Here is a 57,671-nt window from a genome sequence, read left to right on the forward strand (position 1 = left end):
ACTCGATTAGAATAGCGCCACCCAGCCTTAATTTGCATTGACACATGTCTGATTTTAATCAATCTCCTCCTTCTAAAGATCAACTTGACCTTGTCTACGGCCTTGAAGATCGTCCTAAACCGTTTATCGCATTTTTAGCCGCATTCCAGCATTTATTGGCCATTATTGTCCCAATTGTAACGCCAGGTTTACTGATCTGTCTGGCATTGGGTGTGTCTAAAGAAGACACCAACATGATCTTGTCCATGTCTTTGGTGATCTCTGGTATTGCAACTTTCTTACAATCCAAGAAAGTGGGTCCCTTTGGTGCAGGCTTGCTGATTGTTCAGGGTACAAGTTTCAACTTTATTGGCCCAATCATCGGGATCGGTTCAGCGATGGTCGCCGCAGGCACGCCTGTAGAAGCGGTGATGGCTTCGATCTTTGGTGTAGTGATTGCAGGTTCATTTATTGAAATGGGCGTGTCACGCATTTTGCCATGGGTGAAGAAACTGATTACTCCATTAGTAACGGGTATTGTAGTTCTATTGATTGGTTTAACCTTGATCAAAGAAGGTTTGATCAGCATGGGTGGTGGTTATCAAGCCATGAGTGACAAAACTTTCGCCAATGCAGATAACCTGATCATGTCATGTACCGTTCTGGCACTGATTATTCTACTGAACCGTGTGCGTATTACCTGGGTAAAAAGCTCAGCAATTCTGATTGCACTGGTTGTGGGTTATATCCTTGCCGGCTTTATGGGTCATCTCAACTTTGATGGTTTAAAAGATGCACCTCTGGTTCAGATTCCAACCCCAATGCATTTTGGTTTAAGCTTCTCATGGAGCTTATTCATTCCAATGGCATTCATTTACCTGGTGACTTCACTAGAAGCGATTGGTGATATTACCGCAACATCAAAATTATCGAATCAGCCAGTCGATGGTCAAACCTGGATGAATCGCATTAAAGGTGGTGTATTGGTAAATGGTGCTAACTCCCTACTTGCAGGCTTATTTAATACTTTCCCAAGTTCTGTATTTGCGCAAAACAATGGTGTGATTCAATTGACTGGTGTCGCCAGCCGTTATGTCGGTATCTGGATTGCTGCTCTGCTTGTGATTTTGGGTTTACTTCCAGCAGTAGCAGGTGTGATTCAAGCCGTCCCTCAAGCTGTGCTTGGTGGCGCAGTGATGGTGATGTTCGGTGCAGTCGCTGCATCTGGGATTAATATCCTGTCTGGTATTCACTTAGACCGTCGTGCCCTGCTGATCATTGCAATCTCGCTTGCACTTGGCCTGGGTGTTGCGCAGGTACCTCAGATTCTGGAACATCTTCCTGAATTATTCCGTAACATCTTTAGCTCAGGTGTTGCGACAGGCGGTATTGCAGCCCTCATATTGAATATTGTACTTCCTGAAGTAAAGAAGTAATTTCATGTCCAAAGAACACTGTCTGAGTTGGACTCGGACAGTGTTTTTTCTATTGGAGAGAGATCTATGGATCCTAAAAGCGAAGTTTTATTAAGACAATATGATTATTTGTCTGGTCGCGTATTGCTGGTGAATGCACCGACCGATGAGCTTCTTGCTGAATGTGGTGAATCTATCCAGCCCTTTGTTTGGACATGGAATTATAATGATTTTCAATATTTCCAGTCACAGCAGGCCCAGGTTCATTTCGGCGCAGAATTTCCTGATCAGGAATTTGATCAGGCGGTTATTTTCGTACCTAAATCAAAAGAATTATTGAATTATCTGATTCACAATATTGCAGCCCGATTAAAACAAGGCAGCAGTGTTTTTCTGGTGGGTGAAAAGAAAGGTGGTGTAGAGCGTGCGGCAAAGCAGCTACAGGCTTATGGTAAACTCATCAAGCTCGACAGCGCACGACATTGCCAATTGTGGCAATTGACTCTAGACTGCACGGTCGAAGCAAAAGCGTTGGCAGATTGGGCACAGACCTATACAGTGGCCACACCAAAAGGTGATTTGCAGATTTGTGCACTTCCAGGTGTATTCAGTCAGGATCATCTGGATGTAGGAACAGCGGTGTTCTTACCCTATTTATCTCAAGTGACCTCAGGCAAGATTGCCGACTTTGGCTGTGGCGCAGGTGTGATCAGTGCTTATTTAGCTAAACTGAATCCTGAGAACCGTATTTTTGCTCTGGACGTAGATGCCTTTGCCTTGGCTTCTACCCGAATGACATTTGAGAAAAATCAGCTCAGTCCTCAGCAGCTGGAAATTAAAGCTGTATCAGGTATTGAAGATGCACCGCTTTTTTTACATGCCATTGTCAGCAATCCCCCTTTCCATCAGGGAATCCAGACCAACTATGCGGCCAGCGAAACTTTATGCAAAACTTCGCGTCGCCACCTTAAGTCTGGCGGTGAATTGTGGATTGTGGCAAACCGCTTCTTAAATTATCCAATTTTAATTGAACAAAGTTTTGGCCAATGTACAGTCAAAACTGATCAACAAGGTTTTAAAGTGCTCTTTGCCAGCACTCAAAAAAATGCTAAGGAATCATGATGAGCGAAACTCAGAACAGCGTGCAGCTGCAGCGTAAGCTTGGTGCTCGTCATCTCAATATGATCGCGATTGGCGGGTCTATCGGTACAGGTTTATTCCTGGCCTCAGGTGCGACCATTGCCAGCGCAGGCCCGGGGGGCGCACTCCTCGCCTATGCCCTGATTGGCGTAATGATTTATTTCTTGATGACCAGTCTGGGAGAACTTGCGACTCATAATCCGACCTCGGGCGCATTCTTTACCTACGGTACCAAATATGTCGAAGGTGGTTTCGGTTTCGCTTTAGGCTGGAACTACTGGTACAACTGGGCGATTACCGTTGCCTTTGAACTGGTTGCCGTACAGTTTATTATGAAATTCTGGTTTCCTGATATTCCGGGCTTTTACTGGAGTGCGATCTTCCTCGCTGTGATCTTTGGGATTAACGCTCTCACCGTAAAAGGTTTTGGTGAGTCAGAATTCTTCTTCTCATTGGTGAAAGTACTGGCAATTATTGCCTTTATCATCATCGGAATCTGGATGATTGCCAAGATCATGCTCACACCGGGTGCTTCGGCATTTGCAAACTGGAGCGTGGGTGAAGCACCTTTTGTAGGCGGTTTCCAAGCCTTGATTGGTGTTGCCATGATTGCCGGATTCTCATTCCAGGGAACCGAGATGGTTGGTGTAGCCGCTGGTGAATCTAAAGATCCGCAAAAAACCATTCCAGTCGCAATCAAGCAGATCTTCTGGCGAATCCTGCTGTTCTATATCGTGTGTATTTTCATTATCGGGACATTGGTTGCCTATAATGATCCACGTCTATTACAGGCAGCTGCAACAGAAGATGTTGCCCTTTCTCCATTCACCTTATTGTATGAGAAAGCGGGTTTTGCTTTTGCAGCCAGCATGATGAATGCGGTCATTCTGACTGCGATTCTGTCTGCGGGTAACTCAGGCATGTATTCTTCGACCCGTATGCTATTCGATATGGCGCGTAAAGGCAGTGCGCCTAAGCTGTTTGCCCATCTGGATCCACGTGGCGTACCGATGAATGCCCTGTATGCGACCACGGCGATTGCAGCATTATGCTTCTTGACCACATTCTTTGGCGAGCAGGAAGTGTTTAACTGGTTGCTGAATATGTCAGGTATGTGTGGCTTCATTGTCTGGCTCGGGATTGCGATCTCACATTACCGCTTCCGTAAAGGTTATTTAGCTCAAGGCTATCAACTAGAAGGTCTGGCCTATAGAGCTAAATTCTTCCCGTTCGCGCCTTGGTTTGCCTTCATCCTTTGCTCAATTGTCGTTCTAGGTCAGAATTATCAAGCTGTTCTAGATGGTGAGTGGTTGGCTGTCCTTTCTACTTATATCGGTATTTTATTATTCCTGGTGATCTGGCTAGGTTATAAGTGGAAATATAAAACCAAACTGGTTTCCTATCAGGAGATGGATGTTCGACCGATGAATATTGAAAAAGACTAAGTTCTCACCTTTATTAAAAAAGCAGCTCAACTAGCTGCTTTTTTATATTCTGAAATCAGCTATGACGCATGACAAAATTACGATCATCAATCACGATGACTTGCTGACAAATACCTTCTACTCGGCGCTGCTGTTCGAAAACTTCTTTAGACATAGCATTAAAACTATCAAAGAAACTGATCTCTTTTTCATTGATTTCATAAATTAATGAATGGTTCCCCACCCCTTCAAGCGTGTCGTAGAACACGATTACAAAATGGCCTTTATCCACTGATTTTTGAATATCTGTATAAGAAAGTGGATATTCATGAACAGGCATTTTGAGTTCTTGGGCTTTTTGATAAAACTGGATTTCAAGGGGCTGTTTATCAGGATCAGTTTCTGTAAAAAATTCAACATCGAGCCCTAGTGTTTTAAGTGCAACAGCGAGCGCAATACTTGAAGCTCCCATCTCATTATTATGCTGTGTCAATTGCACTAAATCAGGAATATGCAGATCCATTCCATAATGATGAAAAATCATCCAGATCGCATAAATACCACTATTAGCTTCCAGACTTTGTAAGTCTTGAGGGAGTTCTATGCTCATGCTTTAACTCAAAATCAGTTTCGAGCAGCAAGTGTATGCAAAAAACAGCCATAAAAAAAGCGACTCAAAGAGTCGCTTTTTTTTAATCAGTGTTCAATAACGAATTATTGAGCAGCTGGTTGGTCTGCAACTGGTTGTTCAGCTAGAACAGTACGGCTACCAGTGATTGTCGCGAATACACGACGGTTCATAGCACGACCTTCTTTAGTGTTGTTGTCAGCAATCGGTTGATCCCAAGCGAAACCTTGAGTAGACAAACGAGATGCATCTACGTTGTATTCGTTAACAAGTGCAGATTTAACAGAGTTAGCACGAGCTAGAGATAAACGTTCGTTCAATGCACGTGGACCAGTGCTGTCTGTGTGACCTTCGATACGAGCAGTTGCGTTTGGATATTCAACTAGCTTCTCAGCAACTTTCGCGATTTCTGGTTTGTATTGGTCTTTGATGTTTGATTTATTCGTATCAAAGAACACACGAAGTTCCATGTTCAGGTCTTCAGTCAACTCTTGTGGAGCTGGAGCAACTGGAGCAACTGGCTCAACTGGAGCAACTTCTACAACGTCAGCAGCTGGTTTCAAACGGCCACCTAGAACTACGTTAAGACCAGCAAGTGCTGTATAGTTCCAGAATTTTTCGTCGAAGTGGTAAGTACCACGAGCTTCAGTACGTAGCGCTAAAGCATCGTTGATGTGCCAGAATGCACCGATACCAGCATTACCTAGTGTACCTTCTTCTTCATCACCACGTCCACCACGCGGCACATCATCAAATTTATATTTGTAATGACCAGCACCTAACAATGCATATGGCTTGATTTTGCTGTCATAGTTGCCAGTGAACACATCAGAAGTTGCATAGAAGTTACCTGCAATGTTCTGGCCTTTGTATTCTGCACCAGGAGCTGCATAATCTACATCGCCTTTCACCTGGCTATATTCAGCTTCAAAACCTAACCATGGAGTTAATTCAACACCGATCGCAGCACCAACGAATAAATCGTCTTGAATTTCACCTTGAGTTGGTGCTAATAATTCACCGTCATTACCGCCATTGTTGTGTTGGGTGTCTTGCCAAGTATAACCTAACATTAATGGAGTAACAGTTACGCCTGCGTTTGCAGCAGCAAAAGGAGCAGCTACAAGCATTGCTAAAGCAATACGACTCATTTTCATGGATTTATCCTCCAGAGATAACAATTGTTGTTCAAGCTCAAGCCTTCTAATAGGCCATTCTGAGATAGGCTTTTTTTACCCCAGTGTTATTTTTAAGCTATTCACTGCGCATCATACAAACACTTTATTATTTTTCCAAGTGCTTGATTAATCTAATCAAGTAAATTATTGACAAAATTACTTACAATTTCCGTTGTAATTCAGTAATTTTTTACTCAATTTTTTGTTGTGAATCGCCTATTGTCATTGCCAATTTATTTTTAAGCGCCTTTTTGAATTTTGAGTAAGGCATTGCTTACTCGCTCAATTAAGCATAAAAAACGCACAATTAATAGCATGTTTCAAATAAAAATAATATATAAATCAGGTAACTCTATGTATAAAAAGATAACAAGAGCGTTCACTATTGTTGAGTTAATTATCTGTATTGCCCTTATCGCAATTGGGGTCACAATTGCCTTGCCTTACTTTCATGATTATCTATCCAAGCAGGAAGCTAAAAATATTCCGATGAAACTTACAGCAACCAATCGTTATGCACGCAGCCAGGCAGCTGTGTTTCACCAGAATATTGTGATTTGTCCCAGTCAGGATTCATTAACTTGCCAAGCAAACCAATGGAATAAAAATTTACTGGTATTTATTGATAAAAACCGTAATCGTCAAGTTGACAATGACGAACAAATTTTACACATTGAACAACTTAATCTTAAATACGGTAACTTGAGTTGGCGAGGCGCTTTAAGTATGCCGAACGTAACTTATCAAGCCCAGACGGCTTTACCGATTGGATCGAATGGCAGCTTTTATTATTGTTCTACTCACCTTGCATCTCAGCAACGTATTGTCTTGAATAAAATGGGACATATCCGGATCGAACATCTGGCCTCCTGTTAATAAAACCCTAGAGTCTATGATTTATCCAGATTAGGACTTTAATCCTGTACTTTTTTCAATATACTGCTTAGGTTCGAGAAAAAATGATCAAAACTTATAGGGAGATATAACAATGACTGACATCGTAATTGTCAATGGTGCACGTACAGCGATGGGCGGCTTTCAAGGCAGCCTAGCTAGCGTTACTGCACCTGAGCTGGGCGCTGCCACCATCAAAGAAGCGATTGCGCGTTCAGGCTTGCAGCCAACCGATATTGAAGAAGTCATTATGGGTTGTGTACTCCCGGCAGGTTTAAAACAAGGCCCTGCCCGTCAAGCGATGCGTAAAGCGGGTCTGCCTGATTCTACAGGTGCCGTCACCATTAATAAATTATGTGGTTCAGGCATGAAAGCAGTCATGCAAGCGGCAGATATGATTAAGGCAGGTTCTGCAACTTATGTAGTTGCTGGTGGTATGGAATCCATGACCAATGCGCCATATGTATTGCCAAAAGCGCGTGGCGGTTTCCGTATGGGTCATGGTGAAATCAAGGATCATATGTTCCTAGATGGCCTGGAAGATGCCGAAACTGGTCGCCTGATGGGTTCATTTGCTCAAGATATGGCAAATAGCAAAGGTTATACACGTGAACAGATGGATGAATTTGCAATCCGCTCACTGAAACGTGCTCAAACTGCAGTCAATGAAGGTTACTTCGCTGATGAAATCGTGCCAGTCACTGTTTCCACCCGTAAAGGCGATGTGGTCGTTGATAAGGACGAACAACCTTTCAATGCCAATATTGACAAGATTCCCACTTTACGTCCTGCTTTTGCAAAAGACGGGACAATTACGGCAGCAAATGCCAGCTCAATTTCAGACGGTGCCTCTGCCCTTGTGCTGACTTCAAGCGACAATGCGGCGGCTAAAGGTTTAGCGCCTTTGGCTAAAATCATCGCTTATGCTTCAAACTCCCAGCATCCATCTGAATTCACGATTGCGCCAGTGGGTGCGATTCAGAAAGTTCTGGATAGAACTGGCTGGAAAGCTGAGGAAGTTGACCTTTGGGAAATCAATGAAGCGTTTGCCATGGTCACCATGTGTCCAATGGATGAGTTCAAACTTGATCCTGAAAAAGTCAACATCAACGGTGGTGCATGTGCGCTCGGTCACCCGGTTGGTTCTACAGGTTCACGTATTATCCTGACCTTGATCCATGCATTGAAACGTACAGGCGGTAAACGTGGTATCGCTGCGCTATGTATTGGCGGTGGTGAAGCAACTGCGGTCGCAATCGAACTGATCTAATTCTTGTATAATCAAGTAGCAGGGAGGGCTTTTATAGCCCTCTTTTTATTTTATAAATATTTCATTTTTTTATAATCCACCTCTAAAGTAAATTTTTTTACTTACATTTTCATAAAGCTTCTTTATCAATCAAATTCAATTCAAGGCGTAAATTAAAGGGATTCAAAACAAGAAAAGGAAGCCTGCATGCGACTTAATCACTATCTTAATTTTCAGGGTGAAACTGAAGCTGCCTTTACCTTTTATCGCTCAGTGTTCGGTGGTGAATTTTCCAGTCTAACCCGCTATGGAGATACGCCTGGACAGCAAGGAATTGATTTATCAGATGAAGAAAAAAATCTGATTTTGCATATCTCACTTCCAATTAATGAATACACAGAGCTCATGGGCTCTGATATCAATGACAAACTCTGTACTGAAAATACACCAGCATTTAGTAAGGGTACTAATCACTATATTGCGATTATTTTAAGTGCCAATGAACAGGATGAAGCCAAACGACTCTATGAAGCTTTATCGGTGAATGGTCAAATCGAAATACCTTTAGAAAAAACCTTTTGGGGTGCGCTTTATAGTGCCTTTACGGATCAATTCGGAGTGCAATGGATGATTAACTGCCTACTTGAAGAACGTGCACCCTAAGATTTAAATACAAAAAAGCCTCCAGATGGAGGCTTTTTTAGTTGAAGGCGAATTAAGCCCCAGTTTGATAATTCGGTGTTGGTACTGCTGTTGAAGCTTGGTACGGATTAGTGAAATCACCCAAACCTGCAGCGGCTTCCTGAATATCTTTACCTTCTTTAATGACAAAAGTATCGAAACCAGAACGCTTCATGTAGTTCAAGACATCTTTGAACACATCACCAGTCGCACGCAGCTCACCCTGGAAACCTTGACGGCGAAGCAATGCAGCAAATGAATAACCACGACCATCATTAAAACCTGCAAACTCAATCAAAATCGCATCAAGTTGCTCAAGCGGAAATTCATTAGTTTCAGGTGAAGCATCAACCGTTAAGTACAATGCTTTTTTACCAGAAATATTGGCAATCTGGTCTAACTGATCCACAGTCAGAACTACATCACCCTGTGGCAATACACCATCTTCACCAATTAGCTGGTAAGTGTTATCTGCAATTGTGCCATCTTTAGAGAGCACTTGTAGTGCGGTATTAAGCATATGCGCGCTCCTTGAATGGTTGAATGCCGACACGACGATAAGTATCGATAAACTCTTCACCATCCTGACGCAAGTCAAGATAAGTATTCAGAATTTCTTCTACGATATCTGGCACCACTTCTGCAGCAAATGATGGTCCAAGAATATCGCCAATAGAGGCATCATGATCTGCATTACCACCTAAAGTGATCTGGTAGAATTCAGCACCTTTTTTGTCTACACCCAAGATACCGATGTTACCCACGTGGTGATGACCACAGGCATTCATACAACCTGAAATGTTCAGGTCCAGTTTACCCAAGTTGTAAATGGTATCCAGATCATCAAAACGGCGTGAAATTGCTTCAGAAATTGGAATAGATTTCGCATTTGCTAGTGAGCAGAAGTCACCGCCTGGACAGCAGATAATATCAGTCAAGAAACCGATATGCGCACGTGCCAGGTTATGCTGATCCAGCGTCTGCCACAATTCGAACAGGTCTTTTTGTGGTACATCTACCAGCGCAATGTTTTGTTCATGGGTCGTACGCAGTTCACCAAAGGTGTACTTGTCGGCAAGGTCTGCAATCAGGTTCATCTCTTCAGTGGTCATATCACCCGGTGCAATACCCGCACGTTTCAGTGAAATCGTGACAATACGATAACCTTTCACTTTATGTGCATTGGTATTGATGTTGAACCATTGCTTGAACTTAGGATACTGGGCAAACAGTTCAGTGAAGTCTTCATCCGCATAATCTTGGTAATCAAATGGAGTAAAGTTTTCATCCATTTTCGCCAGTGTTTCAGCATCAATTTTTAACGTTTTAACAGTATGCGCAAATTCGGCTTCAACTTTTTCAGCAAAAACTTCAGGCGTCAGTGCTTTTACCAGAATCTTGATACGTGCTTTGTATTTGTTGTCGCGACGGCCGTGCAGGTTATAGACACGTAGTACCGCTTCAAGATAAGCAATCAGGTCTTCACGTGGCAGGAAGTCACGAATAAAACTACCAATTACTGGCGTACGCCCCAAACCTCCACCGACTTTAATTTTATAGCCGATTTCGCCTGCTTCATTTTTCACAATATAAACACCGATATCGTGGAATGAAGTTGCCGCACGGTCAATCTCTTCCAGCGCAGATACCGCAATCTTGAACTTACGTGGCAAGAAAGCAAATTCCGGGTGGAAAGTTGACCATTGACGGATCAATTCACAAGTTGGACGTGGATCTGCAATTTCACCTGCCACCACACCTGCATACTGGTCGGTGGTAGTATTACGGATACAGTTCCCTGAAGTCTGGATCGCATGCATTTGCACGGTTGCCAGTTCAGCCAGCATATCAGGCACGTTCTCTAGTGCAGGCCAGTTAAACTGGATATTCTGACGGGTTGAAACGTGTGCATAGCCACGATCATACTCTTTCGCCAGATCAGCCACTTTACGAAGTTGTTTAGAATTCATCAGGCCATAAGGTACTGCGATACGCAACATTGGCGCATAACGTTGTACATAAAGACCATTTTGAAGGCGGAGCGGACGGTATTCATCTTCCGTCAATTTGCCCGCTAAATAACGTTCCGTCTGGTCACGGAACTGTGCAACACGTTCATTAATCAGTTGCTGATCGAAATCAGTATATAAATACATGGCGTACAGCTAGTAGTTTCTATTATATCGTCGGCAAGGATAACGACATTGAATCTATCAATAAAATGCTTTTTATACATATTTCATAGCGATTTTATTGATAAGCCTAGCAAACTTTCAATGATATAAAGCTTTAGATCAGCTTCCTCTGATTTTTAACGTGAATGATTTATTTTTTAAATCTTTAGCAGTTTTTTTTCATAAACCAAAATGAGAAAGTCGTTCAATTACCACTCTTTGGTTTCGCCTAAAGCCTGACCAATAAATTGATATCGCATAGTTGATCTTGAAAACTTGATTGGACAAGCCAGTTGAGCTTCAGTTTGCTCCCGCTGATCTACTTTAACTGGCACCTGTACCACCCATTCACGTTGCTGCGCCAGCTCAGAATGTAGGGCTTCATCAAGCTGTAGTACTGGTTCGACACAGAAATCTGCCTGAGAAAATAGGGCTTGCCAGTGAGATAGAGGTTGGGATCTGATTTTATCGCGAATCGCCTGTTTCACTAAAGCATGATCTTCAGGTGCGAAAGAAGTTCCTTTTTCCAGAATGATCGGCAAATCCAGCAACTGTGCCAGACCTTGCATGAATTGAGGCTCCAGACTGCCTACTGATAAATAGCGATCATCCTGAGTCTGATAATAGTCATAAAAGGTACCGCCATTTAAGTAACCGGATTCTATCTGCTGATGCTGATTACCCGCCAAACTGGCAGAAGCTGCCATATTATTTAATGTCGCCGCGCAATCGGTCATGGAAATATCAATATATTGTCCGTGACCACTGCTCTGCCGCTCAATCACCGCTGCCAGAATGGCAACCAGCGCATGCATGGAGCCACCCGCAACATCGGCAATCTGGATTCCCATTGCTGGTGGTCCGCTTTCGATCCGGCCACTATGTCCGGCAATCCCAGATAAAGCCAAATAGTTAATGTCATGCCCTGCCCGATCTTTATAAGGGCCAGTCTGACCATAACCAGTAATCGAGCAATAGATTAAGCGTGGATTGAGCGCACTGAGTGTTGGATAATCCAGGCCAAGCCGTTGCATCACACCTGGACGAAATTGTTCTACGACAATGTCATAATCTGCAATTCGGGATTTGATCTGTTCAATATGCTGGGGATTCTTTAAATCCAGTGCGACAGAATGTTTGTTTCGGTTCAGATAATTATGCGTTGTGGCCTGTCCATGTGCAAAAGGTGGCATTAAACGCACCAGATCAGGACGTGTGGGTGATTCAATATGCACAACTTCTGCACCCATGTCTGCAAGATATAATGTGGCAAATGGACCGGGTAATAGTGTAGAAAAATCTAATATTTTCAAACCTTTTAATGCATATGACATTGGAGTTATTACTCTATTTATATCGCTTTTTGTCTCATCATAAGAACATAAATGCCCAAAAACAATGTCATGTTCAGCCATTTACCTTGATAGTTTCGGCAATTTAACATGTAAGAAAATGGTAATTGGATTCTTGTAAATTGCCATTGATTTTTTATTTTTTGTCATTTAGGTCAAATATTAGTGAACATTAAAGAGACTGAAGGATTAAACATGAGTCGTGATACGATCAGTATCCATTTCGTCAATGCAGCCTTATACGGCGTTAAGCGCCTGGGCATGGATGTCGATACTTTATTGTCTCACGTTGGGATTGAAGCCGAGCTTCTGCATCAGCCGAAGGCCCGTATTTCGCCTGAACAATATACCCGTTTTATCAAGATGCTCTGGATGGTGACCCAGGACGAACATGTGGGTTTTGACAAACAGCCGCGTCGTCTGGGCACTTTCGCGATTATGTGCCAGTTGATCATCCATGCCAAAACGCTGGGCGATGCACTCGAGCTTTCTTCTCAATTCTACAAACTCTTTGGTGACGACTGGTCTGTAACCCTGGAGCGTGACAAGCATGAAGCGCGTCTGGTTCCTCTGATTCCAAATTCGATGGATCCGGAACACTTTATTACCGAAAGCATGCTGATGATCTGGCATGGTCTGGCATCGTGGTTAATTGAACGTCGTCTGCCGCTGGAACGTGTACATTTCAGTTACCCTCGCCCTGCGCATGCAGATGAATACGATGCGCTGTTCTTTGCACCTGTGATGCAGTTCGATATGCCGCGTACTGAAATTACCTTTGCAGCGGATTATCTGGATTTGCCAATTCGCCAGAATGAAGAAACTCTGGAAGAATTCCTGAAAGCAGCACCTGCTCAACTTCTAGTTAAATTTAAAAATACCAACTCGCTGACTTCGCGGATCCGGGATGTATTGAAGAGCCAGATCGGTGAAGAAATGCCGACCTTAAACGATGTTGCATCGATGCTCTATCTATCCCCACAAACCCTGCGTCGCCGTCTTGCTGCCGAAGGCAAGAGCTATCAGGGCGTAAAAGATGCACTGCGCCGTGATGCCGCAATTCATTTATTGCTTAATCCGGATCTGACTCTGGAAGATGTTGCACAACAGGTCGGCTTTAGTGAAACCAGTACTTTCCACCGTGCTTTCAAAAAATGGACAGGGGTAACACCAGGCCTATACCGTCAGTTACACGGTTACCATTAAAAACCTTGCTATAAAATTGTATACTTGAAAAGTATCGTTTATTAAGCGCTACAAGCCCCTAGCCCAAGCTCCAGACTTGGGCTTTTTTATGCCTGCTTTTTAATCCATCAAGACTGACCAAATTGCTCAAATGATCTGGTCCGTTCTCGTCATTGCACTTCAAGATTTAATCATTACACTCGAAGCATTAGAACAATTTCAGTAAAGCAAGAAAAGGATATTGTATGAGCGAGGCCTATATTATTGATGCCATTCGCACGCCACGCGGAAAGGGAAAAAAAGACGGATCATTACATGAAGTTAAACCAATTAGTTTACTGACTACGCTCTTAAATGAACTGAAAGAACGCCATAACCTGGATACATCTCAGGTGGATGATATTGTGCTGGGCTGTGTGACTCCAATCGGTGATCAGGGTGCAGACATTGCCAAAACTGCTGCAATTGCCGCAGGCTGGGACAATGATGTGGCTGGCGTTCAGATCAACCGTTTCTGTGCTTCGGGTCTGGAAGCTGTAAATCTGGCAGCACAAAAAGTCCGTTCTGGTTGGGAAGATCTGGTTGTTGCGGGTGGTGTTGAATCCATGTCTCGCGTTCCGATGGGTTCTGATGGCGGCCCGTGGGCATTAGATCCTGAAACCAATATGGCTTGCGATTTTATTCCACAAGGCATCGGGGCTGACCTGATCGCGACCATTGATGGTTATAGTCGTACAGATGTAGATCAATTCGCCGAGCAATCACAAAAGAAAGCGGCAGCAGCCCAAGCGAATGGTCATTTCAATAAATCTATTATTCCAGTGAAAGATAAAGCTGGCGTCGTGATTCTAGACAAAGATGAATTCATTAAACCGACAACAACTGCAGAAGGCTTAAGTGCATTAAAGCCAAGTTTTGCAACGATGGGCCAGATGGGCTTTGATGCTATCGCTCTACTGAAATATCCGGAAGTAGGCTCTGTAAACCATGTACACCATGCGGGTAATTCTTCAGGCATTGTGGATGGTGCAGCAGTCGTATTACTTGCCTCCGAACAGGCAGTCCGACAGCAAAATCTCAAGCCACGCGCCAAGGTATTGGCAACGGCACTGGTTGGTGCCGATCCAACCATTATGCTGACCGGCCCTGCCCCGGCTGCACGTAAGGCTTTAGCCAAAGCTGGACTCACCATTGATGACATCGATCTGTTTGAAGTCAATGAAGCTTTCGCTGCTGTGGTGATGCGCTTTATCAATGAAATGAAAGTTGATCCTGCCAAAGTCAATGTCAATGGTGGTGCCATTGCCATGGGACATCCACTTGGTGCGACCGGCGCCATGATTCTAGGCACTTTACTGGATGAACTGGAACGTCAAGCTAAGAAACGTGGACTGGCTACCCTGTGTGTGGGTGGTGGTATGGGCATCGCAACCATTATTGAGTTGGTATAAGGAGATCAGCATGAGCGCAATTCAATATCAAAAAACTGAAGATCACATTGTCATTCTGACCTTCGATTCTCCGAACCAGTCCGCCAATACCATGAATGCCGACTTTCGCGCGGCTCTGGAAGAAGTCGTTGCCCAGTTACAGGCTGATGAACAGATTGCCGGAATTATTTTCCGTTCAGCGAAAAAAACATTCTTTGCTGGCGGTGATCTGGATGAGCTGATTCAGGCGACGCCTGAACATGCCACTGAATTCTTCAATATGATTGAAGACATGAAAGCCAAATTACGCTATATCGAAACGCGTGGCATTCCTTTGGTGGCAGCTTTAAATGGCACCGCACTCGGTGGTGGTTGGGAAATCGCTTTATGTGCCCATCATCGTATTGCCCTGAATGATGCCAAGACTAAGTTTGGTTTACCTGAAGTCACTTTAGGCTTGCTGCCAGGCGGTGGTGGTATTGTCCGTATGGTTCGTCTGCTAGGCCTGCAAAATGCCTTAGCTTTGCTGATGGAAGGCAAACAGTTCGGTGTAGAAAAAGCCAAGTCTTTGGGACTGGTACATGACACAGCTGAATCGCTAGATGAATTACTTGAAAAATCTGTAGCCTGGATTAAACAACATCCGCACTCCCAACAGCCTTTCGATGTAAAAGGTTACAAAATTCCGGGGGGCTCTCCTTCTTCACCTGCCGTTGCGCAGATGCTGGCTATTGCTCCTGCGATGCTGCGTGATAAAACCAAGGGTTGTTATCCAGCACCAGAATCTATTCTCTCCGCTGCGGTTGAAGGTGCTCAGGTTGATGTCGATACTGCGCTAAGAATTGAGTCGCGTTATTTCACCTATCTCGCTACCGGCCAGATTTCCAAGAACATGATCGGTACATTCTGGCATGGCATGAATGCCATTAAATCAGGTGCCAGTCGTCCTAAAGACTTTGCGCCATGGAAAGCCACTAAAGTAGGTATTTTGGGTGCAGGCATGATGGGTGCAGGTATTGCCTATGTCACTGCCAGCAAAGGCATTCAAGTGGTACTGAAAGATATTTCGGTCGAAGCTGCTGAAAAAGGCAAAGCCTATAGCCAGAAATTACTGGATAAAAAAGTGGCTCAAGGCCGCTTAACAGCCGAAAGACGTGATCAGATTTTAAGTCTGATTCAAACCACGACAGAAGCAGTAGATTTAGCAGGTTGTGACCTGATCATTGAAGCAATATTTGAAAATCAGGAACTCAAAGCCAAAGTTACTCAGGAAGCAGAACAATATTTATCAGCCAACGGTGTAATGGCATCCAATACCTCAACTCTACCCATCAGTGACCTAGCTCAAGCCTCTCAGAATCAGGCGAATTTTATCGGTCTGCATTTCTTTAGCCCAGTCGATAAAATGCAACTGGTCGAGATCATTAAGGGGAAAAATACTTCAGCAGAAACACTGGCCAAGGCATTTGACTTTGTGCAGCAGATTGGCAAGCTACCGATTGTAGTGAATGACAGCCGTGGCTTCTTTACCAGCCGTGTCTTTGGTACCTTTGTACAGGAAGGATTACGTTTGCTAGCGGAAGGGGTGCATCCAGCCCGTATTGAAATGGCTGCGCTGAAAGCCGGTATGCCGGTCGGTCCATTAGCCATTCAGGATGAAGTTTCTCTGACGCTTTCTGAGCATGTAGCTGCAGAAACCCGTAAGGCTCTGGCTGCACAAGGCAAAGAACGTCCAAGCACCGATGCGGATGCCGTGATACAAACCATGATTCATGAGTTTAACCGTAAAGGCAAAGCTGCTGGTGCAGGTTTTTATGATTATCCTGAAGGTGGCAAAAAGCAGCTGTGGTCTGGCTTGGAGCACTGGTATAAAGAAGTGGATATTTCTGAACAGGAAATGATAGACCGCTTCCTGTTTGTTCAAGCGCTGGATACCGTACGCTGTCTGGAAGAAGGTGTGCTGGAGTCAGTGGTCGATGCCAATATTGGTTCAATCTTTGGAATTGGTTTTGCTGCCTGGACGGGAGGTGCTGTGCAGTTCTTGAACCAGTATGGTTTAACCAAGGCCTTGAATCGTGCTGAAATCCTGGAACATAAATATGGCGAACGTTTCAAAGCGCCACAGTTACTCAAACAGAAAGTTGCTGAAGGTCAGCGCTTTTAAAAACTGAATCTAAAAAAAAGAGGAGCTTAACTCCTCTTTTTTTTATTGCGACGCGATAAACTCTCGAAGTCTATCGAATTCAATCAATGACAGATTTTGATCTGCTTTCCAGGCAATTTATGTTATAAAGTTACATGAGTTAGACATCCACGATGGGTACATGCATATGACTGATCACAGTTCACCTGAAAAATCACCTTGGGGTTGGAAAGCACTGATTATCTTCTGTATTTTAGGTGGATTATTTATGTTGTTTTTCTGGCTTGCGGTCAGTAATGAACCAGACTACATGCCAAGCCAGCAAAAGAAAGAAAATACCCAGCAGCATGCTTTTAAGAATGCACCTGCGATGTCTCCAGAAGCTTTAGCCAAAGCACAGGCTGACCGTGAAGCTCGTCAGGCTACCTCTTCATCTCATCAGACGAGTGCGGAAGAGCACAATATGTCTACTGAAGAACATGCACAAATGGACAATGCTAGCCATGACGAAAATACGGCTCATGGTCACTAAACAGTTCCAAGATCAAATTTAAAAAAGTGAGGTTTTCCTCGCTTTTTTATTTTTTTAGTCTTTTAAGCTGAGATACATATCTATATGTGGAATGCCGCAATCCAGATATTCTTCACCCCGCACATCAAAACCCAAGTTCTGATAAAAGCCAATCGCATGTACCTGTGAAGAAAGCTTTACGAATTTACGTTGCTCTGCCTTGGCCTGATCAATCACAGTCTGCATGATCTTTTGGCCGATGCCTGTACCACGTGCCAACCGCAACACAGCTACACGACCAATACTATGATTCTTTAATAAGCGTGCAGTCGCGACGGGTTGATCCTGTAAATAAGCCACAAAATGCGTAGAGATTGCATCCTCAGCATCCCATTCATCTTCGGGAGCAATATGCTGTTCCTGAATAAACACAGCTTCACGAATTTTTTTTGCATCTTGAGCTAACTTTTCCCAGCTGCCTGACATGATTTTAAGATTTTTATTGTCTAGCATTTAGAACCAATTCCCTGCTGATCCCACTGGTTATTCAATAACAATTCTAGTGAATGTTTTTGAATCCCATACATCTCTTTCAATGCCTGAATCTGAGCGAGAACAGCCTGGTCTGGCTGTTCATAATCCTTCCGTTTGGTCGCCAGAATCATTTTATTTTTACTGGTGTGTTCTAGGGCCACAAATTCAAAGACCTTGGTTTCATAACCATAAGCCTTAAGCAATAAGGCACGAATGGTATCCGTCAACATTTCGGCTTGCTGCCCAGCATGGATGCCAAACTGCAACATTGGCGACAGCACTTTCGGACTCTGTAATTGCGGTCTTAACTCTTTATGACAGCATGGAGCGCACATGATGATTTGTGCATTCAGGCGTATACCGCTATGGATCGCAAAATCGGTCGCTACATCACAGGCATGCAGAGCGATCATTACATCCAGACGTTCCGGTTCATAGGTACGCACATCACCCTGGAAGAAATCCAGCTGATTAAAACCGGATTGCTGTGCAACATTCTGACAGAACTCGACCATTTTCGGATTTAGCTCTACGCCGGTGACATACGGCGTCTGGCCATGTTTTTGCATATAGTCATACAGCGCACAGGTTAAATATCCCTTACCTGAACCAAAATCAACGATACGTAATCCTTGTCCCTGCGGCTGGATTTGAGCCAGTGCACCTGAGAAAATCTCGACAAATTTATTAATCTGTTTCCATTTACGTGCCATGCTCGGAATGATCTGACCTTGCTGATCCGTAATTCCTAAATGCTGTAGGAATACACTGTCCTGATCGACATAACGCTGTTTAACCCGGTCATGGCCTTGATCAGCTTTTGCCTTTGTAGGGACAGGTTTGGCTTTACTTCGTGTCAGCATGGCCTTTTTCTTGTTTTTCTTCAGCTGCAATTCTTCCTGATCGGTAAACAGGTTCGCTTGCTTGCAACAGGCCAATAATTCCGTTACTTGAGTCAGGGCTTCATGCAAAGGATAGTTTTTGGTGACATCCTGAGTCTTGTATCGATAGACACAGCTCAAGACTTTCTGCTTATTGAGCGAAATGACTCTAAAGGTCATTTTTTCCAATTGTTCAAGTTCACCTTTATACTGACTCAAGATCAGACGATCAAAATAATCAGTTTCAAAGGCTTGCTGAAAAGCCTCCAAGAATTGTTGTTCCTGAACCGAGAGAGAAGTCGATGTCGACATAAGAAAAACCTGATATGAATTGCTGCTCAAGTTTAATTGTTCTTAACTTAAAAGCAAAATTGAATTATTATACAAGTGTATATTTAAAAAGAATGACAATCATGCAGAATGCTCCCCTAGTTCCAGATTATGATCACAATGAGGAACGGATTAATTATATTAGTCATGGCCTCGGTGCTGCGCTGGCTTTGATTGCTGGTATTTTATTGATTATTAAAGGCTCTTATTTGAGTGCCGGACAATGGATCGGGCTTTGGGTCTATGCTTTCAGCATGATTCTGCTGTTTTCCGCTTCGATGCTCTACCATATGTCCACTGCTGCAGACCGACGCTATTTTTATAAAAAAGTTGATCATACGGCGATTTATTACCTGATTGCAGGTACCTATACCCCGTTCCTGTCGATTGCGATTCCAACAGCCAAAGCCCAGTATTTACTGATTGCTTTGTGGGTGATTGCTGTACTTGGAACACTATTCAAGTTCATTTTCATCAACCGTTTCCAGAAACTTTCTTTGGTCGCTTATCTGGTCATGGGATGGTTGGCACTACTGGTTATGGACGATATGCAACAGTACTTAAGTGCTCAATCTTTAACCTTTCTGATCATTGGTGGCTTAGCATACACCGTAGGTGCATTGTTTTACGCTTTAAAAAGAGTAAGATATACCCACGCTATCTGGCACATTTTTGTATTGATAGGCGCAGGATCACATTTTCTGTCTATCTATCTTTACGTGATTTAATCATCTCATTTCTTCATTTCAGTGACCCTGAGCGAGTTGAAACGAGAAGATTGCAGTTGTTTTTTTAAAAAATTACGCCTTTTTTAAAAAGATTACGCTTTTAAAACTAAGTTTTTTATTTTTAGTAAGTGTAAGGTTATTCATGGCGTCTTCAGATTCTATCGCTGTAACAGAAACTACAGCAACCAATTCAAAATTTCGTGTTTTAACAGCAAGTTTAGTAGGCACTACAATCGAGTTCTTCGATTTCTATATTTATGCCACAGCTGCCGTTATTATTTTTCCTTATCTGTTCTTCCCTACAAGTACAGATCCTATGACTGCGACTATTCAGTCGCTGGCAACCTTTGCGATTGCCTTTATTGCCCGTCCAATCGGTGCTGCACTCTTTGGTCATCTGGGAGACCGGATCGGACGTAAAGCGACACTGGTCGCGGCCTTGTTGACCATGGGTCTTTCTACCGTTGCCATCGGTTTATTGCCAACTTATGCACAAATCGGTATTGCTGCGCCATTATTGCTGGCTCTTTGCCGTTTAGGTCAAGGCCTTGGTTTAGGTGGTGAATGGTCAGGTGCGGTTCTACTGGCAACTGAAAATGCGCCGGAAGGCAAACGTGCCTGGTACGGTATGTTCCCGCAACTTGGTGCACCAATTGGCTTCATTCTGGCAACAGGTTCATTCTTGACGCTTGGCGCATTCATGTCTGAAGCAGAGTTCATGCAATGGGGCTGGCGTATTCCATTTATCTCTAGTGCCCTACTGGTGATTATGGGTTTATGGATTCGCTTGAAATTGCATGAAACTCCTGCATTCCAGAACGTGTTGAAAAAGCAGAAAGAAGTGAATGTACCCTTCTTCGAAGTATTCAAAAAGCATTCTAAAATGCTGGTATTGGGTACCATCGCTGCGATCTGTACATTCGTGGTGTTCTACCTGACGACTGTATTCGCATTGCAATGGGGTACTAAACAGCTCGGCTATACACGTGAAGAATTCCTTCAGCTGCAATTAGTTGCAACTTTGTGCTTTGCTGCATTTATTCCACTTTCAGCAGTTCTTGCAGAAAAATTTGGTCGTAAGACAACTTCAATCGCGGTATGTGTAGTCTCTGCTATTTTCGGTATCTTCTTTGCTGATATGCTTGAATCAGGCAGCACACTGGTAGTGTTCTTCTTCTTATGTATCGGCTTGGCCATCATGGGTCTGACTTATGGTCCGATTGGTACCGTATTGTCTGAAATCTTCCCGACTTCAGTGCGTTATACCGGTTCTGCCCTGACCTTTAACCTGGCAGGTATTTTTGGTGCATCTTTCGCGCCATTGATTGCAACCAAACTGGCAACAACTTATGGCTTATCTGCAGTAGGTTATTACCTCACAGCAGCCTCTATCCTGTCATTGCTTGCATTCTTGCTGATCCGTGAAACTAAAAATGATGATGTAAACAATCAGATCTAAGGATCTTGACAGATTAAGTCATCTCAATCAAAGCCAGCAGTTCATGCTGGCTTTTTTATGATTTCACAACAAAAACTTGCTACTTCTTTGCGGATATTTCGGGAACAATCAAATAAATAAAGCCAGAGAATGAGGCAAAGTGATGCAGGATCTTATTGAGCAACTTACTCAAGAACAGCTGGTGGATATTGTGATTCTGCTAGAGGATGATAAAAAACTGGACGCCATTCGCTATATCCGGACGCATACAGCTTTAGATGAATCACAGGCGATACAGGTCATTGATGAAATTGTCCGTGAGCATGATCTGGCGCTGAATCGGGACAATGAAGGCAATATTGGCCCACGCTTTACTGATGATGCAGATGAAAATATTCCGGTGGTGACCGCCCCTTTAGAAGTTCCAGATCATCCCAATCTCAGCATCGCCAAAGATACTGAGGTGGCTGCACAGCAAGTCGGCAAACGTGTGCCTGGGCGTGAGATTGAAAAGAAAATCTGGATCACCGCAGCCGTGATTTTACTGATTATTATTGTGCTCTGGTTACTGCTTTAACAGCAGTGAATAAATCAGTTTTTTAGACCAATTCGATAATATCAATGGTTGGTGGTACGCGAAAACGAAATGGTACCCCTACCATGCCAGTTCCCACAGTCACAAATACATCTGCATGTTCATGCCGGTATAGACCTTTTTTATGGCCCAGAATGGAAACCTTTTTCATCACATAATCCGTCAGCCAAGGTAACTCGACCTGTCCGCCATGCGTATGCCCAGAAAGCATCAGTGGTCGTGTGGGCAATTTCGGCACCATATCCACGGTATCTGGATTATGTGACAGAATCACCCAAGGTTTGTCTTGAGGCAGATCCGGCATTGCGCGCATATCTGTTTTTCCAGCCCACAGATCCCCTACCCCGAGCAGACGAAATTCATCAAACTCGACAATCTGCCCTTCAATGTCCATGACCTGATTCACTTCCAGCGCATAACGAAGCAATTCCTGAATAGGCGGGCCAGGATACTGTTCATCATGATTCCCTGTCACCGAATATACTGGCGCATGAATTTCTTTTAAGATCGCCAGCTCCTGAGCCAGTTTATTTTCAGGTTCATAGGTCCAGTCCCCTGCGACCACCACCAAGTCTGGTTTCAGATGATTCAGCTTATGTACAATCTGTCTTAGCTGACGTTCATGTCCGGAAAACAGGCCAATATGTAAATCTGCAATCAGGGCAATCCGTACCGGTTTTTTAAGTTTCTGTTGAGGATTGATTTGATAAGGCGTGGTTTCGACCCTAATCAAATGCGGCTCGATAAAACGCGCATAACTGAGTACGGCACTAATCACGAAAATAAAAATAGACTCATGAATCGAATAGTAGCCCATCCATCCTGCATAAATACTGAAGAACACCAGCGGAATCAGCAAATAGGCCAGATAGAAAGCCAGCAGGTGACAAAACGCTTTAAAGGGATGAATGGTTTCTGTACGCGACTGACTCGACCAGGCCTGATACACTGCCCAAACAGCAAGAATGGCCATGCCTAGATAAAAATAAAAAAGTACGGAACTGGTATCCCACATAGATTTGCCTTGTCGAGTCGAGGAGCTGATTAGTGGCTTTATATTTATCTTTTCATAGCTGGCAATTATACTCAATCCAAATTTTTCAGTCTTTGATGTTTATGGTAAATGCTCCCCACGCTTCCGCTCATTCAAAACCTTCTGGCTTATCAAAAGCTTATCGCTATAAAGCTGGCATTTTACTGAGCTGCAGCCTGGTACTCGGCATTCCTGCTTGCAGTACGCTGCCTCCGCAAACCGAACAACCTAGCCGAATGGCATTTGAAACGGATACCTCGCAAACCAGTCTGGCCCAGATTGTTGAGCCCTTACGTCGGCAGAATATTGGCCTGACCGGTTATCACGTGTTGCCAGATCCGCTCGAAGCACTCGCTGCACGTATCCAGCTGATTAATAAAGCAGAACGCAGTCTGGACCTGCAATATTACATCTGGGATAACGACCGTATTGGTGCACTGGCTCTGCATGCCCTCATTCAGGCGGCAGATCGTGGCGTAAAAGTCCGTCTACTGATGGACGACAACAATGCCAAGAAAATGGAAGGTATTTATCTGGCACTAGATCAGCACCAGAATATTGAGGTCAAACTGTATAACCCCTACCGTTTCCGTAAATACCGTGCCATGGATATGCTGCTGGATCTAAAACGGATCAACCGCCGCATGCATAACAAAAGCTTTATTGCCGATAACCAGATTGCCCTGATTGGCGGCCGTAATATGAGTAACCAGTATTATAACGTCAGTGACAGTTATCAATTTTCTGATGTAGATGTGATGCTGGTCGGTGCCGCTTCTGATGAAATCATTCATTCTTTTGATGAATACTGGAATGATGATTATGCTTATCCGGTTCGGCAGATTGTTAATCCTCGCCATCACGGACTCCGTTTCCCGAGCCTGAAACAGCAGCTGGAAGAATATAGCCATGATACTGCAATCCAGAACTACCTGAATCTGGCCAATCGTTCACAGGCTTTCGATAAATGGCTGGAACACAACATTCAACTTGATTGGGTAGACGCTGAAGTCGTCAAAGATCCACCAAGTAAAATCAAGTCAAAGGCTAAAACTGAAGATCACTTGAACTTCCAGTTATTACAGCATCTGGAAAAACCGGAAGAAAGTGTGGATATCGTGTCGGCCTATTTTGTACCGGAAAAACAGGGCGCAGAACGTCTCAAGAAACTAGCTTCAGAAGATGTCAAAGTGCGAGTACTGACCAATTCCTATAAGGCCAATGACGTGCCACTGGTCCATGCTTTTTATGCCAAATATCGTCAGGAACTACTGGAAAATGATGTAAAACTTTATGAGTTTTTGGCCGCGCCAGATGCCGACAACCTGAATGCCAATACTGAAGAGCTGGCACAAAAAGCGAAGGTTAGCTTAAAAGGCCTGAGCCGTTCCAGCCTGCATGCCAAACTGATGGCCATTGACCAGAAACAGGTATTTATTGGTTCTTTTAATTTCGATCCACGCTCAGCTTATTTGAATACTGAAATTGGCGTATTGCTAAATAGTCCTAATCTGGCCCGTGCAGTACATGAAACCATGGACAAGAATTTAAGCAAGTATGCCTATAAGCTGGTTCTGGATGCCAACCAGAACATTAACTGGAAAATCCGCAATGCCAAAGGTGAAACAAAGACCTTTAAAAAAGAGCCGGGCATGAAGTGGTATCAAAAAGCCTCAATAAAATTCCTGTCGATACTCCCGATCGAAGGTTTTATGTAATGAATATCTCTGAGTATTTCTAATAAAAAAGCCTCTTAATGAGGCTTTTTTAAAACTTTGGCTTGCAACCTTTGCAAACCCTCCAGCATATTTTCATGCACCAGTGCAGTCAGACTTTCTACTGTATGCCCTTCGGTCGCAATTGCCGGCAAGGCCATCAGATGAGCTGTTACTTTAGGCATTTCCAGAACATTCTGTACATGCTTGGCAAAACTGATATTCCCAATAAAAGGCGCCACCATATCCAGCTCACCCTGCTGATTCACATAACAGATCAGGCAGATTTGTACCGGACGTCGCGCTTCAATTGCCGCACCCAGAATACGTCCATAAATTTTTTTAATTGAACGTCCATCAGATGTGGTCGCTTCAGGAAAAAACAGGACCGGAATATTCTGTTTCAGGAAGCCGGTAATCTGTTCACGGATTCTGACTGAATCTCCTGAACCACGTTTGATAAATAAGGTACCACCGCCTTTAGCCAGCTTGCCTAGAATTGGCCAATTTTCAATTTCAGCTTTGGCCAGAAAGAACACCCGCGCGCCTGAACCCAAAACGGCGATATCCAGCCAGGACACATGATTGCTCACCCATAATGCCGGCTCACGTGGAATCACGCCATGGACCTGAACCTCAATATTAAATACCTTGCACAACTGGCGACAGAAATACTGCACATATCGGGTATTGTTCGGATTATTCGGATCTTTATACAAACCATGACGGTAAACCAGATAAAACCCCTGGCTGATGGCTGCTAATGCAGAAGTCGTTTTTCTTGTATAAAGAAAGAATTTTGCAAAACCTTGTATCTCAGGTGATTGATTTTGTACAGTCGAGTTCATAAAAAGGTCACTAAATCCTAAACAAGATACAGGGAATATCCACGAATTAAACTCATTTTATACTGTTCATGTCCAACTTGCATTGATAATAAAAAACGACCAAGTACATCTATATTTTCAATTTAAATTCATTGAATGAATTAAATAAAATAAATCAATCGAAATATTAGATTAAAAAGGATGCTCATCATGCAAGATGAAACAGTGAAATCAGCTGAGATGATTCGGCCCTTAAAAGTATTGAGCTATATCTTGGGTGGTACCCTGTTATATACGGCGCTGCTCGTAACACTTGCACAACTGTTTGTCACGGCACTCTAAAACAAAGCCCGCTATTTCAGTATCTGTAAAGTTCATTTTCAACTAAAATGAAGTTTTCAACTGGAGATTGGCCTGAGTGGAATATTTTGAGCAACATCAGGGAAAAGAACGCGTCATACTGGTCAGTGTGAGCGTACAAATGCTGGATGACCTTGATGCTGAAGAGTTTCATCTGTTAGCTCAATCTGCAAATGCCGAAATTCTGGAACATCTCTTTGTTCAACGCTTAAAACCGGATGCCAAATTTTTTGTGGGTTCAGGAAAAGCAGAAGAAATTGCTGAACGGGTCAAAGAATTGGATGCCAATCTGGTCATCTTCGATCATGCGCTGACACCTGCCCAAGCACGTAACCTTGAAAATGTGGTGCATTGCCGGGTGGTTGATCGTACCGAACTCATCCTCGATATTTTTGCACAGCGTGCCCGTACCTATGAAGGGAAACTGCAAGTTGAACTGGCACAATTACAGCATCTGTCTTCACGACTGGTTCGTAGCCGTACCAATCTGGATAGCCAGAAAGGCGGGATCGGTCTGCGTGGTCCGGGTGAAACCCTGCTAGAAACAGATCGCCGTTTATTGCGTATCCGCATGGGACAGCTTAAAACCAAAATAGAAAAAGTCCGTCAAACCCGTATTCAGGGCCGTGTTGCTCGGCAAAAAGCGGCTGTTCCAACCGTGTCTTTAGTAGGTTATACCAATGCGGGAAAATCTACCTTATTCAATATTCTGGCCGATAGCGATGTTTATGCAGCAGACCAACTATTTGCGACTCTGGACCCTACTTTAAGACGCCTGCAATGGGACGGCGTTGGTAATCTGGTACTGGCAGATACGGTAGGCTTTGTGCGTAATCTTTCGCACTCACTGGTCGAATCTTTTAAAGCAACTCTGGAAGAAACCGTTGAAGCAACCCTGCTCTTGCATGTGATCGATTCCAGCAGTCCGGAAATGCTTGAACAAATTGAAGCCGTTGAAAAGGTGCTCAAGGAAATTGGTGCCGATGTTCCGGTTCTAAGGGTTTATAATAAAATCGACTGTAGCGGTGAAGATGCCAAAATCATTTACCGCCAGCCCGGTCAGCCTGAACGGGTCTATGTTTCAGCACATAGTGGTGAAGGGCTGGATCTATTACGCAAAGCAGTGCATGAAGCATTAATGGGTCAGGTTCAGCACTTTGAACTGGTATTGAAACCTGCCTATGGCAAACTGCGCAATCAACTTTATGCGCTGAACGTGATTCAGTCCGAACATTATGATGATGAAGGTCAGTTACATATCGATGTGCGGATTGCGCCTCCGAAGCTGGAACAACTAATCAAACAGGCACATTTACCGATAGAAGAAATTCTGGGATCTCAAGCACTTCAATTCCAGCGTCCACTTGAAGAGTTTGAAATCCAGCGTAAGATCGAGTAAAACTTGATAAGTAAACTTTTAAATGACATCACCAATGAACTGGATAAAACATATTGACTGGTCAGCATGGATCGGCACTCTCCTCTTAATTATTGTATTTCGTGAAGCTTCAGTCTGGCTAATGAGCCAGCTAGATCACCCTGAACTGGGCAACTTGGTCGGACTCATCAGCCTGCTAGTCACCTTATTTGCCTGGCGCTATTTTGGCAAAATTCCAGCGCGTCTGGTGGATACCAATAACAAGCTGATGAAAGAAAGTGCCTTCGCTTTTTTACCGATTAGTGCAGGCGCGCTAATTATGCTGATGCATATGGGACAAAAAATTCCAGCCTTTATGCTGGTGTTATGCCTGAGCACTCTGCTCCCTCTTTGGATCTACGCCAAAATGGCAAAACGCTGGTTATAGGAGTCGCACATGTTTTCTGTTCTTTATGGCTTTGCGATTACCTTAATTGCTTATCTGCTTGCCAAACCCTGCAATCGTGTTATTCCGCAAATTCCTGTGATTGTGTTTAGCATGTTCCTGGTGCTGGTGATTTTATTGGTGCTGGGTATTCCTTATGAGCATTATATGGATGAGGTCAATCCACTGTTTAACCATTTGCTTGGTTATGTCACAGTTGCACTGGCGATTCCGCTAGCCGCCATGCGTTATGATGACCTGCCACTGAAAGCTATTGTCGGAATTCTGGTTTTTGCCAGTATCAGTGCGGTCGCCTTACCGATGGGTCTCGCCTATTTACTACATATGTCTTCTGGCGACATCATGGCCTTTGCCACCCGTGCAGTCACGACACCAATTGCAATTAATATTGCGACCTTACTGGAGGCACCTGTTAGTCTGGCCATTCTGATCGTCATTTTGTCTGGCGTAATTGGTGCAGCATTTTCACCATTTATTTTACGACATATCAATGATGAGCGTGCTTCAGGTCTGGCTCTAGGTCTAGCAGCACATGCGATTGGTACAGCTCAAGCCTGGCAGCGTGGCAGTGTTGCCGGACGTTATGCTACGTTTGGCATGGCAGTGAATGCCGTTTTTACTGCGATCTGGTTGCCAACTTTTATACTTTATCTGCAAAAAATGTGACTCATCAATCAATATTTAACGTTTGTTTCTGAATGAAACTATTCTTACTATAGGGAAATAAAGAATTTTTCACTCAGGAACAGACCTATGAAAAAGGTTCAATTATTATCCTTTTTAGCCCTGACCTTTTTCAGTCATCTGGCTTTCGCTTCCGATATTTCAGGCACCTGGAGAAGTATTGACGATAAAACAGGATCAGCTAAAGCGATTCTGGAAATTCGTGAAACTTCAAATGGTGTTTATACTGCCAAAATTACCAAGATTACGCCTCGTCCTGGCTATACACCGCGCGAAACCTGTGTTTCCTGCCCTGCACCTTATACCAATAAACCGATTCTTGGTCTGGATGTACTCACCGGCTTAAAGGATGCAGGCAATAATAATTTCTCTCAAGGTAAACTGATTGACCCTTTATCCGGCAATATTTACAACACCAAAGCTAAATTAAGTGCCAATGGCAAACGTCTAACCCTACGTGGTTATGTGGGTGTGTCAGCCTTGGGACGCAGCCAGACCTGGATTAAACAAGATTAATTCATGACTTAGTGCACAGAAGCTTGCATTTTCATGCATTAAGTTGTATCAATATTAGACAGATGCTTTTTTTATACAATATAAAACATGCATATAAATATTAGATTCATTTGCTTTAACAAGCTTAGCATCAAACGGATTTTGATGCGCAATATAAGGAGATAGAATGCAAGACATTACCAGGTTAAAGATCTTACTGAATTTCTCTGCTTTTACTGAAAATTCAGCAACAAAGCAATTAACATCGACAGATTTCTGTCATGGGGAATCAACAGGCTTAAAGCAGATTGACCGAGCGATCTGCAACGCTCATTACTCTAAAATCAGCCAAAATTAAAAAACCACACGCTTGTGTTTGGGATAGTTTGTTTCATCTATGAAAAAAGGATAAATATAAATGAATAAATCTAAATTAGGATTAATGCTCATTGCTACATTCATGACTGGGACCATTTATGCACAAGACTTGACCGGGACATGGCAACAAATCGATGATAAGACTGGTTCACCAAAAGCACTGATTGAAATCCGTCAGGACAGCAATGGTACTTATGCCGGCAAAATTGTCAAAGTAACGCCTCGTCCAGGTTATACCCCGCAAAAAACCTGTAATAAATGTCCTGCTCCTTATACCAATCAGCCGATCCTGGGGATGGACGTACTGACAGGTTTAAAACAGGTTGGTGATAGCGTGAATTATGAAAAAGGTCGTGTGATTGATCCATTGGCAGGTAAAATCTACGATGCCAAGGTTCGTCTAAGCAGCAACGGCAAACGTTTAACTCTACGCGGTTATGTGGGTGTTTCTGCTCTGGGTCGTAGCCAGACCTGGATTCGTCAGGAATAAGTTCACACTTTTTCTCAAAGCTGCCAAACAGGCAGCTTTTTTTATAAATTTAATTCCATGATTTTTAATTATTTATTGACTATTTGTGCAATCTTCCTAACATGTGCGGGCAATAATGAAAAGTTCTTTGGAATGATGGATATGTTAAAGAAGATACTCCTTGCCACATTGACTACAGGATTCATGATGAACCTGTGGGCTCAAGATATTAGCGGAACCTGGCAGCAGATTGATGATAAAACTGGAGCAGCAAAAGCCATCATTGTCATCGAAAAAGAAGCAAATAATACTTACTCAGGCAAGATTGCGAAAATCACGCCACGTCCAGGTTATACACCACGCGAAAAATGTAATAAATGCCCAGCCCCTTATACCGATCAACCGATTTTAGGCATGACTATTCTAAAAGGCCTGAAACACGTTGAAGGCACCAAAAATTATGAAAAAGGTCGTGTCATTGATCCATTGGCAGGTAAAATTTATGATGCCAAGGTTCGTCTAAACAATACCGGCAAGCGTTTAACGCTACGTGCCAGTGTGGGTGTTTCAGTTCTGGGCCGCAACCAGACCTGGATTCGCGCAGACTAATCATCAGCACAATAAAAAAGCCACGTTCAACGTGGCTTTTTTGAGCTTTAAATATTTTAAAATACCGGATTATCGACGGCAAACATTTGCTGGTCTTCCAGTCGATAAGCCATCAGCTGATTACCCCAGACACAGCCACCATCGACATTCTGAATTCGCCCAGAAATGGTTTTACCCTGTAAGGCGGCCCAGTGTCCAAATACAATTTGATGGGTTGCGGCAGTTTTCGATTCAAATTCGAACCAAGGCTTAAAGCCTTCCGGCATCGGATCATCCAGTGAATCTTTAAAACTGTATTCCAGACGCCCTTCTGCGTCAGTTAAACGCATCCGGGTCAGGTAATTCACGATACAGCGCGTACGCTCATGACCTTCTAATTCATCTGACCAGAGTGTAGGCTCTTTCCCAAACATTTCCTTTAAGAAAGCATCCACCACTTCAAAATCTTCATGGGCAATAATGGCTTCTACTTCTTTGGCGAATTCAGCCGTCTTGGCTGCATCCCAGATATTGGGAATACCGGCATGGGTCAGTATCGTCTGTTCATTCGGAAACAGACACATCGGCTGTTTACGAATCCAGTCAATTAACTCATCACTGTCGATCGCATCAATCACATCACGGACATTGTCCTTGTCTTTAATCGGCTTGATGCCACGTGCATAGGCCAAAAGAGTCAGATCATGATTACCGAGTACTGTTGCCGCCACGCCATTATCCGCCAGCTTTTTAATGAAGCGTAATGCACCCAGCGAGTTTTCCCCTCGAGCGACCAGATCACCAGCAAACCAGACAAAGTCCTGATCAGGATCAAAGCGGATTTCTTTCAGCAATGCCTTCAAGGCTTCAAAACAGCCTTGTACATCACCAATCACATAATTGTATCGAACAGTGCGGGTCATTATTTTTAAGCTACCATTTGATCAGATAAAGCCACAAATTGGGCAAGTGATAGTGTCTCTGGACGTGCCATTGGATCCACACCTGCCTTTTCAAAACCATCTTCAACCAGCATCCCTTTCAGGCTATTACGCAAAGTCTTACGGCGCTGGGTAAATACATGCGATACCAGACGAGCCAAAGCTTTTTCATTTTTTGCCACGATCGGTTTTACATCATATGGCTCCAAACGGAACACGGCAGATGTCACTTTTGGTGGCGGATTAAAAGAACCTGGCGGCACTTCAAACAGAAAAGTCGGTTTGCAGTAATACTGGATCATCACCGACAAACGACCATATTCTTTGGTGTTCGGTGAAGCTGTAATACGATCGACCACCTCTTTTTGCAGCATGAAATGCATGTCTTTCACTTTGTCACCAAATTCCAGGAGATGGAACAACAGTGGTGTCGAAATGTTATAAGGCAGGTTTCCGACTACACGTAACGGACGACCTTCTTCAAACAAATTGGTGAAATCGTATTTCAGCGCATCTGTTTCAATAATGGTTAAACGTTCAGGATGCGGCACACGACCCGGCAAACCAGCGGCCAAGTCACGGTCCAGCTCAAGTACAGTCAAGGCATCACATTCACCAATTAAAGGCGATGTTAAAGCAGCCAGACCCGGACCAATTTCAACAATATTTTCACCTGCACGCGGGTTTACCGAACGTACAATTTTAGCAATGACACGTTGGTCATGTAAAAAGTTTTGACCAAAACGCTTACGCGTGTGATGCCCTTCATCTTTTGGGTTTAAGGCATTAATCTGATACATAGACATTTCCAACGTGTAATAAAGACGAGATCATTGACGCGCTAAATCCAGCGCCAAATCCACAGCCACATGTAAGCTTGAGCTTTTCGCAAGGCCTGTACCTGCGAGGGAGAGTGCTGTGCCATGATCGACAGAAGTTCGGATAAACGGTAAGCCCAAAGTAATATTGATGGCTTCACCAAAGCCCTGAGATTTTAACACAGGTAAGCCCTGATCGTGATACATCGCCAGAACAGCATCGGCATCTTTCAAGTTTTCAGGAGTAAATAAAGTATCTGCAGGTAGGCTCAGGCTCATATTGATACCTTGAGCACGATAGCTTTCAAGCACAGGATTGATCACTTCAATCTCTTCCATCCCCAGATAACCGCCCTCACCTGCGTGTGGATTTAAACCGCAGACCAGAATATGCGGATGTTCAATTTTGAATTTGGATTTCAGGTCGTGAATCAGGATATTAATCACCTGATGCAGGCGTTCCGGAGTAATCGCATCAGCAACTGCACGAAGTGGAAGATGTGTGGTTGCTAAAGCCACGCGCAAGGTTTTGGTTGCTAACATCATCACCACACGCGGTACACCTGCGAATTCCTGGTAATACTCGGTATGACCGCTAAAATGAATGCCTGCATCGTTAATTACCGACTTTTGCACTGGTGCAGTCGCTACACCCACGCTTTTATTCGTCATAGCATATTCAGCTGAACGACGTAGCTGCTCCAGTACATAAGCGGCATTATGGCTATTCAGCTGTCCTAGTACTACCGGCTCTTTTAAAGGCACATGCTCGACATAAAGCTGACCTTTTTCTGAAGAAATCGTTTGCCCTGTATATTCAATCAGTTCAACCAGAAGTTTTAACTGCTGTGCCCGTTGACGGAGCATTTCCAGATCGGCGAGTACCACCAATGGACGCTCATCAATACGATCCGCCAGACTCAAGCAGATATCTGGACCAATTCCGGCAGGTTCACCACTGGTAATATATAAAGGCAGCATGACTTTCTTCTGTATTATCAATTGTCCTTATTTTAGTACAAATTTCACAGGGAAAGTTTTAGATAAAGGTTGAGATGATGTTTATTCAAATAATAATGTACATTTCTCATTATATTAAAGAAAGATAAAATCGGACTGACGTCAATGAACCGTATAAAGAGTTTCAGGCAATCATCTCAACACTCGACATGTTTAGCTTTTGCCATTTTCAAGGAAGATTGTCTCAAGTTTAGAAAGCAAACCTAAGCAGAATCGAAGACAGGTCATTTGCTAAAGAAATACATATTAAAAAACAGGTGAATCCACTCATACAAAGATGTACCCCTAGTCTTAGGTCCGTTTTATTATTTAATGATTAATCATATGTGTTTATAGGCTAAAAATCCTACTGGTCATTCATTGAAAGACGTTGTAAAATACAGCGCTTGAAATTTTATATTTTCATTGTGGTTCTCCCGGCTTTCGGGTAGAATTCGGTCTCCTTTTGTTTGGACAGCTTCCATAGTCCAAACCAACTATAATAGGTAGTGGTTTAATGAAAACTCTCAGCGCTAAGCCAGCTGAAGTTCAACACGACTGGTACGTTGTTGATGCTTCTGGCAAAACTTTAGGTCGTCTCGCGACTGAAATCGCTCGTCGTTTACGCGGTAAGCATAAAACTTCTTATACTCCTCACGTTGACACTGGTGATTACATCGTTGTTATCAATGCTGAGCAAGTTCAAGTGACTGGTAACAAATCACTTGACAAGAAATACTATCGCCATACTGGTTTCCCTGGTGGTATTCGTGAAACTAATTTTGAAAAATTAGTTGCTCACAAACCAGAAGAAATTTTCCAACGCGCTGTAAAAGGCATGTTGCCAAAAGGTCCTCTTGGTTATGCAATGATCAAAAAAATGAAAGTGTACGCTGGTACTGAGCATCCACATACTGCTCAACAGCCACAAGTTTTGGACATCTAAGGGATACAGCACATGGCTACTAACTATGGTACAGGTCGCCGTAAGACCGCAACTGCACGTGTTTTCCTATCTGCTGGTACTGGTAAACTCGTAATCAACAACCGTTCTTTAGAACAATACTTCGGTCGTGAGACTGCTCGTATGGTTGTTCGTCAACCTCTAGAGCTTCTTGAAGCGACTGAGAAATATGACCTTTACATCACTGTTGCTGGTGGTGGTATCGGTGGTCAAGCAGGCGCTATCCGTCACGGTATTACTCGTGCACTGATCGCTTCTGACGAAACTCTTAAACCTGCTCTTCGTCAAGCTGGTTTCGTTACTCGTGATGCTCGTGAAGTTGAACGTAAGAAACTTGGTTTACGTAAAGCTCGTAAACGTCCTCAATTCTCTAAACGTTAATTCGTTTACCGGATCGGACAAAAAAACCCTGGTTTATTCCAGGGTTTTTTTATGGTTTTAAAATGACCACTTAATATTATTTTTATGGTCATTGTTCATGCACATCCTTACCCCATACTCCTTCATGACACCAGAAGGATTTGGTCAGATAATAATTCGCAACACCGATGATAATAAACAGGATGATTAAGCCGGAATTCATGATCATGTTGTTCTGCTCCTTTCATTTTTTTCTCTACTCTACCCTGCCTTAGTCCAATTGGCTTTTTATGCTTCGTGCTTTTTAGGTTGATTTTTAGTATCCTAGTTTATTCATTAGAACTTAATCAGGATTTATGTCAGTCGAAAGCGCGCCACTTCAAGGACTCACCTTATATAGCCATGCCGATGACTTTCGTTCCCATTGGATTCGCTACGTACTTGCTGAAAAGCAGATTAAATATAACCTGATCCTGGTCGATAGTGATGATGAAGATCTGGCCAGCCTCAATCCTTATAACCAGCTGCCCATGCTGATTGAAAATGATTTAAAATTATTCAATACCAGCATCATTTCCGAATATATAGACGATCGTTACCGCCAGAACAAGCTCTATGCAGATGCACCGATGCCTCGTGCGGAACAGCGACAATATATCTGGCGCTTTGAAAATGACTGGCTCAAACTGGCCGATATCATGCTATGCCATCCGGATACTCTGGACGCTGCAGCCAAAGTGAAGGCTCAAAAACAGTTGCATGATATCCTGATTTCATTAACGCCCCTGTTCCAGCATTTCCCTTATTTTATGTCGGAACAATTCAGCATCTTGGATTGCATGCTGGCTCCCATTTTCATTCGACTTAAAAGCATGGGAGTAGAATTACCTCGACAACAATGTCGTCCATTTTATTTATATTGCCAGCGAGTTTTTAGCCGTCCTGCATTTGCAAAATCCATGACCTTGCAGGAAAAAAACCGCTACCAAGAACAAATCAAATCTGTAGAGAAACATCATGTCTGAACAAGAATTCAACTTAAGTCCTACTCGTCCCTATATGGCACGTGCAATCTATGAGTGGATTTGCGATAACAATATGACGCCTTATCTGCTGGTCGATGCTACACGTCCAAATACTATGGTACCCGAGCAGTTTATTAAAGATGGCCAGATTGTCCTGAATATTGTGCCGCATGCAGTTCATGCGCTGAATATGAATAACGAAGCCATCACCTTCTCAGCACGTTTTGGTGGTGTATCACGTGATATCTATGTACCGATGACAGCAGTCCTCGGAATCTATGCACGTGAAAATGGTCAAGGGTTATTCTTTGATCCAAATGAATATGAGCATACACAAAGTGATGAAGATGCTTTAAAATCAAGCACTGAAGAACAGCCTGAACCCGCAAAGAAAAAACCAACCCTAAGGTTATTAGATTAAAAATAATGGAGTAAGTGAATGGCTTTTGATTTAGTACAATATTTTGTTGAACAGATAGAAACTCAAAAGCCTGAGCTTCTACAAGGCTATACAAAAGAAGAAAGACGTAAATATATTTCAGAAATCAATGCTCTCACTTTAGGCAAACTGATTAGCGAATGGCGCAATAATCCGCAAAAAATTTATAATGAAATCAAACATCCAGATGAACTCTATATTCTGGAAATTGCCCGTCACCTGACTACCCGAGTGGAAAACAAGTCAACTTTACCAAAACCTGAGCTGGAAAAGCTCACGTCTGAAATTTTCCATTTTCAGCTGACTGAATTGAAGCAGTTACATGATACTGGCAATCATAATCAGACCAGTATCCAAGAGCTGCTGAAAGGACAAATTGAACATTTGTCTGGACAGGCAGATGATTGGGTTTGGACAACAAATAACCTAACGGAACTCAAAGGCTCTAAACCAATTCATGAAGAAGAGCTATCATTAGAAGCATCAATGAAGGAGTTTAGCCAAATGGTTCATCAAAATATCCAGCATCATGATGTTGAAGAAGTTGCTGTTGTAGAAGTACCAACCTGGGCAAAAATCGTTGAGCCAGTAGTTGCGCTTGCGATTCTTTGGGTACTGATTGAAGCAGTATTACGCGTATTTGCATAAATACTTCAACCTCAAAAATTCAGTTTTACTAAAAGCCAATGAGATATTGGCTTTTTTTATTCTTTAAATTTATCAGGGGAATGAAGTGAATCTATTTTTTTTAACTGAAATTTTTACCTAATTAGTTCCATAATCTATTTAAAATATTTTGTTACATCTTTTAGATTAAGGTGAGATTATAGATCAAAAAATAATCACAAAATCACTTCACATATCCTTAAATAAAAATATAAACGCATCACATAATTAAAAAGTACAAGTTAAAAATTAAAACATAAAGTAAACCATTAAATTTTATATGGTTTTTATTTTAATTGTAATTTACTCCCCCATTTTTATAATGAATTTGAATGAAAAAGATAATATTCGAACTTCATTAAATACAACTATCGCATCAACTATTCTTATAACAGGGAAATAATGATGGCTAAGGTAACCTAAGATACACTTACAGACATTGATGGTTTCGTTGCTGCAGCATTAGCTGATGGTGAAAGCGGCTTGGCTTTAGCAACTCAAGGTGGTGGCAATATCGATCTTGAACTTGCAGCAGCCGGCAATACAGAAGTGGTTCGCGCAAAACGCCGTGTAGAGAATTCATTAAACCTGAATGACTCGATTGAAGATATTCTGATTACGCTGGGCAAGCAATATCACCTCATTCGCCCACTCGAAAAGAATAACAATGTATTCCTGTATCTTGTACTGGATCGTTCTAAAGCAAACCTGGCTATGGCTCGTCATGAACTTAAATCTTTTGAACAAGGTTTAGACTTCAGCTAACACACAGTTTTCCCCTTTATTTCATGCAATAAAGGGAATCCTTATGCGCTTCACCCAATAAAATATAAACTTTAATCGAGACTTAAAATGCATAGGCATTATATTCATATTGGAATAGCAGGTTTAAGTATTCACGATGCAGATGAACTAAAAAAACTTTACAACACATCACTCCTGACCATTTTATCCTGCAATGGAACACTGCTTCCGATCCTCATCTCGATTGCCTGCTGGTGTATGAATACTTTCTTGAAACAGAGGGGATTCAACGTGTTCTCAAAAACCAAAAATGCTCTTATTTATGCATCTCTAAAAATGCGCAATATTCGAACCAAATTATAAATAATACGCTCGCTTTACCCCTGCAAAATACACAAAATCTCAAGCACTGGTTTGAGCAAAACGTCCTAAATTCAGAAATTAGCTCAGAAATAGAAGAACCTATATTTTCAGCCCCCGTTCAGAGCCAGGAATCTTCTGACCATCCCTACACGATTAACTTTTTTAAAGAGATGCTGCATCCTGAAAAAGGTAAATTACATCTCTATGACCGGCATGGCACCATTGCCATTATTGACTCAGCAAAAAACCTGGCCTGGTTAAACAAAGACCGAGCTGAAACGGGCACAGACTTTTCTTTTCAATATGACTTCGCATCCACTAGTGACCTTTTAAAAGTGACACGTAGAGAAACACAGATTCTACAGGACTAGTTATGGAATTTTTTCTGGAACTCGCCTAGTTTTGCTCAGATCGCGCCTGAAGATGGTCACTACAAAATTCATTACTGGCCAAAGCCGGCTCATCCGCTGCATAAAAAACGTATTTTTCAGATATCCGCCTGCTTTATCCAAGGCGCTAAGATTTCAAAAATTGCTGAACAACATGCGATTTCCTTACTTACACTTCAACAATTTATCGCGGCCAGTATGGCTTCAGGAAATATTGAAAAAATTAATGCTTGGGAAAGTCGCTATCGCACCACTGAGCCAGTTGAAAGTACAGAACAGCAAAGTTTCATTAAAAGCTTTTTTGGAAAGCTAAGATTTAAATTTGGATTTTAATAAAGTAAATACTTATGATTTTACAACAATATAAAATCGTTTTTGCGGGCTCCATGGGCGCAGGTAAAACAGCCGCGATATGTTCCTTATCAGATATACCAGTGCTACTCACTGAGGCACTGAATACTGACGACCGCAGTCATTCAAAAATGGAAACCACGGTAGGAATCGATTATGGTGAGATCACCTTAGAAGATGGAACCAAAATTGGCCTATATGGGACGCCAGGACAAAGCCGCTTTGACTTTATCTGGCCTGTCATCTGTCAAGGCGCACTAGGTGCTATTATTCTCATTGATCATACAGTGAGTGACCCGATCCAGGAACTAGAAAGTTATATAGAAGTATTCCAGGAATATACCAATAATATTGCCATTGGGATTACGCATAGTGATCTTGAAAGCCCTCATTTTACCCAGATTTATAAGGACTGGCTGATCCAGCAGGATCTCTATACCCCTCTCTTTTTTGTAGATGCTCGTCAAAAAGACGACATCTTACTTCTCTTAGAAGCCCTCATTACTTCAATCGAAGTCAACCATAACCTCATGAGCTAAGGATTAAAGCATGCTCACTATACAAGAAAGACGTCAAGCCCCAGAAGCCCTCGTTCAGCATGCCAAACAGCAAATTCAGGAGATCATTAGTAATGTTCGTGGCGTATATTATGTAATGGTCTGCTCAACAGATGGGTTTGAATTGGCCACAATTCATAAGAAAGACAACTATAACAACAGCAAGCTGGCTGCTGTGAGCAGCTCGATTTTAGCGATGGTTTCTGCGTTTACTAAAGAGATCCATCTTACTGGCTGTCAGAGCATTACTTTGGATGCAGAAAATGGTAAAGCCATTTTGACAGCAATTGCAGCACCGAAACATCCTCTTATTCTGGTTACTTTGGCTGAAAAAGACATTTTATTGGGTCAGGCATTGTATATGCTAAAGAATGCAACACAGTCTATTATCGCTGCAGATCAATAAATAACTAGATTTATAATAGGCTTAAATTTATTTAAGCCTATTTCTATTTCATCTTAATCCCACGCATAAAAAAAGCCCCCTGCGTGAGCAGAGGGCTTTTGGAATAATGAGCTGGCGATGACTTACTCTCACATGGGAGACCCCACACTACCATCAGCGCTAAGAGGTTTCACTTCTGAGTTCGGGAAGGGATCAGGTGGTTCACTCTTGCTATGGTCGCCAGCACAACTGGTATGCTTACTCGCTATGGTCTTATTTACGTTGCTTGCGCTTCGTTTGCCTAGCTTTCTTCAAATAGAATGCATTAACAGATGTATCTGAGTCGCAGTAGTTTGTTCGATTAGCTTAACTAAATCAAGGCTTCGTCTGATCGTTAGATCAATATGAAATCAATTGATGCTTTATATACAACTGCTTGGGTGTTGTATAGTCAAGCCTCACGAGCAATTAGTATTGGTCAGCTTCATGCATCACTGCACTTCCACATCCAACCTATCAACGTCGTAGTCTTCAACGGCTCTTTAGGAGACATAAAGTCTCGGGGAAATCTTATCTTGAGGTAGGCTTCCCGCTTAGATGCTTTCAGCGGTTATCCCTTCCGAACATAGCTACCCGGCGATGCGACTGGCGTCACAACCGGTACACCAGAGGTTCGTCCACTCTGGTCCTCTCGTACTAGGAGCAGATCCTCTCAAATTTCCAGCGCCCACGGTAGATAGGGACCGAACTGTCTCACGACGTTCTAAACCCAGCTCGCGTACCTCTTTAAATGGCGAACAGCCATACCCTTGGGACCTGCTTCAGCCCCAGGATGAGATGAGCCGACATCGAGGTGCCAAACACCGCCGTCGATATGAACTCTTGGGCGGTATCAGCCTGTTATCCCCAGAGTACCTTTTATCCGTTGAGCGATGGCCCTTCCATACAGAACCACCGGATCACTAAGACCTACTTTCGTACCTGCTCGACTTGTGGGTCTCGCAGTTAAGCGCGCTTTTGCCTTTATACTCTACGCGTGATTTCCGACCACGCTGAGCGCACCTTCGTACTCCTCCGTTACTCTTTAGGAGGAGACCGCCCCAGTCAAACTACCCACCAGACATGGTCCTCGCTCCCGATCAGGGAGCAGAGTTAGAACCTCAATATTACCAGGGTGGTATTTCAAGGACGGCTCCATGGCAACTAGCGTCACCACTTCAAAGCCTCCCACCTATCCTACACAAGTAAGATCAAAGTTCAATGTCAAGCTGCAGTAAAGGTTCACGGGGTCTTTCCGTCTAGCCGCGGGTACACCGCATCTTCACGGCGAATTCGATTTCACTGAGCCTCTGCTGGAGACAGCGCCGCCATCATTATGCCATTCGTGCAGGTCGGAACTTACCCGACAAGGAATTTCGCTACCTTAGGACCGTTATAGTTACGGCCGCCGTTTACTGGGGCTTCGATCAATAGCTTCGCTTGCGCTAACCACATCAATTAACCTTCCAGCACCGGGCAGGCATCACACCCTATACGTCCACTTTCGTGTTTGCAGAGTGCTATGTTTTTAATAAACAGTTGCAGCGGCCTGGTTTCTGAGGCTGTCAACAGCTCAAGGAGCAAGTCCCATCACCATCAACAGCGTACCTTCTCCCGAAGTTACGGTACCATTTTGCCTAGTTCCTTCAGCAGAGTTCTCTCAAGCGCTTTGGTCTACTCGACCTGACCACCTGTGTCGGTTTCGGGTACGATTCCAGTGTAACTGAAGCTTAGAGACTTTTCCTGGAAGTATGGTATCAGCCACTTCACCAGTAAACTGGCTTGCTATCAACTCTCAGCATAGAGCACCCCGGATTTGCCTAAGATGCATGCCTACTGTCTTCCACCTGGACAACCAACGCCAGGCTGACTTAACCTTCTCCGTCCTCTCATCGCATTACACTGAAGTATTGGAATATTAACCAATTTCCCATCGACTACGCCTCTCGGCCTCGCCTTAGGGGTCGACTCACCCAGCCCCGATTAACGTTGGACTGGAACCCTTGGTCTTTCAGCGAACGGGTTTTTCACCCGTTTTGTCGTTACTCACGTCAGCATTCGCACTTCTGATACCTCCAGCATGCTTCTCAACACACCTTCATCGGCTTACAGAACGCTCCCCTACCACTTGCAATAAATTGCAAATCCGCAGCTTCGGTACATAGTTTTAGCCCCGTTACATCTTCCGCGCAGGCCGACTCGACTAGTGAGCTATTACGCTTTCTTTAAAGGGTGGCTGCTTCTAAGCCAACCTCCTAGCTGTCTATGCCTTCCCACATCGTTTCCCACTTAACTATGATTTAGGGACCTTAGCTGGCGGTCTGGATTGTTTTCCTCTTGACTACGGACGTTAGCACCCGCAGTCTGTCTCCCGGATAGTACTCATTGGTATTCGGAGTTTGCATCGGTTTGGTAAGTCGGGATGACCCCCTAGCCGAAACAGTGCTCTACCCCCAATGGTATTCGTCCGAGGCGCTACCTAAATAGCTTTCGGGGAGAACCAGCTATCACCGAGTTTGATTAGCCTTTCACCCCTATCCACAAGTCATCCCCTGGCTTTTCAACGACAGTGGGTTCGGTCCTCCAGTTAGTGTTACCCAACCTTCAACCTGCTCATGGATAGATCACCCGGTTTCGGGTCTATACCCAGCAACTAAACGCCCTATTAAGACTCGATTTCTCTACGGCTCCCCTATTCGGTTAACCTCGCTACTGAATATAAGTCGCTGACCCATTATACAAAAGGTACGCAGTCACCACACAAAGTGGCTCCCACTGCTTGTATGCATGCGGTTTCAGGATCTATTTCACTCCCCTCACAGGGGTTCTTTTCGCCTTTCCCTCACGGTACTGGTTCACTATCGGTCAGTCAGGAGTATTTAGCCTTAGAGGATGGTCCCCCTATATTCAGACAAGGTTTCACGTGCCTCGCCCTACTCGACATCATCATATCAGCCCTTTCGTGTACAGGACTATCACCCACTATGGTTGCACTTCCCAGAGCATTCCACTAAAACTGATATGACTTAATGGGCTGTTCCCCTTTCGCTCGCCGCTACTGAGGGAATCTCAATTGATTTCTTTTCCTACGGATACTGAGATGTTTCACTTCTCCGCGTTCGCCTCATAAACCTATGTATTCAGTTTATGATACCGACCTTATAGCCGGTGGGTTTCCCCATTCAGACATCTCCGGATCACAGGATATTTGCCGCCTCCCCGGAGCTTTTCGCAGGCTATCACGTCTTTCTTCGCCTCTGACTGCCAAGGCATCCACCACATGCACTTAATTACTTGACTATACAACCCCAAACAGTCGTTCATCCCTACAAGTAGGATGAGCAACAGATTGTGATGATTACTCATCACTCTCATACAGTTGGCATCTCGTAGATTTAACTACCGTACAGCTTCAATTAGATTCATATACCAAAACGCTTGATTCAGTTAATTTCGCTAGTTCTCATTCAATCACTTCAACAATCAATCTTGCGATCTCTTGTTTCCGCTCTTTCATGAGTATGAACAAATTATTTCAACTCAAATATATTCTGTTAATGATTTAATGCATCCTCGTCGGACTGCATTACTGTGATAAATCACAGAGGTTAATAACAATGCCGCGCATTATACGCCGCTTTCTTACTAAGCTCTATAAGCTATCAAACCGTTTGACTAAGGCTTAACCTCCAAGACAACTACGCGATCACTTCGTGATCTTGTCTTGCATACTTTTTAAAAGCAGTGCTTTAAAAAGTATTCTGGTGGAGACTAGGAGAGTCGAACTCCTGACCTCCTGCGTGCAAAGCAGGCGCTCTACCAACTAAGCTAAGTCCCCAGCTTATCAATAAGTCAATGTTCTGATTTTCTGTTTTCTGGCAGATGGTGGGTCTGACAAGACTTGAACTTGTGACCCCACGCTTATCAAGCGTGTGCTCTAACCAACTGAGCTACAGACCCTCAGATACATCGTCATGAAGAACAACTTGTTGTGGATTCTTACCAATCGTCAATCTTTCGTTAAGGAGGTGATCCAGCCGCAGGTTCCCCTACGGCTACCTTGTTACGACTTCACCCCAGTCATCGGCCACACCGTGGTAAGCGTCCTCCCTAAGGTTAGACTACCTACTTCTGGTGCAACAAACTCCCATGGTGTGACGGGCGGTGTGTACAAGGCCCGGGAACGTATTCACCGCGGCATTCTGATCCGCGATTACTAGCGATTCCGACTTCACGCAGTCGAGTTGCAGACTGCGATCCGGACTACGATCGGCTTTTTGAGATTAGCATCTGCTCGCGCAGTAGCAACCCTTTGTACCGACCATTGTAGCACGTGTGTAGCCCTGGCCGTAAGGGCCATGATGACTTGACGTCGTCCCCGCCTTCCTCCAGTTTGTCACTGGCAGTATCCTTAAAGTTCCCACCCGAAGTGCTGGCAAATAAGGAAAAGGGTTGCGCTCGTTGCGGGACTTAACCCAACATCTCACGACACGAGCTGACGACAGCCATGCAGCACCTGTATCAGAGTTCCCGAAGGCACCAATCCATCTCTGGAAAGTTCTCTGTATGTCAAGGCCAGGTAAGGTTCTTCGCGTTGCATCGAATTAAACCACATGCTCCACCGCTTGTGCGGGCCCCCGTCAATTCATTTGAGTTTTAGTCTTGCGACCGTACTCCCCAGGCGGTCTACTTATCGCGTTAGCTGCGCCACTAAAGCCTCAAGGGCCCCAACGGCTAGTAGACATCGTTTACGGCATGGACTACCAGGGTATCTAATCCTGTTTGCTCCCCATGCTTTCGCACCTCAGTGTCAGTATTAGGCCAGATGGCTGCCTTCGCCATCGGTATTCCTCCAGATCTCTACGCATTTCACCGCTACACCTGGAATTCTACCATCCTCTCCCATACTCTAGCTAACCAGTATCGAATGCAATTCCCAAGTTAAGCTCGGGGATTTCACATTTGACTTAATTAGCCACCTACGCGCGCTTTACGCCCAGTAAATCCGATTAACGCTTGCACCCTCTGTATTACCGCGGCTGCTGGCACAGAGTTAGCCGGTGCTTATTCTGCGAGTAACGTCCACTTATCCCAGGTATTAACCAGGTAAGCCTCCTCCTCGCTTAAAGTGCTTTACAACCAAAAGGCCTTCTTCACACACGCGGCATGGCTGGATCAGGGTTGCCCCCATTGTCCAATATTCCCCACTGCTGCCTCCCGTAGGAGTCTGGGCCGTGTCTCAGTCCCAGTGTGGCGGATCATCCTCTCAGACCCGCTACAGATCGTCGCCTTGGTAGGCCTTTACCCCACCAACTAGCTAATCCGACTTAGGCTCATCTATTAGCGCAAGGTCCGAAGATCCCCTGCTTTCTCCCGTAGGACGTATGCGGTATTAGCGTCCCTTTCGGAACGTTGTCCCCCACTAATAGGCAGATTCCTAAGCATTACTCACCCGTCCGCCGCTAGGAATCAGGTGCAAGCACCCTATCCCCGCTCGACTTGCATGTGTTAAGCCTGCCGCCAGCGTTCAATCTGAGCCATGATCAAACTCTTCAGTTAAAATCATTTCGAACTTTATAAGTAAAGTTCTTAAACTTGGCTCATCAATTTTCTGACAAATATTTCTCAAATAAACTTCGAGTAATTTCTACCATTCAATCAATGAAAATAATTTCGATCAATCAACCAGTAAAAATCCACACAAGTTGTTCTTCATAATCTCTTAATGATCTTCTTGCTACTTCGTCAGTAGCAAGCTAGGTCGGCTATATTACTCTCTATCTCTAGAAAGTCAACCAGTAATGAAAATTATTTTTAAACTTTCTTTCTAAAACCTAACTCAACCATTTCATGCTAAGTTACTGTTTTATCAGAAGTTTTAATCTTCATCACCGCCGATGGATGTGCATTCTACAGTATTTCAGGGGGCTTGCAATACCTTTTTCAAATAAATCTTACCGCATGTCTAATTTTTAGCCTTTTATGAAGTTTTTATTCATTTATTATACAATTTTGCTTAAATTACGCCTATTCCTAGTAATACAGTTTATTATTCCGGATTAAACAACGCCACTATACTCAGAACAAGGCTTTGGGGTTTCCTTATGCATCGCTCTATTTATTTATCTTTATGCTTATTTTCTTTGGCCTCTAGCCCATTAATTTTTGCTGAAGACACTACTCAGGCTGAACAGACTGAAATAGAAACTGAATCTTCTGCTACTACTGCTACGGTTCCACTCAGAGAAAAAATATCTTCCAAGGTGAGTCATCTGCAAACCCAGCTAAAAGTCGATGCTAGTGCCGCACAGGCTGAAGAAGTTAAAGATCCTTTCCAGGGCTGGAATAGAAAGGTCTATCAATTTAATGATGCAATCGATCAGGCAGTCGTTCGCCCCATTGCGGTTCAGTATCAGGAAAAGGTTCCTCAAGATGTGCGCGGCAGCTATACCCAGTTCCGTAGCAATTTAGGTGAACCATGGAATGCGGTAAACCAGTTGATTCAGGGCCGGCCTGCTCGTGCAGCAAAATCTTTGGGTCGTTTTACCATTAATACTTTAACCACTTTAGGTCTGGCAGATCCTGCCCGGCGTCTGGGACTGGATCATGAAGATGAAAAGTTCGGGATCACACTAGGTTATTATGGTGTACCTTCTGGCCCTTATGTGATGTTACCGTTCCTGGGCCCAAGTTCTGTGCGTGATACTTTCGGTATGGCAGTCGATAGCCAGACCCGTCCACAGAAATATATTCTTGAAGATGATGAAGGCTTGTATTGGGGTGATCAATTCTGGCGTGCAATTGATAATCGTGCAGAATTACTTGATATTGAAGGTGTGTTAACAGGTGATCGTTATGCACAAATTCGCGATATTTATTTGCAACGCACTAATTATATGATCGCCCAGAAAAAAGGTCTGGAACAGGAATCTTTATTCCTTGAAGATGACTTTGATGATGAAAATCTTGAGGATGAATCTTTCGATGAAAATGAGACTGAATCTTCTAGTGATGACCTTTGAAACCAAAGCTCAATGTTGATTTGCTAGCGAAAACTGTTCGCTAGCAATCATTTGCTTGTTATAGTACATCTTATAACTCATTCCAGGATCGAACTACCTGTCTATGTATTTCATTCAACCTACTCGCGATATTCCTTATTTAGATCAAGTGCTTGAGAAGCTTCCGCATGTTCAAGTAATCAAGCTGGAAGATCACGAGTTGTACGATGCAACGATTATTGCCATTGCAGATGTACATGATTATCTGAAATACAAGTGGAACCTTCCGACTGTAGTATTAGCGCTGAAAAATGAAGGAACAGCCTTGGCACAAGCTTGGGAACAAGGCGCTTTGGCAGGCTGGATCTGGAATAAACTGCCTGAACAACCCGATATCGCATTACAAAAAATTGATGCGCAATATAAGCGTAATCAGGATAGTCGTGATCTTCCTTCAGCGGCAGAGTTACAAAAACGTTTGCTACCGAATGAAATTGAATTGACCAATTATGCGGTTGAAACCTATTTTCAGCCTTCTGCCTATTTATCTGGCGATTGGTACGATTACTGGAAAATCAGCGATAAAGAAGTCATTTTCTATCTTGCAGATGTTTCTGGTCATGGCGTTACCAGCAGTTTATTAACGTCCTGGATGGCAGCCTTTCATGGACGTTCGAAAACACCTCGTGAGCTGATCAAGAAGCTGAACGGGATGCTGGTTCAGGAAAATATCGAAAAGCATATCACCATGATTGCCGGAATTCTGAACCTGGAAAGCCATGTCTTGAAATGGTCCAGTGCTGGTCACTATCCTCCTCCAATTATCTTTGAACCGAATCAGGAACCGAAAATCCTGTCATCCAGCAGTTTTCCTCTAGGCCTGACTGAAGACCTTGAGGTAGAAGAAAATGAGTATATCCTCAGCCGCAATGCACGTTTCATTATCTGTTCAGATGGGGCATTGGAGCCATTTAGCGGCGGTCTGAATGAACAGTTTTCCCAATTATTGCATCATTTACAGAACGAATCCTTCGAAGCACCCGAACATGTTGCCGACGATATTGCCATTCTCAGCTTTATAAGAGTGAAATAGCAGTATAATCACAAGCTTTATAAGCACTTAATTTGATTGCGACTTTCAGCTACTTGAGTATCTATAGACCCTATGGGATAATTTAATATCCTTCTCTGCAAATGGCATTTATATGTCAACAGGTCATGTTGAATATGCAAGCTTGAATGGAACGCATATTTTTAAGCTTATCGGCGAAGTGCGGGCCCAATCTTGTATTAGTCTAGACAAATTACTGAACAAACTTGAGCAGCAGGACAACGTTGTTGGCGCAATTGTTGATCTGACTGAAACCAGCTTTATTGACAGCACTGTACTGGGTGTCCTAGCAAAATTAGGACTTAAACTTAAGCAGCTCCATAAGATCCAGGCGGTGATGTTGTCGACTAACTCTGATATCACGACTCTGGCCAACAGTATGGGCTTGGGGCAGGTCTTTGTCATTTTGGATTACTGCGGTGATTCAAATGTATGTACCCGTAAACTTATGGAAGAACATGTGACGCATCAGGCAATGTTGAAAACTGTTCTGGATGCACACAAGACTTTAATGCGGTTAAATCAGAGCAACCAGAATATGTTTGAGCCCTTGGTCAAACAGTTGCAAAAAGAACAAGATAATCTAGATCAAGTGTCTGAACAAAAGGTATGAACACACAATAAGGAATCCCTATGACTTTACTTTCTGTTGCACAAATGAATTCCCAAAATGAAATTGAGCAAAATTTCATGACCATCGAATCATTAATTCAACAAAGTAAAGCAAAAGGCGCTGAACTTATTGTCTTTCCTGAAAATTTCGTCTGTTTTGCTGCTGGTAAGCAGCGCGAAACTGCTGCTCAGTTCGAGAGCATTCAACAACGTCTGGAACAACTGGCGCATCAATATCAGATCTGGATTATCGCGGGGACATTACCCTGTCCTTATCGTCCTGATGGTTCGATTATTGAAGATGGCCGGGTTCGAACCGTAAGCCTATGTATTAGCCCAGAAAAAACTGAAGCCCGCTATGACAAAATTCACCTCTTTGATGTACAGGTCGGTGATGCTGTGGGTGGCTATCAGGAATCCCAATTTTTTGAACCAGGTACTGATGTCGTCGTTGCGAAAACACCTTTTGGCAATATTGGCATGATGGTTTGCTATGACCTGCGATTCCCTGAACTTGCGCTTCATTTACGTGCCCAAAGCGCGAATATTTTAACTGCACCATCTGCCTTTACTTACACCACTGGCCAAATGCACTGGCAATTATTATTGCAAGCACGTGCTATGGATACCCAATGCACAGTTCTCGGTGCTGCTCAACAGGGTTGGCATGGTGAAAAACGTCAAACTTGGGGACATGCCGCTGCCACAAACAGCCGTGGTCAACTTCTCGATATGGTGCATGCGGAAGGCGCACAGATTATTACGGTTGATTTTGATTTGACTGGGCAGGCCAAAGTGCGTGAGTCTATGCCACTCATGCAGCATCGCAAGCTACTAAAGTTCTCTTAAGTCAGACTTTTTACCGCATTCTCATTCGCTTGCATAAATTAACAAAATCCCTGCTTATTCTTCCCTAGAAATTATGGAGCATAGAAGTTCCATAAAAGAACAAGCAGGAAATACTCTCATGTCATTAGAAAAAGCAGTATATACCGCACGTGCCAAAGCTACAGGCGGTCGAGATGGCCGTGCAACCTCTGACGATCAGATTCTGGATGTGAAACTGGCAGTGCCTAAGGAAATGGGTGGCCCAGGTGGCGGGACCAATCCTGAACAATTGTTCGCTGCAGGTTATTCAGCCTGTTTTTTAGGTGCCATGAAGTTTGTTGCCAACAGGGATAAAATCAATATTAGCAAAGATGCCTATATTGAAGGTGAAGTTGGCATTGGCCCAATTCCTACCGGTTTTGGTATTGAAGTGACTTTAAATGTTCATTTAGAAGGAATGGAACAGGAAGAAGCACAAAAACTGGTCGATGCCGCACACATCGTTTGTCCTTACTCAAATGCAACCCGAAACAATATTGATGTTACTTTGAATGTCATCACCTAAGTCTACATAAGCATTCCACTCTCTATCCTGAAAAATCAGAAGTCATTTCAGGATAGAGCTGATCATTCTTATAAAATTTTGATCAAAATTGCTTTATGCTATTTAATAGAAAAATGATCATTTGAGATATTTATTTAAGAAAACAGTGCCTTCCTATCCCATCGAATAAAAATTTACTCTGCCGCCTCATTGGTTACACGCAGAACTTCTTCAATGGTCGTTTTCCCAGCCAGCACTTTACGTAAACCATCATCGCGAATTGAACCTGATTGCTGACGTGCATAGGTTTCCAGCTCATATTCAGCCGCATTACTATGAATTAGACGACGCATATGTTCATCAACCGGTACAATTTCATAAATGGCAGTACGTCCACTAAAGCCGGTATTCCCACAGCGTTCACAACCGTGCAGTTGAGGTAATCTCAACTCCTGTGGATGCTCAATATGTTCAAACAGATTCTGTTCAAATGCATCTGCATCCTTCCAGGTCGCACAATGCGGACATAAGGTACGTACCAGACGCTGAGCAACTACCCCAATTAAAGAGCTTGATAGCAAGAATGGCTCAATTCCCATGTCTTTCAGACGGGTCACTGCACCAATCGCAGTATTGGTATGCAGCGTTGATAATACCAGGTGACCTGTCAGTGAGGCCTGAACTGCAATTTCTGCAGTTTCCAAATCACGGATTTCCCCCACCATGACCACATCCGGATCCTGACGCAACATGGCTTTTAAGGCACGGGCAAAGGTCATATCGACTTTGGTATTTACCTGAGTCTGACCAATCCCTTCTAACTGATATTCTACTGGATCTTCAGCAGTCAGAATATTTTTGGAACCATCATTCAGATCAGAAAGTGCTGCATATAAGGTAGTGGTCTTACCCGAACCGGTAGGTCCAGTCACCAGAATAATACCATGAGGACGATGCACCAAGGTCTTGAGTCGATCATAATCATTATTCATCAAGCCCAGATGAGTCATATTCAGACGGCCAGCCTGCTTGTCCAGCAAACGCATCACCACCCGCTCCCCATAAGAGGATGGCAAGGTCGAAACACGGACATCGACTTCACGACCTGCCAGACGCAAGGAAATACGTCCATCCTGAGGAATACGTTTTTCTGCAATGTCCAGCTTGGCCATGACCTTGATCCGTGATACCAGTAATGGCGCCAGCTCACGACGTGGCTGCACAATTTCACGCAACTGCCCATCGACACGCAAGCGTACGGAAAGTCGTTTTTCGAAAGATTCCACATGGATATCTGAGGCGCCAACACGGATCGCTTCCGACAACAAGGCATTGATCAGACGGACAATAGGCGCATCATCTTCCTGATCCATCAGGTCTTCGGCTTCAGGAACCGAATCGGCAAGGCTTAATAAATCAGGATGATCTTCCAGACCGGCAGCCACCTGCTGTGACTCACCGCTATCGCCGGCAAAACTGGAACTGAGTAACTGATTGAATTCTTGTTCTGTACAATGTTGATACTGAGCCGGATGACCCAGCAAACGGCGTGCTTCCTGTAATGCAAGCATAGACGTATTGTCACGACGGACAATAAAAGCCTGATCTCCCTCATAACGCAACAGCACACCATGACGTTTCGCAAAGCTATACGGGATTTGTAATTGTTTCAGTACTTGCATCGCAGATTATAATAATGATGAAAAAATTTAAATTGAGTGTACTCTAAGCATATGACAGCGTGAAGTATGTTTTCAAAGATTTAGCAAGAAAGGATGCCAACATTGCCCCTAGATCAAGAGGAATTGAACCTGCAGTCTCCCAGAATTCAATGGTGGGGAGAGCAAAGTTTTGAAATTAACGAGTCCAAGGCCTGGCAATTTGGCTCACTACTCTTTCGTTTGACCCGGGGTTTACAGGAATGGCGGCTAGAATATTATCGCCCGACGGTTCAGTACGATTATGAACAGCAATGGCATCAGATCAGTGATCCACTGTTTGCATTTCCGACCCCAGTGAAAATTGAACGTTATATGTTCAAATCTACCCAAAGCAAGTTACAGCTTATGCCTCGTCTGGCGAATCGCTCTGTGGTGATTAAACCGGTTGATCCGATTTATATTCCAGCCGGACAACGTGGAACGCTCTATATCAGCACCCCGCTATGGATTGCCGGTTTTGTCGAAGGTCAACGTGAACCAATTTTTGATCTTCCAGTGATTTTACCAAAAGACACCTGGTTTGGGCCCAATCACCGTTCCGGTGAAATTTGCTATGCTACCGCAGTCGACGGAAGAACCGAGCTAGAACAATTACGTCCTCGTGCATTCCGTGCTGTGACTCCAATTGAATTTCATAATACCAGTCACAAGCAACTACGTTTCGATCGTATGAATGTTCCAGTACCTGCATTACCTCTCTTTTATAGTGCCAGCACTGAACGTCTGTGGACCTCGCAGATTAAGGTTTTGCATGAAGGTCTGGATCGCCCACCCCGTATCCGGGTGGAAAACCGTACTCCGCCCAATGCGGGTGAAGTGGATTATTTACACCCACCGCGTGATCCGGCGGGAAATTTATTTAATATGTTTGATTCATTTTTCTAAGAGCGTGTGATGCCAAATTCGAATATTCCAACCGAAGTCACCAACAGTCTCAAGGGAGTATTTACCAATATTAATACCGATCGCCTGACTGAAATTGTCGTCGCGGTTGTGCTGTGTTTTATTGGTTTCCTGATCGCACGTTTTTTTTCGAATGCTTTTATCCGTACTATTGGTATACGCTTTAATGCGCATCAGCAAATGGTCTGGCGCCGCGGGATTTTCTACTTTATTTTCCTGCTGTTTGTGATGGCGAGTTTGAAGGAAGCCGGATTTAAACTCAGTGTCTTTCTCGGTGCAGCAGGTATTTTAACCGTCGCACTGGGTTTCGCATCCCAAACCTCTGCATCCAACCTGATCAGCGGTATCTTCCTGATTGGTGAAGGATCTTTTGAGGTCGGTGATACCATTCAGATTACACTGATTCGTGGACATACCGTTGAAGGTGAAGTGATTTCGATTGATCTGCTCTCGGTCAAACTGCTTACCCAAGATAATATCTATGTACGTTTGCCGAACGAACAACTGATTCGGGCTCCGGTACATAACCTGTCCAAGTTTCCAATCCGGCGTATTCCGATTACCTTGGCTATTAATTTTCATGAAGACATCATCAAGGTGCGTGAAGTACTGCTGGATGTTGCCAATAAATATCCACTTGTTCTGGCCGATCCAAAGCCTGCAGTCACAGTCACCGCCTTCCGTGAATCTTCGATTGAACTTTTGTTTGCGATTTGGTGTCAGCAGGAAAATTATCTAAAAGTCCGCGATGAAATGCAGGAACGGATTCGAAATGGCTTTCTCGATAACCAGATTGAAATTCCGGTACCAAAAATGGGCTTTGTTGATCATCCATTGGCTCGTCCACTGGAAAATGAAGATATTGATCAATATGCCAATGAGAAGGAGCTGAAGAGAGAGCCGGATTTAAAATAACTTTTTTTAAATTCCTCCTCACCTCCCTTTACTAAGGGAGGAACTGTCATAAAAAGCCTGTCTTTCTCTTACACATCGCTTAAAGCAGTGCTTTAAGCTCGTTCAGGATTTGGGGAGATTAAATTAATACTCAAATCTAGTAATTTAGATTCAAACCCTCTTCTCCCCCTCCGGCATCGGTGCAATATACGCAATCAGTAGCATCACCCCACCGGCCAGCAAGAATGAAATTACGCGTGTCAGTGTACCGGTATGAGACAGGTCGAATAACACCAGCTTCAAGCTGACAATGACCAGAATACTCCCCCCTAATATCCACATCGGTTTAAGCCTTTTCAGGGTGGCGGTCCACATGGTTGCCCAAGCCAGCAATACCCAAAGAATCGTCAGGCTTAACTGTACTGTGGCATTACTCCACAATTCCAGACTATTGAATGGTGTTTGCAGATAGATATGTAGAGCCCGTAATACAATATAGCTCGATAGCCATAACAGACTTAGCACCATCAGTACAGACATCATACCGCGATCGTGTCCTGCCCGAATCTGCTGCAACAGCATCCATAGGAAACTGGCAAGCATGGCCAGACTGATTAGGTCAAATGGATTGAATAGAGGTAACCAGTAATATTGAAAAGCTTGCTGGTTAAACAGCTGTGAGCTTATTAACCAAGTCCCCATTAATACTAAACAGTTTTTACTTTGCCAGAGTAAGCGCCACTCTGAATTTTCTTTTTGTCGGTAACACCAGAACCAGAATACCAGAGGCAGAATTACCATACTAAGATAAGGCATGCTCGGTATTAGGCATACACTGGCCAATGCCAGACTGGCAAATACCCCAAAGCTCATCCACTCTTTGGATAAATCAATCCCTTTCACCGGTCTTAGCCATAAAGCAGCCAGTAATAATGATGAAAGTACAAAGATTCCACGCTCCAAAGCACTTGGCCAGACCAGAATCCCATTTTCGCTATGATCAACAGCCAGCAAAATCGCAATGATCACCAATGGCGTAAGCCCACTCCACTTTGGCAATAACCAGCACCATTCCTGATGCTTGCGCTGTATGATTTCACTTAGAACCGTATAACCTAGTGCAAGACTAAATAAGCTATAAATATAGGCCTGCTCATGAGCAAATTCATCTTCAAGCAAGGCAAACAACATCAAAGTCGCAGCAAAACTGAGAATACTCAGAAAACTGATACTTAAGCTATTGAGCTGCTGGCGGTATTTGGCTTTAAGCTGACTAAGGAAGACGACGGCGACATAACAGAAGCTGAGAATCCAGAAAATTTTCCGCGGTGTGGGATTAAGCTCAATCAGATAGTAAACACTACTGAAACCTGCCATGATCAGCAGTCCCATACTCAGGTAATGCGCAACCCGAATATTCTTTTCCAATGCCCAGAGATAAATCAGGACTCCTTCAACCGCCCAACCGACTACGCTCCACTGCTCTGTCAATAAAATGGGTGGAACCAAAGCCAGAAAGATCAACATCAGGCTCAGATAACTTTGAGAAATGACCTGAATACTTTCTCTGCGACGCACTAAAGTCCAACAGATTGCAAATATCCCGGCAAATAACAGACTAAGCCCGGCTTGCCAAAGCTTCTGATCAGGCTGATTGAAATGAATCAGATACAGGAAAATATAGGCGGTAATCGGTGCAGCGAAAATCAAGGCAAGATCTAGAACTGGTTTTAAACGAAAACGCGAAAGATCCTGCTTGGCCAGTAACTGGCTAAAACGAAAGCCCAGCCAGATGAATACCGCACTATGTGCCAGAATCAGAGCTGTCATGGTATAACGCTCGTATGTATGACCATGAATCAGGCTATACATCCCACCTACTATGACTGTGACCAGAAAGGCAATCTGGTTCAGGATTTTCCAGGGCCGCAAACTGCTGAGTAACAGCACGCCGATATTAATCAGCAGATAATAACTGATGAACTCAACCGCAGAAGCATCCCGGGTCGGCAAGGTAAACGGCGCCAGATAGGCAATGAATAAGGCCATGACTGCCAGTTCAATACTTTCCTGTTTCAAGCTTAAGTACAGCGTAATTGCCAAAATGACCAAGAACACCAGAGCTGCGAGTGGCAACGTAGCAATCACCAGGTTGTAATAAGCAAAGAACAAGGTCAGAAATAGTGCCCCTAATCCCAAGCCTTCCAGTGCCAGACCAAAACTACGGTTTTTAGCGATCAGGGTATAACCCAATCCAGTCACAACAACAGCAGATAAAGCGACCAGTCCTAATTTTACCGCCAGGCTCAGCTGCCAGTGCTCTGTTGCAAAACGGAGTAATAAAATAATCCCAATGACCAGAATCGTGATCGCGGCTTTGAGAACCGGATTTCCACGAAAAATCCATTGTTGGATCTGAGCCAGCAATTGTGGTTGCTCTGGACTAGCTTGAGCAGCAATAGGTAAAGGAATATCTGGTTGAGTGATTTCTGGATGTGTCTGATCTGCTGACCGGTAACGAGATTGCAACTGGACAATATTACGTTCCAAACGTTGTAGCCAGCGTAATAGAAAGAAAATCCAGGCGGTAATACCAATCCCCATCAGCCAGTTAAGCTCAGTCACGCCTCCGACAACGGCGATAATAGAAGAAATATACAGTGGTATTTTAGAATTGGCTGGCACAATCACCTGCATCGGTGCTGCCAGATCCCGCACGGGCGCTTCAATGGCACTGATATATTGCATCACGCTGATCAGAAAACCCAGACCAGTGAGATAAGTCACGATCTGCAATTCCAGATACCATGCACTTATCCCTACAATCACCAGACTAATCAGCCAGATCATACGCAATTCATTTTGCCCTGCCGTCATTCTTCTCGTTCTCGTTCCTTAACCATGTCATCATACAACAGCTTGTACTGCTTATTTCATCTTCACCCGATATTCGCTAAGCTGTAGAAACCGACTTGCCCCTGCGAGTGCAGTAAAAATCACGTACAATAAAACTGTTTTTTGAATAAGGAATTGATTACATGCCACCATTTGTCTTGGTCGATGGCTCTTACTTTTTATTTCGTGCCTTTCATGCACTACCACCATTAACCACGTCAACCGGCCTGCACACCAATGCAATTCGTGGTGCGATTTCTGCTATTCAAAAACTAATGCGCCGTACCCAGCCAACACATATGGCGGTAATTTTCGACACGCCTGAACCGACTTTCCGTCACGAGCTATCACCTATTTATAAAGGTGACCGTCCAAGCATGCCGGAAGAACTGTCACAGCAAATTCCATACCTACATGCCTTGATTCGCGCTTTGGGCATCCCCCTGCATATGCTGCCAGGTGCGGAAGCCGATGACATCATTGGTACACTGGCTAAACGCGCTGAAGCTTTAGGTCATCAGGTGCTGATTTCAACCGGTGATAAAGATATGGCACAGCTGGTGACTGATAAAGTGACCTTGGAAGACAGCTTCAAAGAAAAACCGATGGATGTTGATGGGGTTTTTGAAAAGTTTGGCGTATGGCCAAACCAGATCATTGACTACCTGACCCTAATGGGCGATGCCTCAGATGGCATTATGGGTGTGCCTGGGATCGGGGCGAAAACAGCAGCCAAATTACTCAATGAATATGGCTCGATTGGTGGCATTCTGGAAAATGTCGACAAGATCAAAGGTAAAGTTGGTCAGAATATTAAAGACAATACCGATGGCATTGCACTGGATCATCAGTTGGCCAGCATCATTTGCGATCTGGATTTAAGCTTCACTTATGATGACCTGAAACTTCAGGATCCAAATGTAGAAGCTTTGCGTAATCTGTATACCGAACTGGAATTCCGTAACCAGCTGCAATCCCTAGATCATCCGAATAATCCAAACAACCGTAATTATAAACAGGCTACTCAATCGATTACTGCTAAAGCAGCACCTGAACCTCAGGAAGCCGATGACCAGCAGGCAACACTGAGCAGTGATAATGATCAGCTTGGAGAAGCGACGTATCATACTGTATTAACTCAGGAAGATTGGGACAAGCTGTTTGAACGTTTAAATACTGAAAAACGCTTTGCTTTTGATACTGAAACCACCAGTCTGGATTATCGTATTGCACAGATTGTTGGTTTTTCGGTGGCTTTTGATGCACAGGATGCCTATTACGTACCGCTAGCACATGATTATGAAGGTGCTCCAGAACAGCTCAATCGTGAAGAAATTCTGGCTCAGATCAAACCGATTCTAGAAAATGAAGCCATTCAGAAAATTGGCCACCACCTGAAATATGATGCGCATGTTCTGGAAAATCACGGCATTCATCTAGCAGGCTGGTATTTTGATACTATGCTGGCTTCTTATGTGCTCAACTCGGTTGCCACCCGTCATGGCATGGATGATGTAGCCCGTCTGTACTTAAGCCACTTAACCACGACCTATGAACAGGTGGCAGGTAAAGGCGCCAAACAGAAAACTTTCAATAAAATCGAGATCGAAACCGCAGCACACTATGCCTCAGAAGATGCGCATGTGACCTATCGTCTGTTTGAAGTACTGAGCAAAAGACTGCAGGCTTATCCTGAACTGGTCAATATCCTGCACAATATTGAAATGCCTGTAGCCCGTGTGCTGACCAGCATGGAAGAAAATGGCATCCGACTGGATCTGGCTTTCCTGGATCAACTCGGTTGTGAGTTTGCCCAAACCATGCAGAATCTAGAAAATCAGATCACTGAAATAGCCGGTGA

The 57,671-nt window shown here is 43.7% G+C and carries 53 protein-coding genes, 2 tRNA genes and 3 rRNA genes (1 of these 58 running past the window's edge); 39 read left to right on the forward strand and 19 right to left on the reverse strand.

Translation table 11 applies throughout. The features are described 5' to 3' along the window. The first annotated feature begins 44 nt into the window (after nt 1–44). The 3 genes from AC4MBN_RS11410 to AC4MBN_RS11420 all read left to right on the forward strand — a co-directional run bounded on the left by AC4MBN_RS11410 (nt 45) and on the right by AC4MBN_RS11420 (nt 3,979). Nucleotides 45–1,415, forward strand: coding sequence for a uracil-xanthine permease family protein (locus tag AC4MBN_RS11410; protein ID WP_419364676.1), 1,371 nt, complete (start codon nt 45–47; stop codon nt 1,413–1,415). 66 nt (nt 1,416–1,481) lie between these two features. Beyond that, nucleotides 1,482–2,516 carry a methyltransferase gene (locus AC4MBN_RS11415; RefSeq protein ID WP_419375228.1) on the forward strand — a complete coding sequence of 345 codons (1,035 nt, stop codon included), beginning with the start codon at nt 1,482–1,484 and terminating at the stop codon, nt 2,514–2,516. Continuing rightward, the gene (locus tag AC4MBN_RS11420; protein WP_034171114.1) at nt 2,516–3,979 is read left to right on the forward strand and encodes an amino acid permease; all 1,464 of its coding nucleotides are present in this window, start codon (nt 2,516–2,518) and stop codon (nt 3,977–3,979) included. Before AC4MBN_RS11415 ends, AC4MBN_RS11420 begins: the two co-directional genes overlap by 1 nt. A 55-nt stretch (nt 3,980–4,034) precedes the next feature. Here AC4MBN_RS11420 and AC4MBN_RS11425 read toward each other — a convergent pair whose 3' ends face one another. Continuing rightward, complete coding sequence (locus AC4MBN_RS11425; RefSeq protein ID WP_419364682.1) at nt 4,035–4,568, reverse strand: cysteine peptidase family C39 domain-containing protein; 534 nt, start codon at nt 4,566–4,568, stop codon at nt 4,035–4,037. 104 nt (nt 4,569–4,672) lie between these two features. Then, complete coding sequence (gene omp38, locus AC4MBN_RS11430) at nt 4,673–5,743, reverse strand: outer membrane protein Omp38 (RefSeq protein WP_419364684.1); 1,071 nt, start codon at nt 5,741–5,743, stop codon at nt 4,673–4,675. A gap of 375 nt (nt 5,744–6,118) precedes the next feature. Here omp38 and AC4MBN_RS11435 point away from each other — a divergent pair, with 375 nt between their 5' ends. The 3 genes from AC4MBN_RS11435 (at nt 6,119) to AC4MBN_RS11445 (ending at nt 8,570) form a co-directional block, all read left to right on the forward strand. Continuing rightward, a complete protein-coding gene (locus AC4MBN_RS11435; RefSeq protein ID WP_419364686.1) occupies nt 6,119–6,640 on the forward strand; it encodes a GspH/FimT family protein in 522 nt (173 codons plus the stop codon). Nucleotides 6,641–6,752: 112 nt separating this feature from the next. Then, nucleotides 6,753–7,928: a thiolase family protein gene (locus AC4MBN_RS11440; protein ID WP_491880233.1), complete on the forward strand. Its 1,176-nt coding sequence runs from the start codon at nt 6,753–6,755 to the stop codon at nt 7,926–7,928. Between the two features lie 186 nt (nt 7,929–8,114). Then, nucleotides 8,115–8,570, forward strand: a complete 456-nt coding sequence (locus AC4MBN_RS11445; RefSeq protein ID WP_491880234.1) for a VOC family protein — start codon at nt 8,115–8,117, stop codon at nt 8,568–8,570. Between the two features lie 52 nt (nt 8,571–8,622). Here AC4MBN_RS11445 and AC4MBN_RS11450 read toward each other — a convergent pair whose 3' ends face one another. From AC4MBN_RS11450 to AC4MBN_RS11460, 3 genes are all read right to left on the reverse strand, one after another. After that, on the reverse strand, nt 8,623–9,108 hold the full coding sequence (locus AC4MBN_RS11450) for a DUF934 domain-containing protein (RefSeq protein ID WP_491880235.1): 486 nt from the start codon (nt 9,106–9,108) through the stop codon (nt 8,623–8,625). After that, a complete protein-coding gene (locus tag AC4MBN_RS11455) occupies nt 9,101–10,744 on the reverse strand; it encodes a nitrite/sulfite reductase (protein WP_180003868.1) in 1,644 nt (547 codons plus the stop codon). Before AC4MBN_RS11455 ends, AC4MBN_RS11450 begins: the two co-directional genes overlap by 8 nt. A gap of 227 nt (nt 10,745–10,971) precedes the next feature. Further along, nucleotides 10,972–12,096, reverse strand: a complete 1,125-nt coding sequence (locus AC4MBN_RS11460) for a CaiB/BaiF CoA transferase family protein (RefSeq protein ID WP_491880236.1) — start codon at nt 12,094–12,096, stop codon at nt 10,972–10,974. A gap of 213 nt (nt 12,097–12,309) precedes the next feature. Between AC4MBN_RS11460 and AC4MBN_RS11465 the strand changes: the two genes are divergently transcribed. The 4 genes from AC4MBN_RS11465 (at nt 12,310) to AC4MBN_RS11480 (ending at nt 17,404) form a co-directional block, all read left to right on the forward strand. Beyond that, complete coding sequence (locus AC4MBN_RS11465; protein WP_004785199.1) at nt 12,310–13,320, forward strand: AraC family transcriptional regulator; 1,011 nt, start codon at nt 12,310–12,312, stop codon at nt 13,318–13,320. 224 nt (nt 13,321–13,544) lie between these two features. Further along, on the forward strand, nt 13,545–14,750 hold the full coding sequence (locus tag AC4MBN_RS11470; protein WP_491880237.1) for an acetyl-CoA C-acetyltransferase: 1,206 nt from the start codon (nt 13,545–13,547) through the stop codon (nt 14,748–14,750). Between the two features lie 10 nt (nt 14,751–14,760). After that, a complete protein-coding gene (locus tag AC4MBN_RS11475) occupies nt 14,761–16,893 on the forward strand; it encodes a 3-hydroxyacyl-CoA dehydrogenase NAD-binding domain-containing protein (protein WP_491880238.1) in 2,133 nt (710 codons plus the stop codon). Nucleotides 16,894–17,059: 166 nt separating this feature from the next. After that, entirely contained in the window at nt 17,060–17,404 is a 345-nt protein-coding gene (locus tag AC4MBN_RS11480) for a hypothetical protein (RefSeq protein WP_419364701.1), read from the forward strand. Between the two features lie 54 nt (nt 17,405–17,458). On the opposite strand, the gene AC4MBN_RS11485 is transcribed toward AC4MBN_RS11480, so the two are convergent. Both AC4MBN_RS11485 and AC4MBN_RS11490 read right to left on the reverse strand, forming a co-directional pair. Further along, entirely contained in the window at nt 17,459–17,896 is a 438-nt protein-coding gene (locus AC4MBN_RS11485) for a GNAT family N-acetyltransferase (RefSeq protein WP_491880239.1), read from the reverse strand. Next, nucleotides 17,890–19,110: a class I SAM-dependent methyltransferase gene (locus AC4MBN_RS11490; protein WP_491880240.1), complete on the reverse strand. Its 1,221-nt coding sequence runs from the start codon at nt 19,108–19,110 to the stop codon at nt 17,890–17,892. Before AC4MBN_RS11490 ends, AC4MBN_RS11485 begins: the two co-directional genes overlap by 7 nt. 101 nt (nt 19,111–19,211) lie before the next feature. On the opposite strand from AC4MBN_RS11490, the gene trhA reads away from it, so the two are divergent. From trhA to AC4MBN_RS11505, 3 genes are all read left to right on the forward strand, one after another. Continuing rightward, nucleotides 19,212–19,856, forward strand: coding sequence for a PAQR family membrane homeostasis protein TrhA (trhA, locus tag AC4MBN_RS11495; RefSeq protein WP_180179941.1), 645 nt, complete (start codon nt 19,212–19,214; stop codon nt 19,854–19,856). Between the two features lie 142 nt (nt 19,857–19,998). Continuing rightward, on the forward strand, nt 19,999–21,315 hold the full coding sequence (locus AC4MBN_RS11500) for an MFS transporter (protein WP_180003873.1): 1,317 nt from the start codon (nt 19,999–20,001) through the stop codon (nt 21,313–21,315). A 142-nt stretch (nt 21,316–21,457) separates the two neighbouring features. Then, nucleotides 21,458–21,871, forward strand: a complete 414-nt coding sequence (locus tag AC4MBN_RS11505) for a hypothetical protein (protein WP_419375262.1) — start codon at nt 21,458–21,460, stop codon at nt 21,869–21,871. Nucleotides 21,872–21,893: 22 nt separating this feature from the next. On the opposite strand, the gene AC4MBN_RS11510 is transcribed toward AC4MBN_RS11505, so the two are convergent. Continuing rightward, the gene (locus AC4MBN_RS11510; RefSeq protein WP_491880241.1) at nt 21,894–22,904 is read right to left on the reverse strand and encodes a metallophosphoesterase; all 1,011 of its coding nucleotides are present in this window, start codon (nt 22,902–22,904) and stop codon (nt 21,894–21,896) included. Between the two features lie 101 nt (nt 22,905–23,005). Between AC4MBN_RS11510 and AC4MBN_RS11515 the strand changes: the two genes are divergently transcribed. Beyond that, nucleotides 23,006–24,640 (forward strand): phospholipase D family protein, encoded by a 1,635-nt coding sequence (locus tag AC4MBN_RS11515; protein WP_491880242.1) that lies wholly within the window; start codon nt 23,006–23,008, stop codon nt 24,638–24,640. Between the two features lie 35 nt (nt 24,641–24,675). Here the strand turns inward: AC4MBN_RS11515 and AC4MBN_RS11520 are convergent, their stop codons facing one another. Beyond that, nucleotides 24,676–25,485 carry a lysophospholipid acyltransferase family protein gene (locus AC4MBN_RS11520; protein WP_491880243.1) on the reverse strand — a complete coding sequence of 270 codons (810 nt, stop codon included), beginning with the start codon at nt 25,483–25,485 and terminating at the stop codon, nt 24,676–24,678. Nucleotides 25,486–25,674: 189 nt separating this feature from the next. On the opposite strand from AC4MBN_RS11520, the gene AC4MBN_RS11525 reads away from it, so the two are divergent. The 7 genes from AC4MBN_RS11525 to AC4MBN_RS11555 all read left to right on the forward strand — a co-directional run bounded on the left by AC4MBN_RS11525 (nt 25,675) and on the right by AC4MBN_RS11555 (nt 30,282). Further along, nucleotides 25,675–25,806 (forward strand): hypothetical protein, encoded by a 132-nt coding sequence (locus AC4MBN_RS11525; RefSeq protein WP_004785224.1) that lies wholly within the window; start codon nt 25,675–25,677, stop codon nt 25,804–25,806. Between the two features lie 76 nt (nt 25,807–25,882). Continuing rightward, on the forward strand, nt 25,883–27,223 hold the full coding sequence (hflX, locus tag AC4MBN_RS11530) for a ribosome rescue GTPase HflX (RefSeq protein ID WP_491880244.1): 1,341 nt from the start codon (nt 25,883–25,885) through the stop codon (nt 27,221–27,223). Nucleotides 27,224–27,257: 34 nt separating this feature from the next. Then, a complete protein-coding gene (locus AC4MBN_RS11535; RefSeq protein ID WP_491876570.1) occupies nt 27,258–27,629 on the forward strand; it encodes a hypothetical protein in 372 nt (123 codons plus the stop codon). A gap of 9 nt (nt 27,630–27,638) precedes the next feature. Next, complete coding sequence (locus tag AC4MBN_RS11540; RefSeq protein WP_159123660.1) at nt 27,639–28,313, forward strand: LrgB family protein; 675 nt, start codon at nt 27,639–27,641, stop codon at nt 28,311–28,313. 87 nt (nt 28,314–28,400) lie between these two features. Further along, entirely contained in the window at nt 28,401–28,847 is a 447-nt protein-coding gene (locus AC4MBN_RS11545; RefSeq protein WP_284880625.1) for a DUF2147 domain-containing protein, read from the forward strand. Between the two features lie 397 nt (nt 28,848–29,244). After that, nucleotides 29,245–29,694 (forward strand): DUF2147 domain-containing protein, encoded by a 450-nt coding sequence (locus tag AC4MBN_RS11550; RefSeq protein WP_004785238.1) that lies wholly within the window; start codon nt 29,245–29,247, stop codon nt 29,692–29,694. A gap of 141 nt (nt 29,695–29,835) precedes the next feature. Beyond that, nucleotides 29,836–30,282 carry a DUF2147 domain-containing protein gene (locus tag AC4MBN_RS11555; RefSeq protein WP_034704141.1) on the forward strand — a complete coding sequence of 149 codons (447 nt, stop codon included), beginning with the start codon at nt 29,836–29,838 and terminating at the stop codon, nt 30,280–30,282. Nucleotides 30,283–30,338: 56 nt separating this feature from the next. On the opposite strand, the gene AC4MBN_RS11560 is transcribed toward AC4MBN_RS11555, so the two are convergent. The 3 genes from AC4MBN_RS11560 to pdxA are packed head-to-tail and all read right to left on the reverse strand — an operon-like array spanning nt 30,339 to nt 33,001. Further along, a complete protein-coding gene (locus tag AC4MBN_RS11560) occupies nt 30,339–31,184 on the reverse strand; it encodes a symmetrical bis(5'-nucleosyl)-tetraphosphatase (RefSeq protein ID WP_491880245.1) in 846 nt (281 codons plus the stop codon). Between the two features lie 5 nt (nt 31,185–31,189). Then, the gene (gene rsmA / locus AC4MBN_RS11565) at nt 31,190–32,002 is read right to left on the reverse strand and encodes a 16S rRNA (adenine(1518)-N(6)/adenine(1519)-N(6))-dimethyltransferase RsmA (protein WP_034704111.1); all 813 of its coding nucleotides are present in this window, start codon (nt 32,000–32,002) and stop codon (nt 31,190–31,192) included. Nucleotides 32,003–32,032: 30 nt separating this feature from the next. Next, nucleotides 32,033–33,001 carry a 4-hydroxythreonine-4-phosphate dehydrogenase PdxA gene (pdxA, locus tag AC4MBN_RS11570; protein ID WP_491880246.1) on the reverse strand — a complete coding sequence of 323 codons (969 nt, stop codon included), beginning with the start codon at nt 32,999–33,001 and terminating at the stop codon, nt 32,033–32,035. 535 nt (nt 33,002–33,536) lie between these two features. Here pdxA and rplM point away from each other — a divergent pair. The 10 genes from rplM to AC4MBN_RS11620 all read left to right on the forward strand — a co-directional run bounded on the left by rplM (nt 33,537) and on the right by AC4MBN_RS11620 (nt 39,283). Beyond that, nucleotides 33,537–33,965: a 50S ribosomal protein L13 gene (rplM, locus tag AC4MBN_RS11575; protein WP_004785249.1), complete on the forward strand. Its 429-nt coding sequence runs from the start codon at nt 33,537–33,539 to the stop codon at nt 33,963–33,965. Between the two features lie 12 nt (nt 33,966–33,977). Then, nucleotides 33,978–34,364 (forward strand): 30S ribosomal protein S9, encoded by a 387-nt coding sequence (rpsI, locus tag AC4MBN_RS11580; RefSeq protein WP_004785251.1) that lies wholly within the window; start codon nt 33,978–33,980, stop codon nt 34,362–34,364. 335 nt (nt 34,365–34,699) lie between these two features. Then, nucleotides 34,700–35,368: a glutathione S-transferase N-terminal domain-containing protein gene (locus AC4MBN_RS11585; RefSeq protein ID WP_312087198.1), complete on the forward strand. Its 669-nt coding sequence runs from the start codon at nt 34,700–34,702 to the stop codon at nt 35,366–35,368. Further along, nucleotides 35,361–35,789: a ClpXP protease specificity-enhancing factor gene (locus tag AC4MBN_RS11590; protein ID WP_491880247.1), complete on the forward strand. Its 429-nt coding sequence runs from the start codon at nt 35,361–35,363 to the stop codon at nt 35,787–35,789. Before AC4MBN_RS11585 ends, AC4MBN_RS11590 begins: the two co-directional genes overlap by 8 nt. Before the next feature lie 18 nt (nt 35,790–35,807). Continuing rightward, a complete protein-coding gene (locus tag AC4MBN_RS11595) occupies nt 35,808–36,455 on the forward strand; it encodes a hypothetical protein (RefSeq protein ID WP_419364726.1) in 648 nt (215 codons plus the stop codon). Nucleotides 36,456–36,911: 456 nt separating this feature from the next. Next, the gene (locus AC4MBN_RS11600) at nt 36,912–37,238 is read left to right on the forward strand and encodes a roadblock/LC7 domain-containing protein (protein ID WP_419364750.1); all 327 of its coding nucleotides are present in this window, start codon (nt 36,912–36,914) and stop codon (nt 37,236–37,238) included. A gap of 233 nt (nt 37,239–37,471) precedes the next feature. Further along, entirely contained in the window at nt 37,472–37,951 is a 480-nt protein-coding gene (locus tag AC4MBN_RS11605) for a hypothetical protein (protein WP_491880248.1), read from the forward strand. Nucleotides 37,952–38,167: 216 nt separating this feature from the next. Continuing rightward, nucleotides 38,168–38,302: a hypothetical protein gene (locus tag AC4MBN_RS11610; protein WP_419364730.1), complete on the forward strand. Its 135-nt coding sequence runs from the start codon at nt 38,168–38,170 to the stop codon at nt 38,300–38,302. A gap of 14 nt (nt 38,303–38,316) precedes the next feature. Continuing rightward, nucleotides 38,317–38,859, forward strand: coding sequence for a GTP-binding protein (locus tag AC4MBN_RS11615; protein WP_491880249.1), 543 nt, complete (start codon nt 38,317–38,319; stop codon nt 38,857–38,859). A gap of 10 nt (nt 38,860–38,869) precedes the next feature. Continuing rightward, nucleotides 38,870–39,283 (forward strand): roadblock/LC7 domain-containing protein, encoded by a 414-nt coding sequence (locus AC4MBN_RS11620; RefSeq protein ID WP_419364734.1) that lies wholly within the window; start codon nt 38,870–38,872, stop codon nt 39,281–39,283. A gap of 109 nt (nt 39,284–39,392) precedes the next feature. On the opposite strand, the gene rrf is transcribed toward AC4MBN_RS11620, so the two are convergent. From rrf to AC4MBN_RS11645, 5 genes are all read right to left on the reverse strand, one after another. Further along, a 5S ribosomal RNA gene (rrf, locus tag AC4MBN_RS11625) occupies nt 39,393–39,507 on the reverse strand. Between the two features lie 202 nt (nt 39,508–39,709). After that, nucleotides 39,710–42,601 (reverse strand): 23S ribosomal RNA (locus AC4MBN_RS11630). A gap of 462 nt (nt 42,602–43,063) precedes the next feature. Then, a tRNA-Ala gene (locus tag AC4MBN_RS11635) sits at nt 43,064–43,139 on the reverse strand. 45 nt (nt 43,140–43,184) lie between these two features. Then, nucleotides 43,185–43,261: transfer RNA gene (locus AC4MBN_RS11640), tRNA-Ile, on the reverse strand. A 61-nt stretch (nt 43,262–43,322) separates the two neighbouring features. Continuing rightward, a 16S ribosomal RNA gene (locus tag AC4MBN_RS11645) occupies nt 43,323–44,860 on the reverse strand. The 16S, 23S and 5S rRNA genes sit together here with 2 tRNA genes alongside, the layout of an rRNA operon. 545 nt (nt 44,861–45,405) lie before the next feature. On the opposite strand from AC4MBN_RS11645, the gene AC4MBN_RS11650 reads away from it, so the two are divergent. The 5 genes from AC4MBN_RS11650 to AC4MBN_RS11670 all read left to right on the forward strand — a co-directional run bounded on the left by AC4MBN_RS11650 (nt 45,406) and on the right by AC4MBN_RS11670 (nt 49,418). Next, nucleotides 45,406–46,323, forward strand: a complete 918-nt coding sequence (locus tag AC4MBN_RS11650; RefSeq protein WP_180011765.1) for an MlaA family lipoprotein — start codon at nt 45,406–45,408, stop codon at nt 46,321–46,323. A gap of 103 nt (nt 46,324–46,426) precedes the next feature. Further along, nucleotides 46,427–47,395 (forward strand): RsbU family protein phosphatase GigA, encoded by a 969-nt coding sequence (gigA, locus tag AC4MBN_RS11655; RefSeq protein WP_180011763.1) that lies wholly within the window; start codon nt 46,427–46,429, stop codon nt 47,393–47,395. A gap of 112 nt (nt 47,396–47,507) precedes the next feature. After that, nucleotides 47,508–48,026, forward strand: a complete 519-nt coding sequence (gene gigB / locus AC4MBN_RS11660) for an anti-anti-sigma factor GigB (protein WP_004783532.1) — start codon at nt 47,508–47,510, stop codon at nt 48,024–48,026. 20 nt (nt 48,027–48,046) lie between these two features. After that, nucleotides 48,047–48,874, forward strand: a complete 828-nt coding sequence (locus AC4MBN_RS11665; protein ID WP_419365712.1) for a carbon-nitrogen hydrolase family protein — start codon at nt 48,047–48,049, stop codon at nt 48,872–48,874. Nucleotides 48,875–48,992: 118 nt separating this feature from the next. Continuing rightward, nucleotides 48,993–49,418, forward strand: a complete 426-nt coding sequence (locus tag AC4MBN_RS11670; protein WP_159123044.1) for an organic hydroperoxide resistance protein — start codon at nt 48,993–48,995, stop codon at nt 49,416–49,418. 173 nt (nt 49,419–49,591) lie between these two features. On the opposite strand, the gene gspE is transcribed toward AC4MBN_RS11670, so the two are convergent. Continuing rightward, on the reverse strand, nt 49,592–51,079 hold the full coding sequence (gene gspE, locus AC4MBN_RS11675) for a type II secretion system ATPase GspE (protein ID WP_491880250.1): 1,488 nt from the start codon (nt 51,077–51,079) through the stop codon (nt 49,592–49,594). 93 nt (nt 51,080–51,172) lie between these two features. Here gspE and AC4MBN_RS11680 point away from each other — a divergent pair, with 93 nt between their 5' ends. Both AC4MBN_RS11680 and AC4MBN_RS11685 read left to right on the forward strand, forming a co-directional pair. Then, nucleotides 51,173–52,003 (forward strand): DUF432 domain-containing protein, encoded by an 831-nt coding sequence (locus tag AC4MBN_RS11680; RefSeq protein ID WP_419365710.1) that lies wholly within the window; start codon nt 51,173–51,175, stop codon nt 52,001–52,003. Nucleotides 52,004–52,012: 9 nt separating this feature from the next. After that, nucleotides 52,013–52,936, forward strand: a complete 924-nt coding sequence (locus tag AC4MBN_RS11685) for a mechanosensitive ion channel family protein (RefSeq protein WP_180015546.1) — start codon at nt 52,013–52,015, stop codon at nt 52,934–52,936. Between the two features lie 150 nt (nt 52,937–53,086). Here the strand turns inward: AC4MBN_RS11685 and AC4MBN_RS11690 are convergent, their stop codons facing one another. Beyond that, nucleotides 53,087–55,792 carry a DUF2339 domain-containing protein gene (locus AC4MBN_RS11690; protein ID WP_491880251.1) on the reverse strand — a complete coding sequence of 902 codons (2,706 nt, stop codon included), beginning with the start codon at nt 55,790–55,792 and terminating at the stop codon, nt 53,087–53,089. Between the two features lie 161 nt (nt 55,793–55,953). Between AC4MBN_RS11690 and polA the strand changes: the two genes are divergently transcribed. Continuing rightward, nucleotides 55,954–57,671 carry the 5' portion of a DNA polymerase I gene (gene polA / locus AC4MBN_RS11695; protein WP_419365708.1) on the forward strand. It continues 1,048 nt past the right edge of the window, so the window shows 1,718 of its 2,766 coding nt (coding positions 1–1,718); its start codon is at nt 55,954–55,956; its stop codon lies beyond the right edge, outside the window.

It is taken from the genome of Acinetobacter sp. CAU_H_60, from assembly GCF_058599385.1.

Coding starts and splice junctions, on each gene's coding strand:
- gigA (WP_180011763.1), top strand. CDS start 46,427: ATGTATTTCATTCAACCTACTCGCGATATTCCTTATTTAGATCAAGTG.
- AC4MBN_RS11670 (WP_159123044.1), top strand. CDS start 48,993: ATGTCATTAGAAAAAGCAGTATATACCGCACGTGCCAAAGCTACAGGC.
- gigB (WP_004783532.1), top strand. CDS start 47,508: ATGTCAACAGGTCATGTTGAATATGCAAGCTTGAATGGAACGCATATT.
- pdxA (WP_491880246.1), bottom strand. CDS start 33,001: ATGCTGCCTTTATATATTACCAGTGGTGAACCTGCCGGAATTGGTCCA.
- AC4MBN_RS11685 (WP_180015546.1), top strand. CDS start 52,013: ATGCCAAATTCGAATATTCCAACCGAAGTCACCAACAGTCTCAAGGGA.
- AC4MBN_RS11490 (WP_491880240.1), bottom strand. CDS start 19,110: ATGTCGACATCGACTTCTCTCTCGGTTCAGGAACAACAATTCTTGGAG.
- AC4MBN_RS11690 (WP_491880251.1), bottom strand. CDS start 55,792: ATGACGGCAGGGCAAAATGAATTGCGTATGATCTGGCTGATTAGTCTG.
- AC4MBN_RS11535 (WP_491876570.1), top strand. CDS start 27,258: ATGAACTGGATAAAACATATTGACTGGTCAGCATGGATCGGCACTCTC.
- AC4MBN_RS11505 (WP_419375262.1), top strand. CDS start 21,458: ATGCAGGATCTTATTGAGCAACTTACTCAAGAACAGCTGGTGGATATT.
- AC4MBN_RS11455 (WP_180003868.1), bottom strand. CDS start 10,744: ATGTATTTATATACTGATTTCGATCAGCAACTGATTAATGAACGTGTT.
- AC4MBN_RS11665 (WP_419365712.1), top strand. CDS start 48,047: ATGACTTTACTTTCTGTTGCACAAATGAATTCCCAAAATGAAATTGAG.
- AC4MBN_RS11460 (WP_491880236.1), bottom strand. CDS start 12,096: ATGTCATATGCATTAAAAGGTTTGAAAATATTAGATTTTTCTACACTA.
- AC4MBN_RS11445 (WP_491880234.1), top strand. CDS start 8,115: ATGCGACTTAATCACTATCTTAATTTTCAGGGTGAAACTGAAGCTGCC.
- trhA (WP_180179941.1), top strand. CDS start 19,212: ATGCAGAATGCTCCCCTAGTTCCAGATTATGATCACAATGAGGAACGG.
- AC4MBN_RS11440 (WP_491880233.1), top strand. CDS start 6,753: ATGACTGACATCGTAATTGTCAATGGTGCACGTACAGCGATGGGCGGC.
- AC4MBN_RS11435 (WP_419364686.1), top strand. CDS start 6,119: ATGTATAAAAAGATAACAAGAGCGTTCACTATTGTTGAGTTAATTATC.
- rsmA (WP_034704111.1), bottom strand. CDS start 32,002: ATGTATCAGATTAATGCCTTAAACCCAAAAGATGAAGGGCATCACACG.
- AC4MBN_RS11450 (WP_491880235.1), bottom strand. CDS start 9,108: ATGCTTAATACCGCACTACAAGTGCTCTCTAAAGATGGCACAATTGCA.
- AC4MBN_RS11465 (WP_004785199.1), top strand. CDS start 12,310: ATGAGTCGTGATACGATCAGTATCCATTTCGTCAATGCAGCCTTATAC.
- AC4MBN_RS11415 (WP_419375228.1), top strand. CDS start 1,482: ATGGATCCTAAAAGCGAAGTTTTATTAAGACAATATGATTATTTGTCT.
- AC4MBN_RS11470 (WP_491880237.1), top strand. CDS start 13,545: ATGAGCGAGGCCTATATTATTGATGCCATTCGCACGCCACGCGGAAAG.
- AC4MBN_RS11485 (WP_491880239.1), bottom strand. CDS start 17,896: ATGCTAGACAATAAAAATCTTAAAATCATGTCAGGCAGCTGGGAAAAG.
- gspE (WP_491880250.1), bottom strand. CDS start 51,079: ATGCAAGTACTGAAACAATTACAAATCCCGTATAGCTTTGCGAAACGT.
- AC4MBN_RS11475 (WP_491880238.1), top strand. CDS start 14,761: ATGAGCGCAATTCAATATCAAAAAACTGAAGATCACATTGTCATTCTG.
- AC4MBN_RS11500 (WP_180003873.1), top strand. CDS start 19,999: ATGGCGTCTTCAGATTCTATCGCTGTAACAGAAACTACAGCAACCAAT.
- AC4MBN_RS11420 (WP_034171114.1), top strand. CDS start 2,516: ATGAGCGAAACTCAGAACAGCGTGCAGCTGCAGCGTAAGCTTGGTGCT.
- AC4MBN_RS11590 (WP_491880247.1), top strand. CDS start 35,361: ATGTCTGAACAAGAATTCAACTTAAGTCCTACTCGTCCCTATATGGCA.
- AC4MBN_RS11650 (WP_180011765.1), top strand. CDS start 45,406: ATGCATCGCTCTATTTATTTATCTTTATGCTTATTTTCTTTGGCCTCT.
- rplM (WP_004785249.1), top strand. CDS start 33,537: ATGAAAACTCTCAGCGCTAAGCCAGCTGAAGTTCAACACGACTGGTAC.
- AC4MBN_RS11555 (WP_034704141.1), top strand. CDS start 29,836: ATGTTAAAGAAGATACTCCTTGCCACATTGACTACAGGATTCATGATG.
- AC4MBN_RS11525 (WP_004785224.1), top strand. CDS start 25,675: ATGCAAGATGAAACAGTGAAATCAGCTGAGATGATTCGGCCCTTAAAA.
- AC4MBN_RS11545 (WP_284880625.1), top strand. CDS start 28,401: ATGAAAAAGGTTCAATTATTATCCTTTTTAGCCCTGACCTTTTTCAGT.
- AC4MBN_RS11585 (WP_312087198.1), top strand. CDS start 34,700: ATGTCAGTCGAAAGCGCGCCACTTCAAGGACTCACCTTATATAGCCAT.
- AC4MBN_RS11615 (WP_491880249.1), top strand. CDS start 38,317: ATGATTTTACAACAATATAAAATCGTTTTTGCGGGCTCCATGGGCGCA.
- AC4MBN_RS11520 (WP_491880243.1), bottom strand. CDS start 25,485: ATGAACTCGACTGTACAAAATCAATCACCTGAGATACAAGGTTTTGCA.
- omp38 (WP_419364684.1), bottom strand. CDS start 5,743: ATGAAAATGAGTCGTATTGCTTTAGCAATGCTTGTAGCTGCTCCTTTT.
- AC4MBN_RS11480 (WP_419364701.1), top strand. CDS start 17,060: ATGACTGATCACAGTTCACCTGAAAAATCACCTTGGGGTTGGAAAGCA.
- AC4MBN_RS11510 (WP_491880241.1), bottom strand. CDS start 22,904: ATGTGGGATACCAGTTCCGTACTTTTTTATTTTTATCTAGGCATGGCC.
- AC4MBN_RS11620 (WP_419364734.1), top strand. CDS start 38,870: ATGCTCACTATACAAGAAAGACGTCAAGCCCCAGAAGCCCTCGTTCAG.
- rpsI (WP_004785251.1), top strand. CDS start 33,978: ATGGCTACTAACTATGGTACAGGTCGCCGTAAGACCGCAACTGCACGT.
- AC4MBN_RS11425 (WP_419364682.1), bottom strand. CDS start 4,568: ATGAGCATAGAACTCCCTCAAGACTTACAAAGTCTGGAAGCTAATAGT.
- AC4MBN_RS11560 (WP_491880245.1), bottom strand. CDS start 31,184: ATGACCCGCACTGTTCGATACAATTATGTGATTGGTGATGTACAAGGC.
- AC4MBN_RS11410 (WP_419364676.1), top strand. CDS start 45: ATGTCTGATTTTAATCAATCTCCTCCTTCTAAAGATCAACTTGACCTT.
- AC4MBN_RS11680 (WP_419365710.1), top strand. CDS start 51,173: ATGCCAACATTGCCCCTAGATCAAGAGGAATTGAACCTGCAGTCTCCC.
- AC4MBN_RS11515 (WP_491880242.1), top strand. CDS start 23,006: ATGGTAAATGCTCCCCACGCTTCCGCTCATTCAAAACCTTCTGGCTTA.
- AC4MBN_RS11610 (WP_419364730.1), top strand. CDS start 38,168: ATGGCTTCAGGAAATATTGAAAAAATTAATGCTTGGGAAAGTCGCTAT.
- AC4MBN_RS11595 (WP_419364726.1), top strand. CDS start 35,808: ATGGCTTTTGATTTAGTACAATATTTTGTTGAACAGATAGAAACTCAA.
- AC4MBN_RS11540 (WP_159123660.1), top strand. CDS start 27,639: ATGTTTTCTGTTCTTTATGGCTTTGCGATTACCTTAATTGCTTATCTG.
- AC4MBN_RS11550 (WP_004785238.1), top strand. CDS start 29,245: ATGAATAAATCTAAATTAGGATTAATGCTCATTGCTACATTCATGACT.